This is a genomic window from Paenibacillus prosopidis (assembly GCF_003337375.1).
GTDB lineage: Bacteria > Bacillota > Bacilli > Paenibacillales > Paenibacillaceae > Pristimantibacillus > Pristimantibacillus prosopidis.
On sequence record NZ_QPJD01000026.1, the window covers coordinates 1 to 57,671 of the forward strand.

Here is a 57,671-nt window from a genome sequence, read left to right on the forward strand (position 1 = left end):
GCAGCTGACGAATACTAATCGGTCGAGGGCTTATCCTAAAACCGTTTGCCTGGACCCATACATCCGGCAGACAAACAGCTAAAGTTCAGCAGCAACTTCTTTCGTATCCAGTTTTCAGCGTGCAAAACGCTACGTTTGGTGGCGATGGCGGAGGGGAACCACGCGTTCCCATACCGAACACGACCGTTAAGCCCTCCAGCGCCAATGGTACTTAGACCGCAGGGTCTTGGGAGAGTAGGACGTCGCCAAGCACGAGAGACCTATCGCATGATTGCGATAGGTTTTTTTGTTGTTTCTATAGTATTATTCAATTATATGGAAAAAGGAGGCGTGAATAGATGAGCAAAGGAATCGAAATCAAGCAAATGGGTATGGAGCATTTTGATGAAAGCATGACTTTATCGCAGTTTGCCTTTCAATTCCAGAAGTCAGCGGAGGAGCTTGAACAATTGAAGGAGCAGTTCGGAGCGGAGCCGGCCGTACGTTATGCGGTGTATGTAAATAATCAATTTGCAGCGCAGGCAACGGTATTGGAGCTGGAAACGTATATCGGCGGCAGGCGCTTTGCAATGGGGGGGCTTGCAGGTGTAGCTACTTGGCCGGAGCATAGACGGAAAGGGCTGGTCGCGAAGCTGCTCGTTCACTCACTGAAGGAGATGAAGGATAAAGGACAAACCATTTCCTTCCTTTATCCATTCGCATTCGGCTTTTACCGTAAATTTGGATGGGACACATATATCGAACACAAAGCCTACATAATTAAAGCAGAGCAGCTGCCGCCACGTATTGCGTATACCGGTCGTATTGAGCGGTATAGCGGCAGCTATAGCTTGCTAAATAGTATCTATGATGCATTTGCATCCCGTTATAATGGAGCTTTGGTGCGGCCTGAATTATGGTGGAAGTATCGCATAAGCGAAAGAAAGCAGGGTCAGACTGCCGTCTATTATGCTAATAACGGGGAGCCATTAGGATATATTATTTATGAAGTGAAAAACAAACTGCTGAGCGTGCATGAGCTTGTTTATCTAAATGAAGAGACAAGAGGGGCTTTATGGTCGTTTATTTCGCAGCATGATTCGATGATCGCTGAGGTTAAGATTACGGTACCGGCCGATGACTTGCTGCCTTATTTACTGCCGGATCCGCGAATTAAGCAGGAAGTTATTCCTTATTTTATGGCACGTATTGTGGATGCTGAAGCGTTTGTTGCCCAGTATGCATTCGTTGCTGCCTCTGAAGAAGATCATATCCAAATCATGTTAAGTGATGAACACGCCCCTTGGAATAACGGGTTTTATACTCTGCAAATTGATGCTGACGGGATGGGAAAACTACGACGTTTGGACGCCACTGAAAGAGTAGATACGTGTATAAAGCTAGATATCGGAGCTTTTACAACCTTGCTGTTAGGGTACCTTCGTCCACTTCAATTATCACAATTGGCACGCATTCAGGGAGATGTTGCAGCAATTAAACGCTTACAAATGCGTATTCCCGAACGAACGACGTATTTAGCCGACTTTTTCTAAGTAAACAGCTTATTTCGGTCTCCTAATTAGGGTATAAAGTGGATGCGCCGCAGCTGTTCTTCAGCCTTGACAGCCCCTACCCCCTCTGCTAATATTGCAATAATATACGTGAGAGGTACTGAAAATAAGGGAGGAACAAACTCGTGTGGGAAACGAAATTCGCCAAAGAAGGGCTAACGTTTGACGACGTCCTGCTTATTCCGCGCAAATCAGAAGTGCTGCCTAGAGAAGTTGACATCTCGATCCGATTAAGCGAGAACATAAAGCTGAACATTCCGCTCATTAGCGCAGGCATGGACACCGTTACAGAATCCGCTTTGGCGATTGCAATAGCGCGTGAGGGTGGTATCGGCATCATCCATAAGAACATGTCGATTGCACAGCAAGCGGAGGAAGTAGACCGCGTGAAACGTTCGGAGAGCGGTGTAATTACAAACCCGTTTTCGCTTACACCTGAACACCATGTTTATGACGCAGAAGAGCTAATGGGGAAATACCGCATCTCGGGTGTACCGATAGTTGACCAAGACAAGAAGCTGGTTGGTATTTTGACAAACCGTGACTTGCGTTTCGTACACGATTACTCGATCAAAATAAATGAGGTAATGACTCGCGACAACCTTGTAACGGCACCTGTAGGCACGACGTTGCAGGAAGCGGAAGGTTTGCTTCAGAAGCACAAAATTGAAAAGCTTCCACTTATTGATGAAACGAATACGCTCAAAGGTCTTATTACCATTAAAGATATTGAGAAGGCGATCCAATTCCCGAATGCGGCGAAGGATCAGCATGGACGGTTGCTTTGCGGAGCGGCAGTAGGCATATCGAAAGATACGATGGATCGTGCTGAAGCGCTCGTACAATCCGGTATCGATGTGCTTGTAGTTGATTCGGCACACGGTCACCACATTAACATTATCGAAGCGGTACGCAAGCTTCGTGCAGCATATCCTGAATTGACAATTATTGCAGGAAACGTTGCTACTGGCGATGCTACGCGCGATTTGATCGAGGCTGGAGCATCTGTTGTTAAAGTGGGTATTGGGCCTGGATCGATTTGTACGACACGCGTTATTGCGGGTATCGGCGTTCCGCAAATTACAGCTATCTACGATTGTGCAACGGTTGCTCGTGAATATAATATTCCGGTTATTGCAGACGGCGGTATTAAATATTCCGGCGATATTACGAAGGCAATTGCATCTGGAGCAAGCGCGATTATGATCGGAAGCTTGTTTGCGGGAACGGCTGAAAGCCCAGGCGAAACAGAGATTTTCCAAGGCCGCAGTTTTAAAGTATACCGCGGTATGGGCTCGCTTGGCGCAATGAAAGAAGGCAGTAAGGATCGTTATTTCCAAGAGAACGAGAACAAGCTCGTTCCGGAAGGCATCGAAGGACGTGTGCCTTATAAAGGACCGCTTGCCGATACGGTTCATCAGCTGCTAGGGGGCTTACGTTCCGGTATGGGTTATTGCGGTACTTCTTCCCTCGACGAACTGAAGAACGATACGCAATTTGTTCGCATTACAGGATCCGGCCTTCGTGAAAGCCATCCGCATGATGTGCAAATTACGAAGGAAGCTCCAAACTACTCTTTATAATATAGCTCCGTACTTCGGGATATAGACCAGGCAGGAATAAGCGATGTATCCGCTCATTCCTGTCTGGTTTTTTAATGAAGGAATACTCATACCTGGTAACTATTCAAAGTAGTTTAATTGATACGGTTTGATATGTTACAATAAACAACGGACAAACAAGTGGGAAAAGGGGAGAAGACGTTGAAGGTAATGGTAAGACCGGTTCGGTTTAAGTCGGTCATCGCTGCAAGTTTGGCGGTATGGATGGTAATGCTGTCGCTTGGTTCTGCGGTAGCTCTGGCGGATGGATATAATGGTAGGCCAAGTACAGAAAATTCACTAGGATTACAGGTGAAAGCAGCTATTTTAATTGATGCGGATTCCGGTCAAGTTTTATATGAGGTTAATTCAAATGAACCGCTACCTGCGGCGAGCATGACAAAGCTGATGACGGAATATATCGTTCTGGAAGAAATATCTAACGAGCGTTTGTCGTGGGATGAAGTCATAACTACTAGTGCAGAAGCAGCAGCTACGCCACCGGATGGCTCATCCGTATTTCTAGCCCAGGGCGATCAACATACGGTTTTAGAATTATATAAAGCGATGGCAGTAGGCTCTGCGAATGACGCAACGATCGCACTTGCTTCACAAATAGCGGGTAGCGAACAGGGCTTTGTAACTAAAATGAATGAAATGGCAGACAAGCTTGGTTTGAAAACAGCTATCTTCACAAGTGCAACAGGTCTCTCGGAGACAACTGTCATTTCAGCAGCTGAGATGGCGAAGCTTGCTCAAATTATTTTGAAGGAGCATCCTGAGTTTTTGGAATATTCGAAGCTTCAGGAGTATAAATTCCGTGAACGGGACGCGGACCCAATCATCAACATTAACTGGATGCTTGGTACAAATACGAACCAAACAGGTTTGAAGCATCTGGCGTACGAAGGCGTTGACGGTATGAAGACCGGATTTATCAACTCAGCCGGCTATAATTTTACAGGAACGGTCAAACGAGGCGATCAGCGCTTTATTAGTGTCGTAATGGATACGGCGACGAAATCTGCCCGTTTTAACGAAACGGCTAAATTGTATAACTATGGCTTCAGCACTTTTGAGAAAAAGACGGTGCTTGCGCCAAAATCTGTGGTAGAAACGGTTCAATCGGTTAAGATTAAGAAGGGCAAAAAGAAATCGATACCGGTCGTTACGGATAAAGATATTACGTTCATGGTAAAGAAAGGCGTAGAGCCGAAGATCGAGGTTGTCGCTACCCAGGTCAAAACAGAAGCCGAGCTTGTAGCACCAATTGCTGTCGGTACGGCTGTTGGAACCGTCACGTACAAATATACGGATGAAGAGACCAAACAAACGCTTGAGCGTACCGTAAACCTGATCACAACGGAGGAAGCTGAGAAAGCGGGCTGGTTCCGTCTTATGTTCCGTGCGATTGGAGACTTTTTTGCCAACTTGTTTAACGGGATCGTCAATTTGTTCTAAACCGAGTCGAATACAAGGAAATAAACCAAATCAAGGGTTGTCGATTAATCGGGCTTCCTGTAAAATCAATGGTTAGAACAACTGCGGTAATATACATTTTAATGGATGATAATAGGAGGATTTGGAGCATGGAAACAGGTACATCGCGCGTAAAACGCGGCATGGCAGAAATGCAAAAAGGCGGCGTCATTATGGACGTTATGAACGCTGAGCAAGCGAAGGTAGCAGAAGCAGCAGGGGCAACGGCAGTTATGGCTCTTGAGCGCGTCCCTTCCGATATTCGTGCAGCAGGCGGAGTAGCCCGTATGGCTGACCCGACTATCGTCGAAGAGGTCATGAAGGTCGTTTCCATTCCGGTTATGGCTAAAGCCCGTATCGGACATTATGTAGAAGCTAAGGTTTTGGAATCGATGGGCGTTGACTATATTGATGAGAGCGAAGTACTGACGCCGGCCGATGAAGTGTTCCATATTAGCAAAAATGAATTTACAATTCCATTCGTATGTGGAGCAAAAGATCTTGGCGAAGCGCTTCGCCGCATTCAAGAAGGCGCTGCGATGCTGCGTACGAAGGGTGAGCCAGGAACAGGCAACATCGTAGAAGCGGTTCGTCACCTTCGTTTAATCAACGGCCAAATCCGTAAAATCCAAGGCCTCTCGAAGGACGAGCTCTATCATGAAGCAAAAGTTTTAGGCGTAGCTTATGATTTGCTGCTTGATGTACATGAAACGGGTAAGCTTCCTGTCGTTAACTTCGCAGCAGGCGGAGTTGCAACACCATCGGATGCGGCTCTTATGATGCATCTTGGTGCAGACGGCGTATTCGTTGGTTCCGGTATTTTCAAATCGGACAGCCCTGAGAAATTCGCCCGTGCAATCGTAGAAGCGACGACTCACTACCAAGACTATAAATTGATTGCTGAAGTATCCAAAAACTTGGGAACGCCGATGAAGGGTATCGAAATTTCTAAGCTGGATGCAACACAACGTATGCAGGACCGCGGTATTTAAATAGCAGTAATATGCAGGTGCCGGCTTAGCGCGTATAGCGCCGCCGGCTCTTGCCCGTAAAGGAAGGCGAGTAGAGCGATGAAAATAGGCGTACTTGCGCTTCAAGGCGCAGTGGCGGAGCATATACGAAGCTTAGAGGCGGCGGGCTCGGAGGCCATCGCCGTTAAGCGGGTAGAGCAGCTTGAAGAGCTGCAAGGGCTTGTTATACCGGGCGGCGAAAGTACGACGATCGGCAAGCTGATGCGGAAATACGGGTTTATGGAAGCTATTGCAGACTTCTCTGCACAAGGTAAACCGCTTTTCGGTACATGTGCGGGTCTTATTGTGCTTGCAAATGAGATTGAAGGACAAGAGGAAGCACATTTGCGTCTTATGGACATGACGGTGGCAAGGAATGCTTTTGGCCGCCAACGGGAAAGTTTCGAAACGGATTTGCAAGTGAAGGGCATTGATGAACCGGTTCGCGCCGTGTTTATCCGAGCGCCGTTGATTAAGAAAGTTGGTTCCAGTGTAGACGTATTGTCTACTTACAAGGATGAGATTGTGACAGCAAGACAAGGTCATTTGCTTGCCGTTTCTTATCATCCGGAGTTGACGGACGATTACAGCTTGCATGCTTATTTCGTCGATATGGTGAAGGATGCAGCTGCAAGCAAGGCTTAGCTGGATATCGCAATACCTGAATACCTATACTACTCCCTTCAGAGAGGGGCTCACAGAACGTGCTGGATGTAAAGTTGTTAAGAAACGAATTTGAGAAGGTCGAACAGGCGCTCCGCAATCGCGGAGCTTCCCTTGATCTCATTGCTGATTTTCCTGTGCTGGACACCAAGCGACGTGACCTGATTCAAGAGACGGAGCAGCTCAAGAACCGTCGGAATACCGTGTCGCAGGAAGTGGCTAAGCTCAAGAAAACAGGAGGCGACGCAGAAGCTCTCATTGTTGAAATGAGAGAGGTCGGCGACCGGATTAAAGAGCTGGACGAAGAGCTTCGCGAATTAGAGGTTCAGGTTGACGAGTTGACGCAGTCGATTCCGAACATTCCTAGCGATAGCGTGCCGATTGGTAAGTCTGAGGAAGATAACGTAGAGCTTCGTAAAAATGGTGAAGTGACGAGCTTTGACTTTGAGCCGAAGCCCCACTGGGAAATCGCCCAAGCACTCGGTATTTTGGACTTTGAACGCGCGGCGAAGGTGACGGGTTCACGCTTCACGTTCTATCGAGGTCTTGGTGCACGTCTGGAGCGGGCGCTTATCAGCTTCATGATGGATTTACATAGCGATCAGCATGGCTATGAGGAAGTCCTGCCGCCTTACATTGTCAACCGTGACAGCCTGTTTGGAACAGGACAGCTTCCGAAGTTCGAAGAGGATTTGTTCAAGCTTGCGGAGTCTGAGTATTACTTGATTCCAACGGCGGAGGTTCCGGTAACGAATCTTCATCGCGAGGAAATTTTGCCTGCGGAAGAGCTGCCAAAATATTTTGTGGCATATAGCTCATGCTTCCGTTCAGAGGCAGGCTCCGCCGGCCGTGATACGCGCGGGTTGATTCGGCAGCATCAGTTCAACAAGGTTGAGCTGATTAAGCTGACGAAGCCTGAGGAGTCGTATGACGAGCTGGAGAAAATGACACAAAATGCGGAGAAAGTACTTCAGCTGCTCGGTCTTCCGTACCGCGTTTTAGCGCTTTGCACAGGTGATATGGGCTTTACTGCAGCCAAGACTTACGATTTGGAAGTGTGGCTGCCAAGTGCCGGAACCTATCGTGAAATATCGTCATGCTCGAACGTTGAGGATTTCCAAGCACGCCGTGCAGGGATTCGATTCCGTAGAGACGCAAAGAGCAAGCCGGAATTCGTACACACGCTGAACGGATCTGGACTCGCTGTAGGACGGACGTTTGCGGCAATCATTGAGAATTACCAGCAAGCGGACGGATCGGTTACGATTCCAGAAGTATTGCGTCCATATATGGGCGGTATTACCTCAATCGAAGCACGTTAATCTTAAAATTTTTTCCATAGGCCAAAATGCAGTTGCTTCTGTGTTTTGGTCTGTGGTACAATATGTTTTGTGACCATTACATGATGGAGAGGTACCGAAGCGGTCATAACGGGGCGGTCTTGAAAACCGTTAGAGCGCAAGCTCACGTGGGTTCGAATCCCACCCTCTCCGCCACTTTCATTTAAGCTACATAAGAGTTCGCCCAGACGACAGTGTCTGGGCGTTTTTTGTATGTTCTTTTATCGTATAAAAAGAGGCCCGTCTTCGCATGTTAAACGTTGTGGAGGTGCTTTATATATGGGTAAATCGGATGAGCTGCAGATGAATCAAGAAAATTTAGCTGATGCATGGCGGCAGACGCTGCCGGAAATAATGAATAAAGCTGATCGCTGTAAGGTAATGCCGGATGAGGCAGATGCGAAGTCGCTCCGTGTGACGATTAATACTGCCGGGCATCAAGAGTATTCGTTCGATTTTAAAGTGACGTATGTAGATAGCCGTGAAGTAAAGGTCGAGCTCGTGGATGTTGAGAAAGAAAACATATCCGTCGATGAGCGAGGGGACATCATTCAGCAGTTGATTCAAGATTATACAAGACATTTGCATGAATGCGCACAAACGCTTCAACAATTGACGCATGCGTAGAGGAGACGATCGCAAATGACAAAAGCAAAAGGCACAGCCGATAAAAATTTATCGAATGTCGTTGAAGCTCTTGATGTGGATCCGGTCAATAGTCATCATGCGCAGCAGCTGCAGCAGGACAAAAATGATCGACGCCATCAAGATTCTTTGAATTTCGATCAGCCATCTGATTTGGAGCATCAAAGAAGCTAGTGAATAAATATTAGCGTGCTGATATCGCAAAGGAGGAATTCGGTATGGCTAGGCAGGACAGTTTTCCCGTACCAGAAAGTAATCCGCAGAGAAAAAAGCAGAATCGCGATAACGACGGTTCGATGAAGGCGCCGTTATCCGGCTCTAAGAAGACAAAGCAGCGTAATCATGTGAGCCATAACAATCCTGAAGGCTAATACTCCGAATCGTGCATATAGATCCAACGTCCCGTTTCAGCATGCTGAAACGGGAATTTTTGTAAACAACTTCTAAATGGATTTCATTTAGTATAGAATGGAGGTGCTCGTAAAAAGATAGGGGAGGAACATATTTAATGAAAAAGATGCAAAACTTAGCGGTTATTTTACTAACCGTTTTGTTGGTCGTCATTGCAGGGTGCAGCTCGGGTAAACCGCCGAAGGAAGCCTTGCAAGCGGCTATGACGAAGATGGCAGAAGCGGACTCATATACGGTTAAAATGTCATTTGGACTTGATGAATTGGAGCTTACTCCGGATGCTGCGATGCAAGAGGATGCAGCTGCAGCAGCAGCTATGATCGGTATGCTGAAGGATGCGACCATTACGGTTGACGCTATTTATCAGAAGGATCCGTTACGGACGGATATGAATGTGGAAATCGTTATTCCCGGCGACATGGAAATGAAGCTTACCGTGCCGATGATTATGACGGAAGAAACATTATATGTGAAAGTACCGCAGATTCCGATGCTGCCTCTGCCTGAGACCGTTACAGGCAAGTTTATAAAAATTGATCTTAAGGAGCTTGCCGAGCAGCAAGGCGGCGCTACGCTAGATATTGCGGCGCAGCAGAAGCTTGGCAAGGAGCTCGGAGCGGTGCTGCTTAAGCATTTTGACGAGAAAACATACTTCAGCGAGCCGAAGGCTGCGGATGCAGGATTGCCGGAAGAGCTGAAAGCAGATCAAATCATTGCCTTTGAAATTAACGAAAGCAACTACGCTAAGACGGTGGAAACCGTTATTAATCAAGTGCTGCCTGAGTTGATTGACGTACTGCTTGCGAATGAAGAGTCGATGAAGTCGCTTCAGCTGGAGAAGGCGGATATCGAGAAGATGAAGTCGGAACTGGAAACGAACAAAGCTGATATTGTTGATGTGCTCAAAAACAATGTCAAAGTAAATACGATGAAGGTTACCTGCGCAATTCAGGATGGCTACCTTGTATATGAAGAGGGTCAAGTGAATGTTGAAGCGACGGATAAGGAAAGCGGTCAAAAGATGAAGCTAGGTCTTCACTTCGATGTCAGCTACGCTGAGATCGGTAAAGCACCTAAGTTTGAGAATGAGATCCCAACCGATGCGATTACACTTGATCAGCTAACGCAGCTGTTCCAGGCGCCGGTGGGCATGTAATTAAATATTAGAACGTAATAAACAAAAAAGCAGCCTTCTTTGAGGGCTGTTTTTTTGGTGAAACTATAATTTTTTCTCTTATTTGAAAAACCGAATCGTGAGTGGATAACGGTAGCCGTTTCCTTCCGATGCGCGGATCGAGGCGATAATCGTCATGGCCAGCCAGAAGATAAATACAATAATAGAGGTTACAATTCCAATTAGCACAAAAATGAGTAAGGCGGATACGATGCTGTAAATGGTTATACTGATTTGAAAATTAAGTGATTCTTTACCGTGCATATCGACGAAATAAGATTGGTCCTTTTTAATGAGCCACATGACCAAGGGTCCAATAATGTTACCTAACGGAATGATTAATCCGCTCAGAGCAAGAAGATGGCATAACATGCCGAAGGTTTTTTCTTCCTTATGCAACCCAAAAGGTTGATTCATATTTAGTTCCTCCTAGTGATGGTTATGTTACCTTCAGTTCGACACTATTTTGTAAAACCCTCCAAAAACCATAAAATAAAACAAAAAAAGGAGCCCATAACAGGCTCCCTTTTCGACGGTGTTTGATCGTACGAGTCTCTTCTAATAGGACACTTCACATTTTTTAGAATAACTTGGGCACTGCTTTATCAATTCCGGTTTAGTGGAATGTGACTAGGCATGTGTGTTTCAGATGTACTCTGCGACACAACCCCTCGCTTCCATTTTGCTTAGTGATTTAGATAAGTTCCTCCTGTAGCCCTAGCACCAAATGGTCCAACGGAACCACACCTCTCTTCACACCGTCTACAATATATTGCGTAAAATCTGCTCATTTTATTCAAAAAATTTTTTTATTGTCGATAAATATTTTATACTTTCACACGTTGTTGTAAAATATGGTTGTTGCAAAATATGGTTTGTGTAATATGGCGCGCCCGAGAGGTCTCGAACCTCCCACCTACAGTTTAGGAAACTGTCGCTCTATCCTGATGAGCTACGGACGCGCAGCAAAACTAATTATACCATGTACGCTTTTGAGGGTGCAACACTATCCCTTGCAAAAGCTTGAATGGCTGGAGGAGTGAACATGCGTGCATATTGACCCCAATGAAGAGATTTCGATAAGAACAGATTTATCCTCTGAGCAAATGCTCAAAGTGATTTTTGAATATACGGCAAAAATTGCAAATGAGAAAAATTTAGAATCTGTGCTTATCTTGATGGCTAATATGGGAAGAGAAATGATTGTTGCCGACCGCTGTACGGTATGGCTCATTGATTCCGCGCGTAATGAGCTTTTTACGGCAGTAGCGCATGGAGTCGGTGAAATACGGATTCCGTACGGAAGCGGGTTAGTCGGCAGCGCCATAAGTTCCGGAAAGCCTATTTTTATTGACGATGCTTATAAGGACCCGCGGCACAATCCGGATAACGATAAGAAAACGGGCTACCGTACCAAGGCGATCATGACGATCCCATTCCGCAATAATGAGGGAGAGGTTATCGGAGCTTATCAAGCCATTAATAAAATGACGAAAGTACAAACGTTCTCCGCGAAGGATATGGAGTATTTATCGTTAGCTGCTTCCTATTCCGGCAAATCACTGGAGTCCATTATGCTCCATCAGGAAATCATAGAGACACAGAAAGAAATAATCGTTGCGATGGGCGAGATTGGTGAGAGTCGTTCGAAGGAAACAGGCAATCATGTGAAGCGGGTCGCGCAATATTCATACATTTTAGCTCTAGGACTAGGAATGAGCAATACGGAAGCGGAACTGCTTCGCAGTGCCTCTCCCATGCACGACATTGGCAAGGTAGCGATACCGGATGCCATATTGCAGAAACCAGGGAAGCTGACGGATGAAGAATACGCCATAATGAAAACCCATAGCGATATTGGCCACCATTTATTGCGTAACTCCAAAAGACAGCTTATGCAGGCTGCTTCTATTGTTGCTCTGCATCATCATGAGAAGTGGGACGGTACAGGATATCCGAGAGGTCTTAAAGGAGAAGACATACATATTTATGGACGTATAACGGCAGTTGCGGACGTATTTGATGCTTTAGGCAGTGAAAGGGTATATAAAGCGGCATGGAAGCTGGATCGGATTTTGGCTTTATTGGAGGGAGAGCGCGGTCGTCATTTCGATCCAAAGGTAGTTGATGTGTTTTTTGAACAGCTACCTAAAATCCTTGAGGTAAGGGATCGGGAAGCGGATATCCTGCATGAAATCAAATAGCAAAAAAGGAGAAGCCAATGTATATAGGCTTCTCCTTTTTGTTGTCTGCCTGATTTCGTTTAAGAACCCTTATCGCTCAGTTAAATGCTTGCCGGACAGCTCTATCGATTTCTTGACGAGCACGGCCATGGCATCGACGCAATATTGCGAGATGTCGTCCCGCAAGGGAATAAGGGATAATTCCGTACATGCGATGATGACACAATTGCAATTATCATTTACCAAAAGACCGTTTATGATGCCTTCAAACTCCGTAGGTTCTACAGGCAAATTACGTTTAACTTTATTATATATAATGTCCATGACATGCTCTTGAACGACCTCGTTAGGCACATGAAGCTCCATGTTATATTTAGAGCATCCTTTTTTATAGACACCGCTGCTGACCGTCCCGTTTGTAGCTAAAATACCGACTTTACAGTGTTCGCCGAAGGTGGAGTAGATCTCTCCCAACGTCTCGTCCACCATATTAATAATATTGATGTGTGTCATTTGCTGCATTTCGTTATAGAAATAGTGCGATGTATTGCAAGGTATAGCAATATTTGCGACACCCGCCATTTCAAGCAGCTTCAGGTCTTTGGCGACGGCTTCGAGAAAAACCTCCCCGCGATTGCCCAAAATAACGGATGTTCTGTCCGGTAGAGTGGCATGGTTAAGAATAACCATATCGATATGCTCTTGGTCGCGGTCTGCCGCAGTGTTTTCAATAATTTGATCTACGAATACGGATGTTGCCTTCGGTCCCATACCGCCAATGACGCCTAAACTTTTAAGTTCCATTGTTCAACCTATTTTTACCTTTCATTTCCTTTAATTTCTCGAACGATTTCCGCTTCATTAAACGGAATTTCCGTTTTACCGACGATTTGCGACGTTTCATGGCCTTTGCCGGCAATTAGAATGACGTCATCTTTCCTGCTAATTTCAATAGCAAAAGCAATCGCATCTCTGCGGTCTACAATCGCTTCATAATTGCCATTATGCGCTTCAATGCCTTCTACGATTTCTCTAATAATAAGATTGTTATCCTGCTCTTTTGGATTGTCAGAAGTGACAACGGAAAAATCGGCGAACTTCGCAGCAACCTCTGCCATCGCTTTGCGCTTCTCTCTGCCAGACTCGCCATCTGCAGCATAAACGCCAAATACGAGTATAATTCTGCCTTTGGCAAAAGGTCTGATCGTAGTCAGCGCCTTCTCCAGACTATCCTCCGTATGGGCAAAATCAACGATGATCTTGGTATCCTCGTCCTGATAAACGACTTCAAGACGTCCTTTAATTCCTTCTACAGCCGCAATGCCATGCGCAATTTGCTGTAAGCTGAATTGATTGCAATAAGCTGTTGCAATAGCTGCTAGGCTATTATATACATAGATGGCTCCCGGCAGATTTACTTTGATTTCTATGCTGCCTTTTGGCGTATGGACGGTGTAGACGGTATGATCGGCAAAATAGTGAATATCCGACGCATTAATGTCCGCTTCGTGTTCAATTCCGTAAGTAAGCAGCCTTGACTCGCGGCCCTGCAATCTATTGATTAGGATGCGGCCGTACTCATCATCTGCATTAATGATGTTGTAGTCCGTTGTCATGTCGAATAGCTTGGCCTTTGCTTCAAAATATTCGGCCATTGTATTGTGCAGCTCCAAGTGATCGGGCGTTAGGTTCGTAAATATTCCGGTATTGAAGCGGGCGTGCGCAACGCGGTTAAGGTTAAGCGCATGAGAGGATACCTCCATCACGCAATGCTTCATATCCGAATCGACCATATCTGCGAAAGTTTGCTGAAGATTGAGCGACTCCGGCGTTGTATTTTTATTTTTAATCACTTTATCGCCAATAACGGTTCCGATCGTGCCGATAATACCAATAGAATTCCCTGTTTCCTCGAAGATCGATTTAAGAAAATAAGTAGTCGACGTTTTACCGTTTGTTCCCGTTATACCAATTAAATTCATTTGTTCCGTAGGATTATGATAGAAATTAGCCGCTACCTGTGCAAGTGCTTCTCTCGTATCGGGAACTTTAAGGACGGTAACCTCACCGTCGATGTGGATATCCTTCTCCACAATGATGGCGGCAGCACCCTGCTCAATTGCGCGGTCAATGTAACGATGACCGTCAACCGAAAATCCGGTAATAGCGACAAATACGCCATTCTCCACTACTTCTCTTGAATCATATGCAATGGAGTTTACTTCTATATGTAAATCACCTTTGACGAGCGTGTAATGAAGATCTTTAATTACGGCGGTTAATAACATAAGAACAGCTCCATTCTATTGCCCTTTCCTATCTGTAAGACTACCTTCTCAAAAGCTTATTCATGAATTTGCCGCCAATAATGGAAGCATAGGAGAATGCAGGCTTAGGGTCTTTCCAATCCCAAATGGCATAAGCCTTCGGTTTAAACAAGGATCCTAGCACTTGCTTCCACGTAAGTTGACCGGCTTTGATATAGTCGCGGATAGCGAGCATATCCTCGTACCCGTACCAGAACACGCGGTTTGTGTTTTCCTTGACGGCCTTCGGCGGCACAATGTTGCCGGTCAGCTCCTGATAAGTAATCCAAGGAAAATTCACCCCAACCTTGTACAGCAGGTTGTTTAGGTTCGTGATCCGGCAATTAACCTCGATTAAGTAAAATTTCCCGGTTTCGGCATCCTTCTTGAACTCGATTTCCGCGAAGCCTTTCCATTTCATTTTTTCTAGAAATGGGGCGCCGATTTCGAATAGCTCGGGTACGTACTTTTGCCCCGTATAAACCGATGCACCGAAATTGATCGGATATTGACGGAACTTTTGGCAGGTAACCCAATGCGTTACCTTGGAATCTTGGTTCAAATAGGCATCGAACGTATACATGTGATCATCGAAGCCGGGAATAATACGCTGCACGATGACCTCTAGATTTGCCTCTTGCGCATCTGCCAGTGCTTGTTCGAGCTCTGCCCGGTTATGTACCTTGAATAGCTTCCTTCTGAACTTCGCTACGAAGGAAGGGGAGTCGGTCGGCTTCACGATACAAGGGAACTTAATGATCTGATCGATCTTCTCGTAGAAGTTGTTTTCATCAACACGGACCGTTTCCGGAACAGCTACTCCGTTTTCGAGTGCCAAACGCTGCAAAACTTCTTTATTCATCATATTCGTATAGATGCCGGGTTCATCTTGCGGAATCAGATAATGCTCTCTCAGCTCGGACAAATGCTCATCTATAACCTCTAAATAGGAATCATGACAAGGTATAAGAACAGGAGGAGCGCTTTGCTTGCGGGCATAATCCTTCAAGAATTGGATGAAGGCTGCCGTGTCTTCTTTATAATGAGGAGCGATAAGCCGCTCAGACGTATATTTTGAATCTGCGCCATAGGTATGCTTATTCGAATAATCAACGGCTACCGTATGCACGCCGTTAATCCCTAAGCAACGGATCGTACTTAAACCTATATAATAATTACAACCTAAAATAACTGCCTTATTATTCACTAAAGCACATCCCACTATCCAAATTTATGTTTTAAATTCTTAGAATTCTCCGCGAAGCCGTTTACGCTTGTCATCAATAATTATAGTAATGTTGTAAATAATTTTACTTCATACTATCTTATAATACAAATGGATTTATCCTCATAATTGCGTATAACAAGCGGGTTTTGCGCAATTGAGCAGTCTGTTAATTACCTGTTAAGAGCTCGTTGTTAATAAAGCTCTTTCATTTGTTGCCATATGCTTTTAGTTGGATGAATTTCCATATGTTAATCAATTAATATAGTAAAAAAGACCTATGAATTGGAAGAATTAGCTTGCTTTTGTCGAATAATGCCTGAAAATTGTAGACGATCGTCGACATGTTTTTACAAACTCCTTATAACTCTCGGAGTATAATAGAACTATTACCAGACGAGTGCTAGATAAGGAGCGTGCCCCGAAGCGAGCTATGGACAAAAAACACTTGCTTAAACAATTGCAGTCGCTGCGGCTAAAGCTTCATGAAATAGCCGAAGCACGCGGCAGTTTGACAGATCCGGATGTTCTGGCGATTAGCGAAGAGGCCGATCAACTTATTGTTGCGTTACAGCATATACAACGAAATGAGCTTATTGATATCTCTATACGCCGCGACAATATGTAGAGTTCGTTACCGTTCTCGCAGTCGACGGAAAAACTGGGTTAGCAGCAACGCGCATTCAGTTCCAAGAATACCACTGGTGAGCTCCGTTTCGTGGTTGAAACGGGGCTCTTGCAGTAAGTTCATAAGCGTCCCGGCGCAGCCCGCCTTCGGATCGGACGTTCCATAAACGACACGTTTAATACGCGATTGGACGATCGCACCGGCGCACATCGGACAAGGCTCTAATGTGACATAAAGCGTACAATCTAATAATCTCCAAGCGCCGATGCGATCGCAGGCGTCACGAATGGCAACCATTTCAGCGTGAGCGGTCGGATCAAACCGCGTCTCTCTTAAATTGTGCCCTCTCCCGATAATCTCATTATTTCGTACAATAACAGCTCCGATGGGAACCTCCCCGATTTGCTCGGCATTTCTCGCTTCAGCGATTGCTTCTAACATCCATTTTTGATCTTCTTGCTCTCTAATCATGAACGATAACCCCTTTACAAATTATTGATTATACAGCGAACAAATATTCCGTTGTTAACATGTCGTGGATAACATTGTGGATAACTTTATTGATATACACATATATACTCACAAATTATTCACTCCTGTGCACAATACTTGTTGACAATGTGTATAAGCTGTTAATAAAATGTGTTTGTATACAAGATATCTTTGCATAAAATCAGGTGCTTAGGTAATGTGAACTAATCCTATAAGATCATCTGGTAAAAGGATGTGTCGTTCATTGTCGATAAAGATGAAGTTATCCGTCTTAATTTCGCTTATTGTATTGACGTTTTTCATTCTCCACCACATGTTGAGCGAATATTCGATGATCCAAGGGATGCGTGAGCAAATGCGGCATACGATGAAGGAAACTTCCATGCATGTGGCGCAGTCCTTTGCGTTCTATAAGAACCAGTCGGAAACTGATTCCGTTCCATTAGTGGAAGGAGCATCCGGCCCTGAGCATATCTTTGATATTGTGAAAAGGTTAAATCCAAATATAAAGGAAATAACCGTATTTGATCAAGAGACTTATACGGTTCCATTTGGCACCTATACATACATGGATTCAACCAGTGATTACACCTTTTTGAAAGAGGTAAAGTCAGCTGATTTTGAACTCCGCCACATGACCATTAACGATAAGCCTTATTTTAGAAGCTATTATACGAGTGAGCAGTTAAATGACTATACAATTAGCATTGTATATGATGACGAAAGGATTAAACAGTTTGTCGTTCGAAAGTGGAACGATACCCTTATTTACTCGGTCGTTGTTATGGTGCTGGTACTCTTCATTAGCTATTGGCTGGTGGGAGCAATGATTAGACCGTTAAAGGATATATTATGGAAAGTAAATGAGGTATCCTCCGCCAGATTCCACCAGCCGATCAAAATTAAACGCAAGGATGAGTTTGGTTTGCTTGCGCTGAAGGTAAATGCGATGTCGCAAAATTTAAGCATCTATATGAATAAGCTGCGCAGAGCGTTCGAGGAAAACCGCCGGATGAAGGAGCATTTAGAGTCGTTTATCAATCATACAAGCGATGCGATTCATCTTTTTGATCTGGATGGTAAGTTAATACAAGTAAACCGTGCATTTGAGCTGCTTTTCGGTTATGAGGAAGAAGAAGCGATCGGTCTTATTTATCCGATTCTTCCAGATTCGCATCAAGCAGAGATGAAACATATGCTGAGCCAATTGTTAGCCGGCAAGGTGCTTCCCGCACAGGAAACGATGCGCGTTACCAAGTCTGGCGAGATGATTCCCGTCAGCGTGACGATTTCACCTATTCGCGACTCAGACGGGACCATAAGAGCATTTGCAAGCATATCGCGGGATATGCGAAGCCGCAACAAAATGGAGGAACTGCTGCGCAGATCAGAGAAGCTGACGACTGTCGGACAGCTGGCGGCAGGCGTAGCCCATGAGATTCGTAATCCGCTCACCACGCTACGCGGCTTCCTGCAACTTCAGCAGGAGACGAACAAGCTGACTTTAGCACATGTAAGCCTAATGCTGTCTGAGTTGGATCGTATCAACCTAATCGTTGGCGAGTTTCTTATATTAGCGAAGCCTCAGGCAACGAAGTTTATAACGAAGGATGTTCGCGACGTGCTTCAGGATGTTATTGCCTTTATGAATAGTGAAGCGCTCCTTCACGATATTGAGTTCCGTATAGCTTTTACTGAAGAGAATTGCCGTATTTCTTGCGAGGAGAACCAGTTAAAACAAGTATTTATTAATTTGTTGAAAAATGCGATTGAAGCGATGCCAAGCGGCGGGCTGATTCATATCAACGTTTCCCATAGACGGGAACATATCTCGATAACGATTGCGGATGAGGGGGAAGGCATTCCGGATGAGATGATTGCGAAGATTGGCGATCCGTTTTTTACGGGAAAAGAAACGGGTACAGGCCTTGGAATCATGGTCAGCCAGCGCATCATTAACAGCCATCGCGGGACCATGGATATTCGAAGCCAAGTAAAAGTGGGTACAACCGTACACGTAATGCTTCCTATTTTGAAAGAAGGAAGCGAGAGCGTTATACTGGAAGGATAGTCGGCCGTACATACAACGAGGTGAACAGTTTTTGAGAATTAATAAGTTTATTAGCGAAACGGGATTTTGCTCCAGACGCGAGGCGGATAAGCTGGTGGAAAGCGGCCGGGTAACGATTAACGGGGTTACCGCGCAGCTGGGAAGTCAGGCAGAGCTTGGCGATGATGTCCGTGTCGATGGACGGAAAATTGGCGAGCAGAAGCGGCATGTTTATATTGCACTGAATAAACCTGTCGGAATTACGAGTACAACAGAGCTTCATATTAAAGGGAATATTGTCGATTTCGTAGGCCATCCGGAACGGATTTTTCCTATTGGCAGGCTCGATAAAGATTCAGAAGGCTTGATCCTGCTTACGAATGACGGGGATGTCGTTAATCCCATTCTGCGTTCGGAAGGAAAGCATGAGAAGGAATACATCGTAACCGTTGATAAGCCGGTGACGGCTGCATTTTTGCAAGGGATGGCGAGCGGCGTACATATACTCGGAAGCATGACGCTGCCCTGCGAGGTGACGAGAGTAACGGATCGTGTGTTCCGCATTATTCTGACGGAAGGCCGCAACCGGCAAATACGCAGAATGTGCGAAGCGTTTGGATATCACGTAAGAAGACTGCAGCGACTGAGAATTATGAATATCCAGCTTGGTGGATTGCAGGTCGGTAAGTGGCGTGATTTAACGGAAGCAGAGAAGACGACGTTGTTTCAAACGTTAGGCTACGAGCCGGTGTAATGGGCTATGAACCAAATAATCCCTTGATTTGGCGCCGAGTGCGGGCCAAATCAGGGGATTTTGTTTGAAATGCTATTTCGTAACGTTCAGCTGCTGAGTGCTGGCAGAGTCGGCATAGGTGTGAATAATCGATACTTCGACACGGCGGTTTTTGGCGCGGCCTGCAACCGTTTTGTTATCGGCAACCGGACGATATTCGCCGTAGCCAATGGCGCTGAAGCGTTCCGGCTTCAGTTGTTTATTTTCGAGCAATATATCCATGAAACGTATGGCCCGCATAGAGCTTAAATCCCAGTTCGACTTGAAGAAGACGGTCGATATCGGTGTGTCGTCTGTATGTCCGGAAACGATAACCTCGTAATCTGGATATTGCTGCAGCATTTTACCGATTGCCGTCGCCAGCTCTTCCGCTTCCGGCTTCACATTTGCTTGCGCTGGAGCGAATAAGGCGTTGTCGCTAATCGTTATCATGAGTTGTGAGAGATTAAGCTTTGTTTCCAGATCGGTCGTTAATCCATTTTTCTTAATGTATGCGTCTATCTGTTTCTTCAGCTTCTCCAGGTCCTCTTGCTCTTTCTTCATGAGCGCTTCGCGAGCTTCTTCTTCCTTCTTATCTTCTTTCTTGTCTTCCTGACTGCCTTCCTCGTCCTGCTTCTTGCCGTTATCGTCGCCAGTCTTCACGATGGCCGTATTTTCTAAAATACCTGTGCCATTGCTTAGAGCGACATTAAACGCTTGGGACATTTCTTCAAACTTTTTGATATCGACGGAGTTCATCGAATACAACACGATAAAGAGTGCCAGCAGCAGGGTGAGCAGGTCGGCATACGGAATGAGCCAAGATTCGTCTACATGCTCCTCGTGTTCTTCGTGTCTGTGCTTTCTGCTCAAGCGGCTCCTTCCTCCTTCTCCTTCATCTGCAATCTTTCTGTCGGCGTCAGGAATACGGACAGCTTCTGGTTGATGGCGATTGTAGATACGCCGGATTGAATGGAAAGAAGACCTTCAACCATCATAAGACGAATTTGAATTTCTTTCTTGGACATACGCTTTAGCTTATTCGCAATCGGATGCCAAAGCACATAACCTGTAAATATACCAAGCAGGGTAGCGATGAATGCGCCGGCGATCGCGTGAGCCAGCTTGTTCATATCGCTCATGTCCGCCAGCGCTGCGACCAAGCCGACAACGGCTCCGAGTACCCCGAGCGTAGGCGCATATGTACCTGCTTGCGTGAAAATAAGAGCACCGGCTTTGTGACGGTCTTCCGTTGCAGCTATATCTTCCAGCAGGACGTCGCGAACGAAATCCTGATCATTTCCGTCAATAATCATACGCATGCCGTTACGAAGAAACACATCTTCAATTTCATCTACTTTCGCTTCAAGGGCAAGCAAGCCTTCACGGCGTGTAATGGAAGCCCATTCCATGAAACGCTGAATCAGCTCATCGCGCGGTGGCAGCTTTTGTTCAGAAAATACCATTTTTAACAGCTTGCCTACTTTGGAAAGCTCGGACATTGGAAAGGCGATCATGACAGCAGCAACCGTACCTAATATAATAATCATATAAGCGGCAGGATTCAAAAGAGACGACAGGTGTGCTCCCTTTAATACCATCCCTCCCAATACAGCGACAAGACCCAGCACAAGACCAATAATTGTTGAATTTTTCATCATACACCCCGTCCAATACATTTTCGACATTTCTCTACTTCTTATATTATCGTCAAATGGGTATTCTGAAGTTAGAGTAAAAGGAATGATTTAGCGCACTAGACGTTAAAAATGATGAAATGAGGTAAAATAGTAGGGAGAAGATTACAAAATATGACTATGGCAAAGGTGGTTATACACAAATGGGCGTAAGACACGCGAGAGAGTATGCAGATATATTGAAAGATTTGACGGCGGCGGTCGGTGAAATCGATAGCAGCTACACCTTTTTTGAAATGGAGCCGGAGGAATGGGAGGCCCTGACGGTTGATGATCGGAACGAGGTCATGGAAGCGCTGGCGGATGATGTGTTTTTCGGGCTCGGGGAGGATCCGGTTATTGCAGTCGGCAACGGTGTAATTACGTATAATAACAAGCATCACATTATTGAGGTTTCCCAAGGAGAAAAGGTCACGCAAATCATAAGGCTCATATAATTTTCGACAGCGGTATTAGTCATCAACAGGCTCGTACACCATACAATGGCATTCCGCAAAGCCTTGCGGCGTTGGACGTGAATACGTATCCGCAATCCGGAAGCCTGCCCGTTCATATGCGCGTACGGCGCGCGAGTTCCATGCAAGAACCTCCAAATCAATTTCATCGCGAGGCGCACGCTTGCGTGCTTCTAAAGCGATAAGGCGAGCAAAGGCGGAACCAAGTCCTTGGCTGCATAGGTCGGGCCGTAACCCTAGACCGAGTCTAGTGACACCTGCAATCGGAAAAAATTGAGCAAAACCAATCAGCTCAAGCTGATTGCCGAGAACTGCTGCATATTGCGCTTCACGAAGGACGGAATCGCCAAATTCGATGCCGTCCTTTTTCATTTGCTCCCAGGAGGGCCAATTATAAATATCGAAGGGCGGTTCGTAAGCCCATTCGCATATTTGCCTGGCATGCTTGATTTCGAGCGGGTGTATGGTCATTGCTATCGGATGTCGTTTATAATAAGTGGAGCTTGGATCACTCGTCATGAATCGGTTACCTCCGTTAGGGTAGTGAAATAGGTTTATTATATCATCATAGGCACAATAGGACGTACATACATAAGGAGATCATTTTGCATGAGAAAGTTAATTTGGCTTGGCTGCTTATCCTATTTAATTATTGGGGTCGCGCATGTTGTGGGCGGCGCTATTTTGGAACAATTGATGGAGCATTACGGCTTGACCTATAAAGACGGCGGGCAATGGATTATGAATCAGTTTCTCGGATTTCTGGTCGGTGTTCTATTGGCTCCGTCTATTACTGCCAGAGTCGGCAAGAGAGGCGCAGTGCTTATCGCGCTCGGCGTGCTGACGGTTAGCGAGGCTGCATACAGCTTGCTGCTCCCATGGGGCTGGATGCTTGCTTTTGCCCCGCTGGCGGGTCTCGGCTTCGGTTTGACAGAAGCCGTTGTAGGCGCGATGATCATAGATATGGTGAAGAATGGTAAAGCTTCGGCGATGAGCCGCCTGGAAACCTTTTTTGGCGTGGGTGCGCTGTTGATACCTATTGCGGCTGCTTACTTAATTCAGCATAACGTATGGCAGGTGTCCTTTCCTATATTAGCGGCGATGTCAGGCATTACATTCGTCCTTTGGCTGACGATGTCGTTCGGAGAGCTGGATAATCAGCTTAGCTTCATTCCGCGCGGAGCGGATGGTGAAGGCGATAAAGAGACTGCGGCTGCGTTAGAAGCTCATTCCGAAGGTTTATCGGGATTTTTCGGTTATCCGCGCCAAGCGTTACCGTTCCTTTTATTGTCGGCTTTATTTTTCATGATCTATGTTGGAATGGAGATGAGCTTCTCCAACTATTTGCCGTCAATTCTTATCGTTCGCTCCGGTGTGGATGAGGCGAGTGCGGCAGCTGTGCTCAGCCTCTTCTGGGGTACTATGGTGCTAGGCCGTCTATTCGCAGGCGTTCTTGCTGATCGGATGGGCTACTCGCGTTATTTGATCATCGCAACAATAGGTGCTGCAGTTGTATTTATTTTGATGGCGTTAATGGGGCAGCTGAGCTGGATGCTTGTATTTGTCGGATTAAGCGGATTGTTTTTCTCCGGTATTTTCGGAATTGCGCTTGTGTACGCGAACGCGCTTATTCCGGGTATGACTGAACGGACAACGAGCCTGCTCGTCGCATTCGGCGGCTTGGGCGGCGCTATTTTCCCGCGGGTAACCGGCTGGATTATGGATCAATTCAATGTGCAATCGACGTTATGGTATAATAGTGCGCTTGTTCTATTTATGCTGCTGCTGCTGGCAGCTATGCTCGTGCTTGGCAGAAGACAGGGACAGCGGAGTCGAATGGCAGGCGAGCGTAAAGCGAGTCGCTGACCCCGACCATCCTGACATCGAAACGAATGAATAGCAAAAACCTCCGAAGCCGCTAATACTCTTAGCCGCTTTGGAGGTTTTTTTAAAATATAAGAATTTATAAATTTCACAGTTATAAATAAGCTTATATTTCACCGCGAAACGAGCTTTTGCCGCCAAGGACGGCGACAGCCGTTTACGCTTGGTCGCCGTCAAGCTTGAACAATTGGCTGTTTCGCAATTGATCTGTATACGTCAATCGCTCGCGCCCGCGATGCTTTCAGATCAACGATGGCGCCGCTAAGCGGCTGATGAATCTCTTTGTCTGACAAATGAGCGAGATGGGGCAGCCAGCGCCTAATGTAGCTGCCGACCGGATCATGCGTCTGCGACTGCGTCGCAGGATTCATTATGCGAAAATAAGGCGCTGCGTCATAGCCAAGCGAAGAGCACCACAGCCAGCCGCCGCGATTGAGCGTATTGTCATAGTCGCTGAGGTTAAGGCGGAAGTGCTGTTCGCCAAGCGTAAACGGGCAGAGCAGGTTTTTTGTTAAAAACATAGCAGTTACCATCCGCAGCCGGTTAGGCAGCTCGCCCGTCCGATTAAGCTGCGTCATAGCTGCATCGATAATCGGGATGCCGGTCGCGCCGGACGCCCACGCCCCGAAGTGCTTATCAGTTAGCGCAGACAAATCGGAAAGATGCTCGTAACGGAAATAATCTTCGTGATACATCGCTTGATACAAATAGAAATCGCGCCATGCCAGCTGCCGCAACCACGTCTCTGCTCCAGGCAATCCTTCCGTCGCTTCGTAAGCTTGACGGGCGGATATGGCGCCGGTATTCAAGAAGCGTGACAGCCCGCTCGTGTGACCCTCGGCAAATGCATCACGGCTGGCCGCATACGCAGCCAAATGTTCACGTACGAAGCGGTCCAGCAGAAGTGCCGATTTGACGGAACCTTCGACAGCCGCAGTACCGCCAAGTGCAGAAGCGATTTGCTCGGGCAATGCAAAGGGAACGGCCACCCTTCCGCTTATCTCCCGAACGGTATTCAGGTCATGTATCGTTGTGATGCCCATCGGATTGTAGCTCTGCATTATAAAGCTGCTCCACATCCGGTAAAACGGCGTGAACACCTTATATGGTTCGCTTCGCCCCGTGTAAGCCGGAAAAGCTTCTAAATCGGCAAGCGGAGCATCTGCGATTGATATCCAGCGGCGTCCCAGCCTGTGGACGGTCTGCTGCAGGCGCTCATCTCGGCTGCGCGCATAGGGGGTATAGTCGGCATGAACGACAACTTCATCAATCGGGTGTGATTGCAGGAGAGCTTCCGTAACGTGTACCGGATCACCGTAAAGCACATGCAGTTCTTTACCAGCCTTTGCGTAGCTGTGCAGCAGCGAGGCCGCCTGTCCAACAAAATTACGTCCGCTGTGGCTGGTAAGTCGTCCTTGAGCCGTTAAAGCGGGATCTATAATAAGCAGATGGATACCCTCGGCATCCTTCGATCGTAAGTAATCAAATGCACGCAGATCCGCAACACGCAAATCCTTGCGATGAATAAATAAATACATCGTTGTACAGCTCCTTTCCTATACCGCATCGTAAGCTTGAATTCAGGTCGAGGACGGAATGGAAACAGTAAAGCCGCATGCGGCTTGTCGCTAATGGACAAACAACTGCGGCTTTACTGGGTGAGCACGCCATTGCAGCCCTTCATTAGAGGGCTGCTCAGGTGACTCTATTCTTCGTCAGCATATTTTACGAAAGAATCCGGATCCATGACACGACGTGCAGTCACATACCGGTTCTCATAATAGGAGGAATTAAGTTTGTCTGTTACAACGCCTCTGCTAGAGGATGCGTGTGCAAACTTGCCGTCTCCGATATAAATGCCGACGTGGGAGACGGAGCTGTTATTGCCTCCTGCCGTGTCAAAGAACACGAGATCTCCCGGGATAAGGTCAGTTTTAGCGACCTTCTTGCCTGTTTTTGCTTGAGAAGCGGATGTGCGCGGAAGATCAATGCCCATTTTATCGAACACATAGGTCGTAAAACCGGAGCAATCAAAACCTTTCGACGTATTTCCGCCGCTTTTGTACGGACTACCAATAACATTATTGATATATCCGTCCAGTTTGGAGTCTGCGAAAACGCTTCCCGCTTGAAAAGCGAGTACGAGTACGAGACCCAATAGTAGTGCGGTAACCTTTTTCAATTGTGAAACTCCTTCCGATGCCGACGAGGTTAGCTGTGGGGTTCGGTTGAAGGTCCCCTATGATTCCTCAGGCGCTGAAAAAAGTCAACGTCGGAATCAATTCACCCAAAATGGTTCCCCCGTTTCCCGATAGGGAATTAGGCAGTTTAGTAATGCTCTTGGAAATTATTCGATTATTTTCATTGATCTCCTGCCTTTACTGGCAAATTCTAATAATTCTCATGTAACCTTTTGACTAAATGGTTCGTTTAAACAATTTTCATGTAAAATAAACACATGTTATTAGTGCTAAATAACTAATTATCATGACTCATTTTCATTAATTATGTGAAGCCGCTGTAAAATATGCTGAATTGTCCTTATACGGCAATGCCGCTTGGACTAGCCAGAACTCCGTGAATAGCGATAATCCCCGGTTTTTCCGATGAAAGATTAAAATTTTTTCATACAAAAAACCTCCGAATAGTCGGAGGTTTTGTTATGTGAAACCTTATATGCAGACTAACTGTCTATATCTGCTTCGACTGCAGATGATCATATTGCGATGCGATGGTCCACACTTTCATAAGGGTCCGGACGAGGTGATAGCCCTGATGTACGATGAGTGCGAATAAGCCGGCCCAGAGCATCGACAGGCTCGTTACGACGAGGCCTAGAGCGGCACCAATAGCCCACATGATCAATGATATTGCCGCATAGGAAACGAAATTTCTTAAAGCGCGCCATAAGGAGCGGAAAATCCCTTCACCTGAGGCAGCGCCAAATTGCATGGCCAGAAAGACCAGATGAAGCACCGTGCCCCAAAGCAGCCATAAGAACGCTCCAGGCAGTATGGATTGCAGCAGCTCCGGAATCGATCCACTCTCCAGAAGGGAATCCAAGGAGCGGGGGAGCAGCCACCAGGCAGGCGCTAACGCGAGTATAGATTCTAACCAGTAAAGTAAAACGACCGGCTTCCAGGCTTTGCGAATACCTTCGAGAAAACGGGTGCCTGCCCCATCTCTCATTTGGTGGTGCAGCGAATAAAACAATCCCGCGTTAAACAAAGGAGTCAGCAGCATCCGGGCGGCGAACAGGCCCCCAAGCAGCCACAAATAGGGCGAGACGAGATCGGTTTTGAACAGCTGGAACTGGGCCTCCGTGATGAAGTGCTGTGCAGCCGTATCAGACGGATAGGAGCTGGGAAACCGCCGCAGCAGCGGAGAAACGACCGAATCAATAAAGCGGTATAAGAAAAATCCCCACAGCAGCTGGTACAAAAACATTAAAATAACGAGGTGAAAATGTTTGCCCGCCAGCCGCCAGCCTTGCTTCATGTGTATCTTCATCGTTTATCGCTCCTTGAACGCAATTACTTACCAGCTCAGAGATCCGAGCAGCCCTTCAATCAGCTTCACAACGCCAAGGCTCCACCTTGTACGCGTTTCTTCCGGCAGCTGCGCTTGCATAAAGTTGTTGATGAGCTTGTTATCGAGTACATTGCTGTGCTTCGGATCAACGAAGGCCCATTTGAGTGGAGCAGAGTGCAGCTGCTTGTATTGGATATGGGATTCTTCCGCATTCCACTGCTTTGTCATCTTCGTGCCGTCGGTGAACTGCAGAACGATTGGAATCTCACCATTCGTGCCGCCATGCTTTTTGACAAGGACGATCGACTCGTACATTTGTGCGCCGTCCTGTTTGACCGGCCTCACATGAATAGACTCCACTGAAAAGTCGGCCATTTGGTTATCGTAAACGTATTGTCTGAAATAATCATGCCACTTTGTCCTTGTAACCTGTTCAACCACGCGCTGGAAGTCGGCTGTAGAAGGATGCTTAAACTTATATTTTTGAAAATAAGTACGTAAAATCTTTTGCATCGTTCTTGTGCCCACCTGATTCTCTATGCCGATGAGGACGAGCTTCGCTCTCATGTATACATTTTCTGCATATTGGTCATGGCTTCCATATGCCCACGACAGCTGCTTGAGCGGCGCCGGATCCGTCATGTAGCTCGCTTCGACCCGCAGGTTGGCTTCCAGCCCGTATGCGGTCTCCATCACTTTGTCCTCCGCATAGGACGTAAAGCCTTCATCCAGCCACGCCTCTTCGAATTCATTGGAGGCTACCATCCCGTACCAATACTGGTGGCCGATCTCATGTACAACTGTCCGCTCCAGATCGAAGCCGGGGTTATCCTTCTCAGCTGCAAATGCGGTAATGAGCGTCGGGTATTCCATACCGCCCGCGCCGTTCGCTCCTTTCGGCGGAACGATGATCGACAGCGTGGTGTAAGGGTATTCACCGTACCACTGCGCGTATTTGGAGAGAGCGGATTTGGCTGCATGCAAGTAACGCTCCTTGAGCGCCGCGTGCGACGGATCAAGATAAAGCTTAATGCGTACGCCGGGAATACCCGTATCGGAGAAAGCTGCTTCCTCGTATACGAAGTCTGGCGATGCTGACCAGGCGAAGTCATGGACGTCATCGGCGTAAAATTGGTACACCTTAGTCTGATCCTTCACTTCGATAGGTTTTGTTTGGAAGCCGGTTGCGGCAACGGTGTACGCCTCAGGCACTTTAATCCGGACGCTGTATATACCGAAGTCGCTGTAAAACTCCGAATTGCCGTGGTACTGGTGCACGTTCCAACCCTCGGCAGTCCGGCCCCTTGTACCTATGGTTTCATATACAGCCAGCTTAGGGAACCATTGACCAGCCATGACGAATTTGCCGGAGTACCCCATTCGTGCAAATACTTCCGGCAGCTTCACTTCGTAGCTCATACGCAGCGTGACCGATTTTCCCGGGGCAACCGGTTCAGGCAGCCGTATTTTGGCCAGCGTGAAGTCATTCTCGTTGCCGTCATCCGGCTGAACGTACTGCAGCCTTGGCATCAGACTCTCGCCCTCAAGGGTTTGCAGTGTCAGCAGCTTCATGTAGCCGATACTGTTCGTCGTCGCTTTGTCCTGACGCAGCTTGCCGCCGGATTCACGCATAAACGTCGTGTTTTCTGATTGGAAGGCATTCGGATACAGGTGGAAATAGAGCTCGGACACCATTTTTTTACCGGGGTTGGTCCAGGTTATAGCCTGTTCGCCGTCTAAATGCTGTGCATCGCCACGTAATTGAACGTTGATATGGTACTCAACGACTCGCTTACTAAGCGATTGCGGCTTTGGCGTCATAACCGTATTTGGCTCCTGCACGACAGGCGGCTTGGCCGAATTCTGGGCAGGAGCGGGCGTTTGCTTGGCTTTGGCGGCGGGGGCGAAAGCATATGTATACTGGGATTGCCAAGCATTCCCGAAGCCGTATTGCACAGACAGACCGAGCATGACGGCTGCGAGTATAACTAGTAAAATTCGTTTGACATAGCGTGGAGTCATTGAACGTTTCCCTCCCGTTGACAAGCATCTACAGCATGTATATGTTTGCTTTTCAAGGATTATTAGCTAAAATGGAATTATTGTATGGGGAAGGTGTGAATACGCGTGACGGAAGAACAAGGACAACCGGAAAAGAAGGAAAAGAAATCACTGTCGCTCAACGTTGTGAGCAGCAAAAAACATAAAGGGTTCGGTGCGGGATCGATTGATTTGAGCGACGTAGCTTGCGTAATTATTGACGAGGGCGTTGCTTATATCGATGTTGGGGCGATGCACGCGAAGAGCAAGGTGGAGCGGGGCATCAAGTTTACGCCGAACAAAGAGGATACGCCTAATGGCCGTCAATGCTGGATCGTATGGGTGGCCGTCGACCGCAATGAGGAAGGCTCCTTTTATGCCGGCGCAACGGCTTGCGAGATGCTTATCGATACGGAAGCGCGGCGCGGGTGGAAGATTTTGGCTGATCACGTAAACAAGCTGGACTATTCCATTAAACGGCGTTACATTCTTGGCGAGCTTGGCGACGTAGAGAAAACAGCGCTCCGCAAGCTTTTGGTTGAACACAACCAGGAGTGGTGGGACCGTTCGCCGGAAGAGCTAAAGCAAGCTTTGGATGTATAATCTAAGACGCGCAGGATGCGCAGCATAGGCGGAAGCCGATAAAAAATGAGAACCTCACCGTTCGTGAAGCTTGACCTCGCGAAGGTGAGGTTTTCTGCGTTGTTGCAGGCCGTGGAGAAGATAGAAAATTTTTTTGGGGAAAGTGCAGGGGAAGAGGGACTGGTTGACGTCTATTACATTGGGAAGGAGGGGAGCGACATTCAAGACGAAGATTGGATCAAAGCGATACAGAACGGCGGGCCCGAGCAATATCGACCGTTCGTACAGGCATATGGTCCGTACATATATAGAACCGTCTTCGCAGTGCTTCATTCACCGCATGACGCGGAGGATGTAACGCAGGAAGTGCTGCTGCAGATTTACCGCTCCCTCCCGGAATGCCGGTTGGATGGACTGAAGACGTGGATTACCCGGATTGCTGTCAATCGGGCGATCGATTTCAAGCGCAGCAGGGCGCGCAGACCGGAGGAGTTGTCCGGCGGCGAAGTCATACCGGACAGCTCTCAGGAGCAGCCGGCGGGTATGCCTGCTGCCGAGACGATAGCCATGGAGCGGGAGGATAAACGCCAGATTCGCGTACTGGTCGATAGGCTGCCGGATAACTACCGCGAAGTCGTGACCGCTTATTATATGGAAGATAAGTCGTATGAGCAAATCGCGGTTGAAACGGGACTGGAGCGCAAAAGCGTGGAGTCGCGTCTATACCGGGCGCGGAGCTGGATAAAACGCCACTGGCGGAAGGAGGATTTCGAATGAACGATGAGAACGGATGGATTGCGGGTCATGATTATTTAAATGGTGCTGATGAACACATTGCTTCAGATCAAATGGATCACTATGTACGCAACTTGCTTACGGAGCAGGAGCGTGATTGGGCAGAGCGGCATTTGGCAGTATGCGATACTTGCTTAGAGCTATTCGCGGCCGCTGTAGAGTCGCTGGAAGCTGGAACGGTTGTTGGAGGATCTGCGTACGAACCATCGATTACAATGCCTGATATGGAGCTGCTTGAGCAGCGTGTCGTGACACAGCTCATTAGCGAGTTGACACCTGATGATCATCACCTTGAGCAAGCGCAAGCAACTACTACCGTCGTACAAGAGAGACCCTACCGCCGAAGCTCTTGGCTGCAGCATCCCGTCACACATTATACGATTGCTGCCTCCATCACGCTGCTGCTGCTTGGCAGCGGTACCTTTGCCTCCTTTTCGCAGAAGCTGGCACAGCATGAGCTGGACTTGAACGCGCAGGAGCCGCAGCCTGCAATTACAATACCGTTAGACAAACAGACGGAATCGTGGTCGGACAAAATGGTCAGTCAAACCGGCTCGTGGCTCGATGGGCTGCAGGCGATTCGCTTTAAATAAAGCATGACGAAGATAATGAGAGGAATGAATAATCAATGAACAAAAGCCCGTTAACCGCGTTTTTGCTTTCTTTTATACCAGGCGCAGGGCATGCGTATTTGGGCCGTCCGATCCGAACCGTTTTGTATGGAGGAGCTTTCTTCGGGCCGCTTGTACTATTGTTATTACTGTCATTTGCAAATAACGGCGGTGATGAAGTTCTCGTCCTCTTGTTTATATCCGTGATGAGCTGGGGCATCAACATGATGGACATGATCATTACACTCGTTTCGGGCAAGGTGCCTGGAAGGGCGGCCGCGGCTCCTCCATATGGATCTTTTGCAGAAGCGTCTGACGGCGCTGTGCCGTTGTCGTTTGACCAGCAGCGGGAGAAGAGCCGCACGATTATGCTGTCCCTGCTTCCAGGGCTTGGACATATGAGCATAGGACTCATGCAGCGCGGCATAACGTTTCTAATCTCATTCATCGGGTTGTTTGCGATTATCGTGTTTCTCAGCGTGATTATGGGCACGGGAGCGCTGCTGATATTTTTGTTGGGGCTGCCGGTCATATGGATTTACAGCATGTTTGACGCCATTCAGCAGCTGCATGCGAAGCAGCGCGGCGAGCAGCTAACCGACCGTGCCATATTTGAGGACTTGGAGGCGCACATCGCTTCCGGCCGCAAAAATAAAGTGCTGGCTATTGCGCTGTCGATTTTCCCGGGTGCGGGTCATCTGTATTTGGGGCTTCAGAAGCGGGGGCTTCAGTTAATGGGCGGCTTCCTGCTAACCATATATATTATGGACAATTTGCGGTTGTCGCTGTTTTTCTTCTTGCTTCCGCTCTACTGGTGCTTTGCGTTCTTCGATGCGCTGCAGCAGTCGTCGCGCTATGAACGTCAGACACTTACCGATGATCCGGTGCTGACTCAGCTTGTGCCTTATCAACGATGGTTCGGCATCGCGCTGCTCGGGTTCGGCGTTTATTATTTGCTTGACCGTGTAGCCGCCGAGGTTGCATCCAGATACTCTAGTGAAATTTACTCGCAATATGTACAAATCAAATATATGATTCCTACCGCTGTCGTTGCTTTTATTATGATAATTGTTGGCTTGCGGCTGGCATTCGGAAGCAAGACGAATGCAGAATCCCAAATAACCGCACCGCCTGCGGCAGCTCCAGCCGGTCATTCCAAACAAGAGGAGGGATTGCAATGAGCGCAGTAAATATGGTCCATCCGGCCAATCGGGCGGAAGGCATCCGTACATGGCGGGTCGGCTCGCTGTCGATGGGCGTAACGCTCATGCTGATGGGTACTGCTTTGGCCGTTTCGTTATGGCAGGACATAGAAGCCTATGAAATGCTCCTGTGGGTAGCGCCGGTCGTTTTTATTATGCTCGGTGCAGAGCTGCTGCTCTACTTGAAGTTTTCAAATAGCGAGCACGCCATTGTACGGTACGACTGGATCAGCGTCTTTTTTGTAGGGGCTGCCGGAATGGCAAGCTTAGGACTTGCGCTGCTCATGTCTACTGGCTTGTTCGATGAGCTGCAAAGGGGGCTGCAAATGACGCAGCGCTCGGCGTTTGTGGAAACAAAGACAGTGCAAGTACCCGCGGACATTAATAAAATAGTCGTACATTCATTGGACGGAGTAGAATTCAGTGAGACGGACACAAGAGAGGTGAAGCTGTTCGGTCAGGTCCGTTACTGGTCAGCGGAGAAGCTTGACCGGTTGGACGACAGCCTGTTGCGGACGAATATCGTCGGCTCAACCATGTACGTCATGATCGGAACGGTGGATCGCCGGGATGGCGGGCTTGTCTCGGATACAATCGATCCGCAGCTTACGCTGACCGTGCCGAAGGGTGTGGAGCTTGTGAAGCGGGGGCATTAGCTTGTCACCTTTGTTAGTTTAGAAAAAAAGAGCATGACTAAAAGCGGCTAAAGCTGCCTTCGGTCATGCTTTTATTTTGCAGAAAATAATGCTTTTAGCTGTCTGTTGCAGGTAGACGGTCCAGCACCCGACTAAGCTGAGCGACGATCCGGTATGACCCCCGTAGAGGCAAATAGCCGAGCTTGCGGTTAATTTTTAAAATAGGCTCGTTCGTCGAATCGTTATCGGTACGAAGATAGGACGCTTTTCTGTTCATAGCCATCTGCACAGCCTTTATCTTTAAGGCATACGCAATTCCTCTGCCGCGGTAATCCCGGCTCACGCCGGTATATTCGTGGTACATGCCGTTGGTCTGCAGATTGTGCAGCACATTCGTCACCCCGATAAACCGGTCTCCGTCAGCGGCAATCAGAACGCGCTCGGGCGCATAACCGTCCACCTGCAAATACCATTTGCGCCATTCGTTAAATTCAGGCACATCGCCTAAATAACCGGGGATGTCTACCAGTGATTCTTTGTAAAGCTGATACAGCTTCTGCTCACTTACCTCGCCCGGTTCATCCGCCAGCGTTAGAAAGCGGACTTCCTTCGATTCTGTAAAGCCCGATAGAGCCGCATCCAGCTGCGCCTGATTGCCGTCAAGATTTAAAAGGGACTGGAACGCATGTCGCTCAATAACAAATCCTCTCCTGCTAGCAAAATCAATTGCAGCTTGATTGTCATCCCAGACCTCAGCCATGAGCGCGACAGCGCCCAGCCTGGAGGCCCAGTCTGCAATATGCTGCAGCAAGAGCTTCCCTACACCACGATTACGATAGGCTTCCGCAACGACCAGCGTGTTGCACATATAGCCTGGCTCCGTCCAAGGCGCCCGCCAAGACCAGACATAGCCGACAATCTCGCCATCTGCATTAAAAGCCACCCGCCGTTCCCGGTCATAACCAGCCAGCAGTCCGTTCTCATCCATCCAAGTGTGTCCAACCTCATATAATTTTTCGTCCGCTTCACGCAAGCTTTTGGCTGTAGAAGGCTCAGACCAGACCGTATTCAGCAGCCGCGCAATCCCTTCGTAATCTTCCGGCAGCTGCAGTGCTCGCAGCTTTATGGGCATAAAAGGCCCCTCCTTTTCCCTTATCCTGCTTATATTCATGAGTATGTCATGAATGGGGGAAGCAGAGATAGGGAAAGTTTGGTTATAGTTATTTTTTTCATATACCTGTATAGCAAAAGGCTGCACCGGAGTCCTAAGACTCGATTGCAGCCTTTTATAAATCCAAAGGTTGACTAAGAAGCAACCGTATTATACGTCATGATCCAGATGGAGCCTGCAACGATCGTCAGCAAAATGACGAGGCCGAATATAAGCGCCATGAGGTTGAAACGCGGCTTTTTCTCATCTTTGATATGCATGAAGAAAATGAGCTGAACCGCGAACTGCAGGACGGCCATCACAAGGATGAGCACGGTTGTTGCCGTTTTGTTCAACAGATCATTCAGCACGACTACGAGCGGTATGATCGTTAGTACAATTGAGAAGAGAAAGCCGATGACGTAAGACTTCATCGATCCGCCATGGGATTCATGAGCATCATGCCCGTGTGTATTATGCTTCTCCATCCTACATCACCCCCATCAAGTAAACGATCGTGAATACGAAGATCCATACGACGTCCAAGAAGTGCCAGTACAAGCTGATAATGTTCACTTTGCGCTTCGTTACCGGCGTAATCCCGCGGCGGCTCAGCTGGAGCATTAGCGCGATCATCCAGACGAGACCGAGCGAGACGTGCAATCCGTGCGTACCGACTAAGGTGAAGAAGGCCGACCAGTATGCGCTTGTGCCGATCGCAGCGCCCTCATGCACCAAATGCATAAACTCAGTCACTTCCAAATAAACGAACGATGCGCCGAGCAAGGCGGTAATTGCGAGCCATAATATAAGGCCCCGTTTGTTGCCTTTGTTCATTTCAAGCACGGCAATGCCGCTCGTGAAGCTGCTCGTTAGCAGGATGAACGTTGAGATGATAATGCCTTGAAGTTCAATAAGTTCTGCAGGCGTTGGTCCGGCCGCCGTATTAAAGCGAAGCACGACGAACGTTGCGAACAAGGTACCGAATAAAATAACGTCGGTTATAAGAAACAGCCAGAAGCCAAACATTTTCAAAGATTCTTGATCGTGATGATCGCCATGATGACCGCCGCCTTGACCGGCATCGTGTCCGCCATGTGCTCCTGCTGAAGTGGAAACTGCATGTGCCATTATTTTGTCCCCCTTAATGCCGCTTCCGTACGCTCAATCTCATCAACCGGAATATAATAATCGGTATCGTAAGAGAACGAACGGGCAAGCATACATACGGCTACGCCGATCAGACCCGGTATCGCCATCCAGAGCCAATCCCATACGAAGCCGAAGCCGGCCGTAAACCAGCATACGGACATAATGAACGGGATACCTGAATTTTTAGGCATGTGAATCGGCTCAAGCGGTGCCAATGGTTTGGCTGGCTCGCCGGCCGCAATGCGCTGCTTCTCTTCCCACCAATCGTCTTGGCTCGTCACCTGCGGCAAGCGTGCAAAGTTATAGAGCGGAGCAGGCGATGGAATCGACCATTCCAGCGTGCGGCCGTCCCACGCGTCGCCGTCTTTTTCCTTCTTGTAAAACTTGATGCTGTGAGCGATTTGCCATACTTGGAAAATAAACGCCGCGCCCATCAGGAATGCCCCGACAGTGGAAATTACATTAAGCGGCTGCCAGCCCATATCGAAGTCGTATGTGTTGACACGACGTGTCATACCCATTAAGCCAAGCGCATATTGCGGCATGAAACATACATAGAAGCCGATGTTCCAGAACCAGAATGCCCATTTGCCAAGACCTTCATGCAAGCGGAAGCCGAACATTTTCGGCCACCAGTAATAGAGACCTGCAAAATAACCGAATACGACGCCGCCGATAAGCACCTGATGGAAATGCGCGATCAGGAAATAGCTGTTATGGAACTGGAAGTCGGCCGGAGCAACGGATAAGAGTACCCCGGTCATCCCCCCGACGACAAAGCAGGGTATGAAGGCAACCGTCCACATCATCGGTGTCGTAAACTTTATGCGGCCGCGGTACATCGTAAACAGCCAGTTAAATACTTTTACCCCGGTCGGTATAGCGATCAGCATCGTCGTTAAGGCAAAGAATGCGTTGACGTTAGCGCCGGAGCCCATTGTGAAGAAGTGATGCGCCCAGGTAAAGAACGAGAAGAAGCTGATAGACATAAGGGCGAATACCATGGATTTGTAGCCGAACAGCTTTTTCTTGGAGAAAGTCGATACGATTTCAGAGAATATTCCGAATGCGGGTAAAATAACGATATATACTTCCGGGTGCCCCCACATCCAGATGAGGTTAATATACATCATCGGATTGCCCCCGCCGTCGAGCGTGAAGAAGTGCGCGCCCAGATAGCGGTCAAGGAACAGCAGGAACAGGGTAACCGTCAAAATCGGAAATGCGAACATGATTGTTACACAAGACGATAGCACCGACCAGACGAACATTGGCATTTGCATGAGCTTCATGCCGGGCGCACGCATTTTCAGTATCGTTACGACAAAGTTAATGCCAGTCGCCAAGGAGCCGATCCCTGAAATTTGGATACCCCATATATAGAAGTCCTGTCCGAGACCCGGACTGCCGGACAGCTCGGAAAGCGGCGGATAAGCCAGCCAGCCTGCATCCGGGGAGCCGCCGATGATGAACGATACGTTAAACAGCATCGCGCCGAAGAAGAACATCCAGAAGCTCAGCGAGTTCAGGAATGGAAAGGCAACGTCGCGCGCGCCGATTTGCAGCGGAACGACAATATTGAACAATCCGAACATGAGCGGCATCGCCATGAACAAAATCATAATAACGCCGTGCGTCGTGAAAATTTGGTTATAGTGCTCCGCGTGCAAAAACTCCAGCTCCGGAGCAGCAAGCTGCACCCGCATAAGCAGCGCATCGACGCCGCCGCGGAACAGCATGAGAATCGAGGCAATGATGTACATAATACCGATTTTCTTATGATCGACGCTGGTCAGCCATTCCGTCCACAGCCAGCGCCATTTTTTGAAAAAGGTGAGTACGAATATAATCGCCACCAGCGATAATCCTATGGATACTTGAGCCCCTAAAATAAGCGGGTCGCCAGTAACAAAAAATTCGGATGCGAATTCTTTTATTTTATCTAACATGAGGGGACCTCCTAAAAGTTTGTGAAACAAACTCGCTTCGAACGCATTCGCTTGTTAATGGGTTAATGACCCGTATGATTTTGGGCGTCATGCTCGGTGCTGATTGTTGATTCGGATTCATCCGCAGGCGCAGAGGCAGGCTCCGTGGATGCTCCGCCTTGATGGTGGCCGCCGCCCTCGCCTTCCACGTATTGCGTTACGATTTTTTCGAACAACCCTTCAGGGAAGCTGGAGAACAACTGTACCCCGGACGAGCCAGGCTCCGTTAATTTCTCAAAGCCTTCCGTCGTAAGCGCAGGAGACGTTGCTTTCACTTCATCTATCCACGCGTTGTAATCCTCTTCCGTGGTGGCATCAACCTTGAACGTCATTTGGGCAAAATCTTTTCCGTTAAAGTTAGCGCCGGAGCCGAAGTAGCTGCCTTGCTCATCGGCTTGCAGGAACAGGGTCATGGCCATGCCTGACATGGAGTAAATTTGCCCGCCGAGCTGCGGAACCCAGAAGGAGTTCATCGCTGTGTCGGATGTAAGCTGGAACTTAACCGGCACATCTTCGGGAATTTTAATGTAATTGACGGTTGCAATTCCTTCGTCCGGATAGTTAAACAACCATTTCCAATCGAGTGACGTGACTTGAATCGTAATGGCTTCCTTCTCGGATTCAATCGGCTTGGAAGGCTCAAGCGCATACGTGTATTTAACCGTTATGACTGCTAGGATAAGGATGATCACAATCGGAATGCTCCACCAAGTGATTTCCAGCTTGGTGCTATGCTCCCAATTGGGTTTATAGGAAGCTTTGCTGCCCGGCTTATCGCGGTACCGCCAGACAATGACAGCTGTCAGGATAAGAACGGGAACGATGACAACGGCACATAGAATGGTTGAAATATAAATCAAATCTTTCTGAGACTCGCCGATCGGTCCTTTCGGATTGAGCACAATGAATTGCTCGCCGCAGCCGGAAAGCATTACGGCCATTAGCAAAAAGAGTACGGGTGTCAGCATACGAATATACGGTCTCATATCGGTTCAACTCCTCAAAATTACTGCTTACGACTACAATAGCAGATCCTTCATGCAATAGATGCGGGATTAACAATTACGTCAATAATTCGTCTTTTTTCTGTAATAGAAAGTTCACCGCTTCGACAACTGTTACAATATTCTTCTATTCGAAAGCGTTTTTAGCACCTTCCGCATAAAAAAGAGACAGCCCCATCAGATCATTGACCTGATGGGGCTGTCTCCTTGCTCCTAATACTATTTACGATTCGTCTTCGTTTTGATCTATCGTCGGCTGCTCTTGATAAAGCCGCGCATGAACGAGTCCAATTGCGGTGCCGATGACATAAATATGAACGCTGCCGATTAGAAATCCGATGCCGACCATTAAACCGACATTTTGATCGCTGAAATGGCTTAAGTTAACTAAGCATAGCAGGACACCGATGCTGAGCACGGCCCAAGCAATGGCTGTCATTGCTTTCACAAGACGCTTGACATCCGATTTGGAAGGCTGAACATGGCTGATTGTTGCTGTTTTCGTCGTCATAATGAACACTCCCGATAAATTGTAAGTGTTTTCTTATGTTTACTATATCACAACATTGTGCTTTTGTTCAAAGAATATTCACTTTTTGATCATAAATCGGACAAAAATGTGCGAAGGTCACAGCAGCTCGCTGGCCGGAAGCAGCTTTATCCTCCCCGATAGAGGAGGATGAAGCTCCGTTAGTCGGTCCACCAACGCTTCAAATCAGCCCACCAAGAATGATGTCCAGCATCTTTGGCGCCGCCGTTTTTCCCCGATTTTCCGCCGGCTTCGCCCGCAGCCGCCGGTTCGCCGCATACCTCGGTCGGCTCTGTGCCGCTGATGAAGGTTTCCAGCCGCTTATTCGGGCAGGTGTCGGCGGCCAGCTTGCCGCTGGTCGGATCGATATACACATTGACGACGCCTTCGGGAATAGGAAAAATCTTTGGCGGTACGGCGGATAGCGCCTGCTCCGTAAACTTGGCGAAAATAGGCGCAGCCCGATACGCTTCGGCTACCGTGAGCTTGCGGTCCTTGTCGTAGCCGACCCATACGGCGGTTGCCAGCTCAGGCGTGTAGCCGACGAGCCAAGCATCGGTGGGGGTCGTGCCTGTCTTGCCGGCTACCGGCCGTTTAATAATAGAGGATACCCGGAAGCCTGTGCCGCCTTCATCGAATACGCTCTCCATTAAGCTGGTCATCACATAAGCCTCTGCCGGCGCGACTACTTGCTCCGCCTCACGCTCTGCTTCATATAATACTTCACCCTTGCGGTCCTCGATCCGGATAATGGCGACCGGCTCGACATGGATGCCGCCATTTGCGAACGTACCGAATGCGGAAGCCATTTCGAACGGACTGACCGGAAACGTGCCGAGGGCTAGTGATGGAACGGGCTGCATCGGACTTTCGATGCCAAGCTTTCTGGCCGTGTCGATAACTTTATCAGCGCCTACTGTCATAATCGTGTTAACTGCATATATATTGTCCGAGCCTGCGAGTGCCTGACGCATATCGATAAAGTCATTTAAGTATTTGTCGCCGTAGTTATGCGGTTCATAGGTTTTGCGTCCTTCGTCATAAGTGAACACGGTTGGTTCACTTTTGAAGCGGGTGACGGGCGACATGAAGCCGCTTTGCAGAGCGGTCAAATACAAGAATGGCTTGAACGAGGAGCCGGGCTGACGCGTTTTGGCGAACACGCGATTATATTGATTCGTCTTATAGTCCCTTCCTCCGACCATTGCTTTAATGTAGCCGCTGCGCGGATCAATAGCGATAAGCGCCGCCTGCTGCTCGGAGCTCTCAGGCAATCCTTTCGCAATGACCTCTTCGGCGGCCGCCTGCGCAACGGGATCAAGTGTCGTATGAATCGTAATGCCGCCCTCATTGAGCAAGCGCTCGTTTATGCCGAGCTTGTCGACCGCAATGTATCGGATATAGTCGCGAAAATAAGGAGCGAAGCCTTCCTGCTGGCCTGAGCCCAGCGTCTGAAAGTTCAGAACCTCCGCATAAGCGGCGTCTGCTTGCTCCGACGTGATGGAGCCGCCTTCGAGCATGGCCTGCAAAATCGTCAGCTGCCGGTCCTTTGCATTTTTCATATTCAAGTAGGGGGAATAATATTTCGGGCCCTTCGGAATGCCCGCCAGCATGGCGCTCTCGGCGAGCGTAAGCTCTGACGCGTGTTTATTGAAATACATCATCGCCGCTGCTTCAATACCGTACGAGCCGTGGCCATAATAAATCTGATTCAAATACATGCCGAGAATTTCATCCTTGGAGTAGCTCATCTCGAGCTGTACGGTATACATCGCTTCCTTCACTTTGCGCTGCCACGTCCGCTCATGCGTCAAATACAAATTACGCGCGAGCTGCTGCGTAAGCGTGCTTGCGCCTTGTCTGGCTGAGAAGCTTTGGACGTTGACCATCACGGCGCGCGCCATACCCTTCATATCAAAGCCTCTATGGTCGTAGAAGCGCCGATCCTCAATCGCAAGGGTCGCATCAATGACGTAATGGGATATATCTGCAAGCTGTACGGAGCGGCGGTTCTCGCCGGCATGGAACGTGTCGATAACGTTGCCATGCAGATCGATCATTTGCGAAGTTTGGCTGACGGTGGCGACAGGCAGCGATTGCATGCGCAAATAAATAAGCGTGCCAATGAATATGAGCAAGAATAAGGTAAATGCTGCGGCAGTCCACCGCATCCATTTTTTCATTTTTAGAACATGGGGAAGAAACCTCTCGGTTATAATAGGAAAAGCAGATCGGCGGCGGGGCTTGCCCTGCCGGTTGGAAGGCTTATTCATGGAGCAGGCTCCCTTCAGCGCAAAGCATTACTTTTCCTTAGTATGGAAAAACGGGGAACTCGCTATTCACGCGTAGCGGGCGTATCATGAATTTTTTGTATAATGGCTTGGAAAAGGTTGCTTTTTTGGCCTGATTTACTATAATACAGGTTGAACCATTGACGGAAAGAAGGGATTTACGAGATGGAATTGTGGTATACGGAAAAACAAACAGAGAGCTTCGGCATTACGGCGAAGATAACTAAAACTTATGTAAATGAACAAACTGACTTTCAACAGCTGGATATGATCGAGACCGAAGAGTTCGGAACGATGCTCGTGCTTGACGGCATGGTAATGACAACGGTGAAGGACGAGTTCGTCTATCATGAAATGGTTGCGCATCCCGTGCTTTTCACGCACCCGAATCCGGAGCACGTACTAGTAGTGGGCGGCGGAGACGGCGGCGTTATCCGCGAAGTGATGAAGCATCCGAAAGTGAAGAAAGCCGTTCTTGTTGATATCGACGGCAAAGTTATCGAATACTCCAAAAAATATTTGCCAACGATCGCGGGCGAGCTCGACAATCCGCGCGTTGAAGTGCTTGTGAACGACGGCTTCATGCATATTCACGATCATAAAAACACATACGACGTTATTATGGTTGACTCCACAGAGCCCGTTGGCCCTGCTGCGAACCTGTTTACACGCGGTTTCTACCAAGGCATTTATGAGGCGTTGAAGGAAGACGGCATTTTCGTTGCGCAAACGGACAATCCTTGGTTTAAATCGGATCTGATCCAAAGCGTCAACAAAGACGTGAAGGAAGTGTTCCCGATCGTACGTGTGTACGGTGCGAACATCCCAACTTACCCAAGCGGCTTATGGACCTTTACAATGGGCAGCAAAAAGTACGATCCGACTGCGGTTGACGAGTCGTCCATTCCGGAAATCGATACAAAATATTACACGCCGCGCCTTCACAAAGCAGCATTCGTACTGCCTAAATTTGTTGAAGACCTCGTGAAATAAACGAGCAGCTACGCATAAGAAAGAGAGGACCAGCCTCATGAAATTGGATCAAAAATATTCCGGCAACGTCTTCATCCTGAGCTCCGACGATTACGAAGCTTCCAAAGCGGTTATCTACGGCATGCCGATGGATTTTACCGTCAGCTTCCGCCCGGGATCGCGTTTCGGCCCTCCCCGCATCCGCGAGGTATCGATCGGATTGGAGGAATACAGCCCTTATCTAGACCGCAGCCTTGAAGATATCGAATATTTCGATGCGGGGGATTTGCTGCTTCCATTCGGCAACGCTGCACGCAGTCTCGAGATTATCGGTGAATTTGTGCGCGGCGTTCTGGCTGACGGCAAAATGCCTCTGGGTCTCGGCGGCGAGCATCTTGTATCCTGGCCGGTCTTCCAGGAGGTGTATGCGAAGTATCCGGACCTGGCTATCATTCACTTCGACGCTCACGCCGACCTGCGTGAACAGTATGAAGGAGAGCCGTTATCCCACTCTACGCCGCTGCGCAAAGCGGCAGGGCTAATGGGCGGAAAAAACATTTACCAGTTCGGTATTCGTTCGGGCTCCCGCGAGGAGTGGCAGTATGCGCGCGAGAACATCAACTTCCATCCGTTTGAAGTATTGGAGCCGCTGAAGAAGGTGCTTCCGGAGCTCGCTGGCCGTCCCGTTTACTTGACGATCGACATCGATGTGCTTGATCCTTCCGCAGCGCCTGGCACAGGAACCGCGGAAGCGGGAGGCATTACGTCGAAGGAGCTTATTGAAGCGGTTCATGCGATCGCCCGCTCCGGCGTTAACGTAGTCGGCTGCGACCTTGTAGAGGTCGCGCCTGCGTACGATCCGACGGAGCAAACGCAAATCGTCGCGGCGAAGGTTATCCGCGAAATGCTGCTCGGCTTTATGAAATAACGGTTTAGCAAAGCTATATCTAAACGCATAACATGCTCCTTAACTCATAACCGCCGGCAGCCGCCGTGCGGTTTCTTTGTGTGTTCTCTTTTGCCTAGTCCATATGTGTTTAATAAGATTACAAAAAAGTGAATGACAATTCTGAATATTTAAACTATTATATTTATGGCAAAGATTGGATCACCATGTGCTGACATCCGGGCATTTTATATATAAAAGAAAATGAAGGAGGAGTAATTGTTGGAGAAACCGTACAAAGCAATGTGGAAGGGCGCACTTGCAGCGGCGCTTTCCGTCACCCTCGCGGCTATGCCGCTCGCCGTGTCTGCGGAAACGGGCGATGGCAATACCGTGCATTTGCGTATCATGGAAACGTCGGACCTGCATGTCAACGTGATGAATTATGATTATTTTGCGGACAAGCCTACCGACGAATACGGACTGGCGAAGACGGCATCGCTCATCAAGAAGGCGCGGGAGGAAGTGCCTAACAGCCTTCTGTTCGACAATGGCGATTTGATTCAAGGCAATCCGCTGGGCGATTATGTCGCGACGGTGGACAAGCTTCAGCAGGGTGAGACTCATCCGGTGTATAAAGCGATGAATCTGCTCGATTATGATGCGGGCAACTTAGGCAATCATGAATTCAATTATGGCCTTTCCTTCTTGGAAACATCGCTTGCGGGGGCGGAATTCCCTTATGTGAATGCGAACATTTATAAGTTTGACGGAGATGCGGACGAGACGAATGATAAAAACCTGTTCACGCCGTATCTTATTCTGGATAAGGAAGTGACGGATGGCGCAGGTGCGAAGCACCAGCTAAAGGTAGGCGTAATCGGCTTCGTGCCGCCTCAAATCACGCAATGGGATAAAGCGCATTTGGAAGGAAAGGTTACGGTCAAAGATATCGTGAAGACGGCCGAGAAGTTTGTGCCGGAAATAAAGGCAAAGGGAGCGGATCTTATTGTCGCTATTCCGCATTCGGGCTTTGAGGATATTCCGCAGACGCCATTAATGGAGAACTCAGTGCTCTATTTGAGTAAAGTAGCCGGTATTGACGCTATTCTGTTCGGCCATGCGCACAAAGTGTTCCCTGACAAATCATTTGAAGGCAAGACAGGCGTCGACCTCGTCAAAGGAACGATCAACGGCGTCCCTTCCGTTGAGCCGGGTTACTGGGGCAATAACCTTGGCATCATTGATTTGACGCTGCAGAAGAAGGACGGGAAGTGGGCGGTCGTCGATTCCAAGACTGCAGTTAAGCCCATCTTTGACACGGTTAACAAGGTGCCGCTCGTTGAAGCGGATCAGTCGGTCGTTGATGCGGTCAAGGAAGATCATGAGCATACGCTTGAATATGTGCGTGGACCCGTCGGTAAGACCACCGCGCCAATTAACAGCTGGTTTGCGCTCATTCAAGACGACCCTTCCATTCAGATCGTGACGAATGCGCAAAAATGGTATGTCGAAAAGCATTTGCAAGGAACGGAATACGAGGGTATCCCGGTGTTGTCAGCTGGAGCGCCGTTCAAGGCGGGAGGCCGCCAAGGTCCAAACTATTATACAAATATTAAAGCAGGAGATATTGCGATTAAGAACGTTGCCGACTTGTATTTATATTCCAATACGGTTAATGCGTTACTCGTTACTGGAGCCGAGCTAAAGGAGTGGTTGGAGTGGTCTGCCGGCCAGTTCAAGCAGATCGATCCGGCAAGCACGGAGAAGCAAGAGCTTATAAATTATGATTTTCCAACGTACAACTTTGATGTGATCGACGGAGTGACTTATCAGATCGACGTCACCAAGCCGCCGAAGTATGAACCGAACGGTACGCTAAGGAACGAAGGCGCCAAAAGGATCGTCAACCTGCAATTCGGCGGAAATCCGATTAAAGCAGATCAAAAATTCATTGTCGCATCAAACAACTATCGCGCGTCCTCCAGCAAATTTGCTAATCCTGACGGCAAACGAATTATTCTGGCTGCGCCAGACGAGAACCGTCAAGTCGTTATTGATTACATCCGCTCCTTCAAGACGATCAATCCGGCTGCAGACGGCAACTGGTCGCTTGCGTCCATTAACGACAAGGTAAATGTCACATTCAAGACATCGCCGGATGCGAAGGCTGCAGACGAAGCGAACAAGGCGATTGCGTTCACTGCCGATACGGAGGACGGCTATGCTGAGTTTAAGCTGGATCTGAGACCGCAGGCTGTAGTGAAGCCGGCAGAGCCGACAAAACCAGAGGTGAAGCCAACAGAGCCTGTGAAGCCCGGAAAGCCGGCAACGACGTCGCCGCAGACCCCTCACGAGACTGTATATACGGTCAAAACAGGGGATACCTTGTATGGGATTGCTTTGAAGCATGGCACGTCTTGGCAGAAGCTGGCCAGCTATAATAAGCTGAAAAACCCACATCTCATCTATCCTGGGCAAAAGATTAAGATACCGGCCAAATAAAGAACCCGCATTGATAATAAGACGTTTTCCGCGTAATCTTAGCGGAAAGCGTCTTTTGCTGTTTGCGAAGGATTTGTTTTTCCTATCCGGGCCAGACTTATCTTATAGGAAATACAGGAGGAATAAACAATGCGTATACATTCATTCCCGCCGGTAATTGATGAGCGGGCCCGCGTCCTTATCCTTGGTACAGCGCCTAGCGTCAAATCGCTGGAGTTCGGACAGTTTTACGGACATCCCCAAAATTATTTATGGCGTATCGTTTACGGTTTATTCGGTGCAGGGACACCGGATGACAATTATTCGAACCGGCTGGCATTTCTGAAGGAGCATAGGCTGGCGCTGTGGGATGTGATCGAATCGTGCGAACGCGAAGGCAGCCTAGACATGAACATCCGGGCAGAGGTCCCCCAAAAGCTGCCGGAGCTAATAGCGAGGTATCCGCAGCTGAGCTGCTTCGCATTTAACGGGGCCAAAGCTTATGATACTTTTCATAAATTTTACCGCAATCATGAAAGCTTTCAAGATATTGCGCTATTGAAGCTTCCTTCGACGAGTCCGATTCCGACGCCGCGGATGCGAACGCTCGAGGATCGTCTGGAGGCGTGGCGGGAAATTGTCCCTTATACCGAAACTTAAGCCCTCTCTAGCGTTGAAATTAAGATGCTTCCTGTATATAGTAGTTACATACGATTAGAATGATAACAGGAGCAAGATTATGGGAGATAGCAAGAAAGTGCGGATTACACTGAAAAGCATGCAGGACGGAAGCTTGAGCACCCACTCGTATGAAGGCGAATGGTTTCGCAAGGAGCGGTCGATATTCATCCGTTACAGCGAGCAGGCGGTAGAAGGCGACCCGAATGCCGGCGAAGTGCGTACGCTTGTGCGTTACCGGCCGGACGAGCTGTCTATCGTGCGGCGCGGCGTCATAGAATCGGAGCAGCTGTTCGCGCCCGGGCGGAGGCGTTCGGGTCATTACCGTTCGCGGGCGGCGTCATTCCCGCTCGAAACGGAAACGCTGCAGTTGTCGCTGCAAGCGTCGGACCGTAACGCGGATGCGGAACAATTGCCGTCGAAGCTGCCATTCACGCTGGAATGGAAGTACGAACTGCATGTTAGCGATCAAATGTCGGGCCGTTTCCATATACGGCTCCATATACAGGAGGAACTCAATTAATGAACGCAAATGTACTCGACAAAATGTATGAACAGGTCAAGTCGGCTATTGCCGATGCAGCGGTAGCTGCGGGCCTCGCGGCTCGGGAGGAGCTTCCCGCTTTCGTGCTGGAGGTGCCAAAGGACAAATCGCACGGCGACTTGGCGACGAATGCCGCGATGCAGCTGACGAAGCTGGCGAAGCGTAACCCGCGTCAAATCGCGGAAGCGATTATCGCGAATTTGGATACCAAGCAGGCTTCGATTCAAGCGGCGGAGATTGCGGGGCCGGGTTTTATTAATTTCCGTATGGATAAGAGTTATCTTTATCCGGTTGTAGGCGAAGCGCTGCAAGCGGGCGAGGATTATGGACGTATCGTAGAAGGCAACAATAAACGGGTGCAAGTGGAGTTTGTTAGCGCGAATCCAACGGGCAGCCTGCATCTCGGACATGCCCGCGGTGCAGCGGTTGGCGACGCGTTGTGCAACGTTCTCGATTTTGCGGGATATGACGTGACGCGCGAATACTATATCAACGATGCAGGTAAGCAAGTAGAGAACCTGGCCGTTTCTATCGAAGCGCGGTATCGTCAAGCGCTTGGGCAATCAGCCGACATGCCGGAGGACGGTTATTACGGTGAAGATATTATCGGATTCGCCAAGCTGCTAGTAGAGCAAGAGGGAGACCGCTTGCTTGAGCTGCCTGATCAAGAGCGGTTTACGTTTTTCCGCCAGTTCGGCTTGGAGCGGGAGCTGGATAAAATTAAACGCGATCTGGGACGCTTCCGCGTAGGCTTCGATGTTTGGTACAGTGAAACCGCGCTCTATGAAAGCGGCCAAGTGGAGCAAGGGCTTGAAGCGCTCAAAGCGACAGGACATGTGTACGAGGAAGAAGGAGCGACGTGGCTGTCCACGATGCCGTTCGGCGACGACAAAAACCGCGTCCTTGTGAAAAATGACGGCTCGTACACCTATTTGACGCCGGATATCGCTTATCACCGGGATAAGTTCAGCCGCGGCTTCGATCAAATGATTAACATCTGGGGCGCCGATCACCACGGCTATATTCCGCGTGTGAAGGCGGCTATGGCAGCGCTCGGCAACGATCCGAATAAACTGACGGTGCTTATAGCCCAGATGGTAAGCTTGTTTCAAAACGGCGAGAAAATGAAAATGTCGAAGCGGACCGGAAAAGCGGTTACGATGGAAGATTTGATGGACGAGGTAGGCGTTGACGCTATTCGTTATTTCTTCTCGATGCGCAGTATGGATTCGCATCTCGATTTCGATATGGACCTTGCTATTTCTACATCCAATGAAAATCCGGTATTTTACGTTCAGTATGCGCATGCGCGGATTTGCAGCATTTTCAGACAAGCGGAGGAGCAGGGGATCGTACTGAAGTCGCCCGATACTATCGATTACAGCAAGCTTGCTGCAGAGGCTGAATTCGATTTATTGCGTAAGATCGGCGAGCTGCCGCAGGAAGTTTCCGAGGCTGCGGCACAATATGCGCCGCATCGTCTCATTCGTTATGTATATGAACTGGCCTCGCAGTTCCATAGCTATTATAGAGCCGAGCGTGTCATTACAGAGGATGCTGAACAGACACAGGCTCGCCTCGCTTTGCTCGGAGCAGTCCGTATTTCCATTGCGAATGTGCTGCGCTTAGTCGGCGTATCCGCGCCTGAACGGATGTAGTCTGTAATAAAATAAAACAAACCGTGGATTTAAGCTTTTTCCACGGCTTGCAGCATACGCATTACGTCAAGCTCGCCGATCGTTCGGCGGGCTTTGTTGCCTCTAAGCGGCTGTATGGAGCGCTTAATGATATTCTTTATTTCAGTCGGTGTCAGCTCCGGCTTCATTGCGAGCAGAAGGGCAATCGCTCCGCTGACGTGGGAGGTGGCCATGGAGGTTCCGCTCATTTCATGGTATTTGCCTTGCAGCCAGGCAGAAACAATTTTATCACCTGGTGCATATACATCAATATAGGTGCCGCGGTTGCTGAATGGAGCGACACGGCGAAGCTTTGTTGTAGCGCCAACCGATATGGTTTGAGGGTAGCGTGCAGGATAATCTACGGAGCGGCGTTTTCCGTCATTGCCTGAGGAGGCTACGATTATAATGCCGGCATTATGTGCATTAATGACTGCGCCGAGCAGCGCTTTGCTTCTTGTTTTCATACCGAAGCTCATGTTGATGACGTTCATGCGATTTCGGACACACCATTCAATACCGAGAATAATGTCGGATACGAAGGCGCTCCCATTGTGATCGAAAGCTTTAACAGGGGAAATAAGTGAACGAGGAGCTACGCCGATCATGCCCTTCAGCTGGTTTGCTGCTGCAATCGTTCCGGCGATATGCGTTCCATGACCGTTGTCATCATGCGGAAGCATGCTTCTGTTAAGCAAATTGATGCCTCTCGACAGCGATTGACGTAAGTCGGGGTGATTAAAATCGACACCGGTATCAATGACGCCGACCTTGATGTGATGGCCGGTCGTCGTACTCCATGCTAGAGGGGCTTTGATTTGTGACACGCCCCATGGAATACCTTTCTCTACAGCAATCGACTTTTGCGTAGAGGCATGAACGCTGATTTTGCAGTCCTTTTCAATCCATACTCGTCCCGAGAAACACTCAAGCGTCTCCTCGGCCGGCAGCCGGCAAGATATACCGCGAATAGTCGGCATTTGTCTAATGCTCTTTTGAGGGGATGACGACGATGGGACTTCCGGCAATTGCTGTATGAAACGCCGGTAGTCGCTCACATGCTGAAAGCGAATGATGCGCTTTTCTGTCGCTGTGTCCGTACAAGCCATCGTATCCTGCAGCAAGCGGATAAAAGCGGCGGTATCCAAATTTGGTTTCCCTCCCGACGGACGATGCTGAACTATTGTATGAACGAGCGCTGCAAACTGCATGAGCAACTTGCCTTTTTTCATATAATTAGGCTTGAATCCGTGTCAAAAATCGATACTGGACATAGTATGAACAAAGAGTTCTCAGGGGCTCTTACGTCCCCGATGCGCGAGGCTCGTGTCGAGGCCGGCAGGATACAGTCAAAACGGAGGGATATTCCCTTCGTTTTTTGCTTTTGCGTCCAAGCTGTAAAGGCAGTCCTTGTGGCCGCTTGCTTTTTTGCAGGAAATAGGTTTTACTATACTTTGACTAGCGTAATCGGCAATGAACAAGTACATAAATTAATTGGCAAGAGAGGATGTGTCCATATGAGCAGCAGCAATTTTACGTTAAAGCTGGATCCTGAACGTATGAAGGAAATGCCTATGGTCGATTTGGCGTTCGAAGTGCTGAAAGCGGCTAATACGCCTTACTATTATCGCGATCTGATGATGGAGATCGCTAAAATACGCGGTCTTTCCGCAGATGGCATCAACCAGTTCATCGCACAAGTGTACACAGAAATCAATATCGATGGCCGTTTCGCATGCGTAGGCAGCAATATGTGGGGATTGAAGCGCTGGTACCCGGTTGAGCGCTCCGAGGATCCTGTAGGCAATGCTAAGCGTACGCGCATCATTAATGATGACGATGATTTAGAGGACGACGATGTATTCGCGGACGAGGAAGAGGATGCGTACGCGGAGCAGGAAGAAGATTATGATGTATTCGACGAGGATCGTGAAGACTTCGAAGAGGCGGAAGAGGAATCGGAAGTCGATGAGGAAGTCGTCATTGATGACGAGGAGATCGACGAGGAAGAGGTCGAAGGCGATTTAGATACTGAAGACGTGGAGTCGGATGACGAAGACGAGTTTGAAGACGATGATGAGGACGATGACAAGTAATTTGCTTGAAATGAAGCAATGCTTCCAAAGGACGGCGACAGCTATTTACGCTTGCGCAAAATCTGTGATGGCAGTTTAGCTTGACAGGCCCTATAAGGGCAGAGTAAACTATTGCATGGGCTTCAGATTCGGTTAACAAATAACGCATACAAGCGTAAGCGGCTGGCACCGTCATTTGGCGGCAAAGCTCGTTTCGCGATGAAATATAAGCAGAGTATAAAATGCAAAATTTATATTTTCTTATATTTTTATATATGCCAAAAGGAAAAGTGCCCCGTTGCTACGGGTGTCACTTTTTTTGTTTGTAGGGAATGGATCTGCAGGATTGATTTCCACAAACTGGATGGATTGGCGGAGTGTATCTGCATCCATGTTTATCGAGTAAATGGGCAAACCTAAACATTAACCATAGGAGCTTGGAGGGTATCATAACAGTGACCAAATATATATTTGTAACCGGCGGCGTAGTATCGTCCTTGGGCAAAGGGATTACAGCGGCCTCGCTTGGTCGATTGCTTAAGAACAGAGGTCTCAAAGTAACGATTCAAAAATTCGATCCTTACATTAACGTGGACCCGGGAACGATGAGTCCATACCAGCATGGCGAAGTGTTCGTCACAGACGACGGCGCTGAAACGGATTTGGATCTAGGTCACTATGAACGCTTCATCGATATTAACCTGTCGAAGAACAGCAATGTGACATCGGGCAAAATTTATTCCAATGTTATTACCAAAGAACGCCGCGGCGACTATTTGGGTGGAACGGTGCAGGTTATCCCGCATATTACGAATGAAATCAAAGACCGCGTGTTCCGAGCTGGCAAAGAAGCTGGTTCCGATGTGGTTATTACAGAAATCGGCGGCACGGTCGGAGACATCGAGAGCTTGCCGTTCTTAGAGGCTATCCGTCAAATAAAAAGCGATATCGGACGCGACAATGTCATGTATATCCATGTTACGCTTATTCCTTATATTAAAGCGGCTGGCGAAGTGAAAACGAAGCCGACGCAGCATAGTGTTAAGGAATTACGCAGCATCGGCATCCAGCCGAATGTTATCGTTTGCCGTACCGAGCATCCGCTTGCTGAAGATTTGAAACGGAAGATCGGACTATTTTGCGATATCGATGCGAATGCGGTTGTGGAGTGCCGCGACGCTTCGACATTATACGAGGTGCCGTTAATGCTTCGCGAGGAAGGGCTTGATGAAATCGTCGTTAACCATTTGAAGCTGACGACAAATCAACCGGATATGCGCGAGTGGGAAAGCCTTGTAGAGCGTGTGAAGTCGCTTCATAAGACGACTGAAATCGCCATTGTAGGTAAATATGTAGCTTTGCATGATGCGTACCTCAGCATTGTAGAATCGCTTGGACATGCTGGTATTGCTGCCGACTCGGAAGTGAAGCTTCGTTGGGTAAACGCAGAGGAGCTTAATGAACAGAACATTGCGGAGGAGCTGCAGGGCGTTCACGGCATTCTTGTTCCTGGAGGCTTTGGCGACCGCGGTATCGAGGGCAAAATTACGGCAATCCGTTACGCCCGCGAACAAAAAATTCCATTCTTTGGCATTTGCCTAGGCATGCAAGTAGCCGTTATTGAATATGCACGCAATGTAGCCGGACTGGATAATGCGAACAGCTCGGAAATTAATCCATCTACGCCGTATCCGGTTATCGACCTTCTGCCGGATCAGAAAGACGTCGAAGATATGGGCGGCACGATGCGCCTTGGCCTTTATCCTTGTAAGCTTGCAACCGGTACGCTTGCGGCGAAGGAATACGGCGAAGAGCTCGTGTATGAGCGTCATCGCCACCGGTATGAGTTCAATAATGAATACCGTGAAGCTATCGAATCGGCAGGCTTGCGTATTTCCGGGACATCACCGGACGGACGTCTCGTAGAAATGGTGGAAATGGATGGTCATCCTTGGTTCTTGGCGGTACAATTCCACCCGGAATTTACATCGAGACCTAATCGTCCGCAGCCGTTGTTCAGAGGTTTTGTAAGTGCAGCACTAAGTTATTCCGGTCAATAATCGACATTTAAGGATAATTGCACATTTTTTAACAGCATCCGATAACTTTTTCTCTCTTCGAGAAGGATTATATACCCACCAAAGCGAATATGTTAATGAATATGGAAGAGTTGGCCATTTTTTGGGTGAAGCTCAGTCGCGGGAGGTATATGGAGTTGGAGAAGAAGAAAGTGTTGATAGTGGATGATCAGAACGGAATTCGTGTGCTTCTAATGGAAGTATTTAGCAGCGAAGGCTATAATACGTTTCAAGCGTCCAATGGAAAGCTGGCTTTGGAAATCGTGAAGAACGACGCTCCCGACCTCGTACTGCTGGACATGAAAATTCCCGGTATGGACGGTTTGGAAATTTTAAAGCACGTAAAGGCTATTGATCGTAATATCAAAGTCATCATGATGACAGCTTATGGTGAGCTAGATATGATTAAAGAAGCGACCGATCTCGGAGCATTAATGCATTTTACGAAGCCTTTCGATATCGATGAGATGCGGATTGCGGTAAACATGCAGCTGCGGGGCGGTAATTCTCCAAGTCGCTTAGCAATAGGCTCTTAAATTTAATTATAAACGGCATCGTTGCTCGCATAGAGACGATGTCGTTTTTTTTTTTTGAGGGCAGGAGTAAAACAAGCTTTACTATTTCAAGGCGCGTTATGTTATAATGACTCAGAATGACAAGTTGGAACGGCTTGTGAATGATAGATAACATTCATGAGGAAGACAACTATGCCACTCGTGTCTATGAAGAATGAATTTTACCGAAGGAAAAAGGAAACAGATTTGTGCGCAAATATTTGACGCCTGCCCCCAATGCGATGAAGACTGTAATCAAGAAAAAATCCGCTTGTTCGGAAGCAACACCAAGCGTAACAATAGGAGCAAGGGATAACAAACCGCCTCATAACGGCAAGTGAGCCATGAGCACGCTTGTCTTGGCGGTTTTTCCTTTATTCTCTTCCAATCTACGGGAGGAACAATAATTAGATGGAGAAATTGATGATACGCGGAGGACGGCCGCTATGTGGTACCGTTCAAATCAGTGGAGCAAAAAATAGTGCAGTCGCACTTGTGCCGGCTGCCTTATTAGCAGAATCAGAAGTAGTTCTAGACAATTTGCCAATAATCAGTGATGTAGCTGTATATAGTGAAATCTTGCAAGAGCTTGGCGCTGTCGTAAAGCGTGATGGCGATATGATGCGTATAGATCCTTCAAAGCTTAGCTCAAAGCCAATGCCTAATGGTAAAGTGAAGTTACTGCGCGCATCGTATTACTTGATGGGTGCAATGCTCGGTAGATTCGGAGAAGCGATGATAGGGCTGCCTGGCGGCTGCAATTTCGAGCCTCGTCCAATCGATCAGCATATTAAAGGGTTCGAAGCATTAGGTGCTACAGTTACAAACGAGCATGGATCAATCCGAATTTCCGCCAAGCAGCTGCGCGGTGCGAAAATTTATCTCGACGTGGCAAGCGTCGGAGCAACCATTAATATTATGCTGGCGGCCTCCCGGGCCCAAGGATTAACGATTATTGAAAATGCGGCAAAAGAGCCTGAAATTATAGATGTAGCTACTCTCCTAAATGCCATGGGCGCCAAAATCAAAGGTGCCGGAACTGAGACGATTCGAATTGAAGGAGTCGCTCGGCTGCACGGTTGCCGCCATTCCATTATTCCCGATCGAATTCAAGCCGGTACGTATATGATTGCAGCTGCCGCGACGCGCGGCGATGTCCTTATTGATAATGTTATTCCAAAGCATCTAGAAGCCATGACCGCAAAGCTTGAAGAAATGGGCGTTCAAGTCATTGAGATGGACGAATCGATTCGAATTGTCGGAGGTCCGGGTTACTCATCGATTGATGTAAAAGCATTGGTGTATCCCGGCTTTCCCACTGATTTGCAATCCCCGATGACGACTTTGCTTACGCAAGCCAAAGGAGTCAGTATTTTGACCGATTATGTGTACGGCACAAGGTTTAAGCATGTGCCTGAGCTTGCCCGCATGGGTGCTAATATTCGTGTTGAAGGACGCTCAGCCGTCATAGAAGGCGGCAAGCTGAATGCTGCTAAGGTACGGGCTGCCGATTTGCGTGCGGGAGCAGCGCTCGTCGTTGCTGCTTTAACCGTAGAGGAAGGCATAACTGAAATATCAGGCGTCGAGTATATTGACCGGGGCTATGATAACTTAGTAGAAAATCTGCGGCGATTAGGTGCGGATGTATGGCGCGAGACAGATTTAGATTCATCATCATAAGGAATAGACGGTGACGGCGCCGTGGAATAGACGGCGCCTAATTCGGCAATGATGGATAATCAGGCCTTTGAATTTACTAGATATACAAGCTAATAATGAAAACTGAATAAAGTGGTGAGAACATGACGGACCTGCAGATCGCAGATCTAGAAGAGATGAAACTAACGGATTTATACAAATTAGCGAAGCAATATCAAATCGCTTATTACGGTACGCTTAAGAAGAAAGAGTTAATATTTGCAATACTTCGCGCTCAAGCGGAGAAGAGCGGCCTGATGTTTATGGAAGGCGTGCTCGATATTTTATCGGAAGGCTTCGGGTTTTTGCGGCCTATTAACTATTTACCGAGTAAGGAAGATATTTATATTTCGGCCTCGCAAATCCGCAGATTTGATTTAAGGAGCGGCGACCTCGTTTCAGGAAAATGTCGACCTCCGAAAGAAAATGAACGTTATTTCGGGTTGCTCCAAGTAAACGCTGTTAATGGAGAAAATCCCGAGACGGCGTCCGAACGCTTACATTTCCCTGCCCTTACTCCTCTTTATCCAGAGAAGAAGCTTGTTCTTGAGACCTCTCAGTCAAAGCTTTCCACTCGAATGATGGATTTGCTCTCACCTGTCGGGCTAGGGCAACGCGGCTTGATCGTTGCGCCACCGAAGACAGGTAAGACACTTCTTCTCAAAGAAATAGCCCACAGCATTTCAGAGAACCGTCCTGATATCGAATTGTTCGTCCTGCTAATTGATGAACGCCCGGAGGAAGTTACAGATATGCAGCGTTCAGTCAAAGGCGAGGTTATCGCGTCTACGTTTGACGAACTGCCGGAAAATCATATTAAAGTAGCGGAGCTCGTTCTCGAAAGAGCGCTGCGCCTTGTTGAACATAAGAAGGACGTTGTCATTTTGATGGACAGCATAACTCGTCTTGCCAGGGCGTATAATTTGGTTATCCCTCCGTCAGGCCGTACGCTTAGCGGCGGTATCGACCCTGCTGCGTTCCACCGTCCAAAACGGTTTTTTGGATCGGCCCGCAACGTTGAGGAAGGCGGCAGCTTGACCATACTCGCGACTGCATTAATTGAGACTGGCTCGCGTATGGATGACATTATTTATGAAGAGTTTAAAGGTACGGGCAATATGGAGCTTCATCTGGATCGTAAGCTTTCCGAGCGCCGTATTTTCCCAGCTCTTGATTTGCGCAGATCAGGTACACGGCGTGAAGAGATGCTTCTTACGAAGGAAGAGCTGGATAAAGTATGGGCGATTCGCAGAGGAATGAACGATTCACTTGAATTTGTCGATAACTTCTTGAAGAAGCTGAAGGAGAGCGAGAACAACGAACAGTTCTTAATGTCTCTTGATACATCAACGGAAGTAAAACCGGAGCGGTCCGGTATCAAAAGCAGTACACCAACGACCAGCAGGCGGCCAACGCCTAGAACAACGCACGGATCGTAAGACCGCAGGAAGGAGGACATCATGAATCTCGTATATGCGGATGTAAACGGAAATGTATTTGATCATCCCGATTTTGTTGCTTTAGGAAGAAGCGGCGATATGATCGTTGAAATTATGGAGGAGGAGCTCATCCCTCTGCCGAATGGAGCGACACTCGTCAGTCTGCCTTTCACGAGGCCGATCGGACTTAATCCGGATACAGGTGAAATGCAGGTTCTGCCCGGCGGTGCTCAGGCTGTCGGAGCATTGCTTCCGCAAGGATTCACCAGGCTTTGCTTGCCAGGATATGTCAAAGCGGATAAGAATGAGAAGCTCCCTTTGTTCGGCTATACGGCTGTCGTATGGAAGGACGGCAATTTCTATGTAACTGCAGAGCAATGCGATGACCCTGAGAGATGGGACCCGTTAAATTGCGATCGGGGAGAACTGGGAATACAGGTGGAGCGTTTGCTCGCCAAATATCCTGAAAACCGGTTGTACAAGCATTTATCGAACTGCGCATTAGGCTATGAATGCCTTACATCCTCCAATACGTTTCTAGGACGCTGGGAGGGCGCTGTTCCCGTATCGTATTCTTGTAATGCAGGCTGCTTCGGTTGTATTTCTGAGCAGCCGGACGACAGCGGTTTTGTCGCTCCGCAGACGCGGATGAACTTCAAGCCGACCGTGGATGAAGTCGTAGAAATTATGCTGGAGCATTTGCGTGAGCCTGATTCCATCATTAGCTTCGGCCAAGGCTGCGAGGGTGAACCGTCGACACAGGCAAAAATTATCGTTGAGGCTATGCAGCGGGTGCGCAGTCAAACGTCGCTCGGCTATATTAATATTAATACGAACGCCGGATTAACTGACTATATGCGGGCGATTGTCGATGCTGGGCTTAATCTTATGCGGGTCAGTACGATCAGTGCGATCGATGAGCATTACAACGCATACTATAAGCCTCGCGGTTACACACTGAAAAATGTCGAGAAGTCGCTTAAGTATGCGTCCGATAAAGGTGTTTACACATCAATCAATTATTTGATATTCCCTGGAGTTACGGATCGTGAAGAAGAGATTGAGGCGATGATCGGGTTCGTCAAGCGTACCGGTCTGAAGCTTATCCAAATGCGCAATCTGAATATTGACCCTGAAAGCTACTTGGAAATTATTCCGAAGGCGCAGGGTGAAATATATGGAATGAAGCAAATGCTCGAAATTTTCCGCGATGAGCTTCCGGACGTTGTTATAGGCTCTTATACACATGTTCCGCCTGCAGCGCTGCTCCGTTAAGGTATAGTAAATCTGGGAAAATTAGTTAGTACCAACATATGAGTGATTATTCATTGCAACTGCAAAACAGTTCATGCTATAATCCGTTATGTGTGATTTTAACTCTGTGTCCGCATGTGACTCAGGGCAGAAAGAGGTGAACGAGATGAAACAAGCTATTCATCCGACATACCACGTCATTACAGCTACTTGCGCTTGCGGCAATTCCTTCGAGACTGGTTCGATTAAACCGAGCCT

At 48.2% G+C, this 57,671-nt stretch carries 53 protein-coding genes, 2 tRNA genes, 1 rRNA gene, 2 pseudogenes and 1 riboswitch (1 of these 59 running past the window's edge); of the genes and pseudogenes, 36 read left to right on the forward strand and 22 right to left on the reverse strand.

All coding sequences use genetic code 11. The features are described 5' to 3' along the window. Positions 1-134 precede the first annotated feature (134 nt). The 12 genes from rrf to DFP97_RS28190 all read left to right on the forward strand — a co-directional run bounded on the left by rrf (position 135) and on the right by DFP97_RS28190 (position 9,855). A 5S ribosomal RNA gene (gene rrf / locus DFP97_RS28140) occupies positions 135-251 on the forward strand. An 87-nt stretch (positions 252-338) separates the two neighbouring features. Then, positions 339-1,532 (forward strand): GNAT family N-acetyltransferase, encoded by a 1,194-nt coding sequence (locus DFP97_RS28145; protein ID WP_114383995.1) that lies wholly within the window; start codon positions 339-341, stop codon positions 1,530-1,532. 143 nt (positions 1,533-1,675) lie between these two features. Continuing rightward, positions 1,676-3,133, forward strand: coding sequence for an IMP dehydrogenase (gene guaB / locus DFP97_RS28150; protein ID WP_114383996.1), 1,458 nt, complete (start codon positions 1,676-1,678; stop codon positions 3,131-3,133). Positions 3,134-3,322: 189 nt separating this feature from the next. After that, positions 3,323-4,612, forward strand: coding sequence for a D-alanyl-D-alanine carboxypeptidase family protein (locus DFP97_RS28155; RefSeq protein ID WP_114384043.1), 1,290 nt, complete (start codon positions 3,323-3,325; stop codon positions 4,610-4,612). A gap of 128 nt (positions 4,613-4,740) precedes the next feature. Beyond that, a complete protein-coding gene (gene pdxS / locus DFP97_RS28160; RefSeq protein ID WP_114383997.1) occupies positions 4,741-5,622 on the forward strand; it encodes a pyridoxal 5'-phosphate synthase lyase subunit PdxS in 882 nt (293 codons plus the stop codon). 78 nt (positions 5,623-5,700) lie between these two features. Then, positions 5,701-6,285, forward strand: a complete 585-nt coding sequence (gene pdxT, locus DFP97_RS28165) for a pyridoxal 5'-phosphate synthase glutaminase subunit PdxT (protein WP_114383998.1) — start codon at positions 5,701-5,703, stop codon at positions 6,283-6,285. Between the two features lie 59 nt (positions 6,286-6,344). Then, the gene (gene serS / locus DFP97_RS28170) at positions 6,345-7,625 is read left to right on the forward strand and encodes a serine--tRNA ligase (RefSeq protein WP_114383999.1); all 1,281 of its coding nucleotides are present in this window, start codon (positions 6,345-6,347) and stop codon (positions 7,623-7,625) included. Positions 7,626-7,710: 85 nt separating this feature from the next. Beyond that, positions 7,711-7,799 (forward strand) — tRNA-Ser (locus tag DFP97_RS28175). A gap of 123 nt (positions 7,800-7,922) precedes the next feature. Beyond that, positions 7,923-8,270 (forward strand): hypothetical protein, encoded by a 348-nt coding sequence (locus DFP97_RS28180; RefSeq protein WP_114384000.1) that lies wholly within the window; start codon positions 7,923-7,925, stop codon positions 8,268-8,270. Between the two features lie 15 nt (positions 8,271-8,285). Continuing rightward, positions 8,286-8,462: a hypothetical protein gene (locus DFP97_RS31010; RefSeq protein WP_181873707.1), complete on the forward strand. Its 177-nt coding sequence runs from the start codon at positions 8,286-8,288 to the stop codon at positions 8,460-8,462. Between the two features lie 44 nt (positions 8,463-8,506). Beyond that, positions 8,507-8,659 carry a small acid-soluble spore protein P gene (locus DFP97_RS28185; RefSeq protein ID WP_114384001.1) on the forward strand — a complete coding sequence of 51 codons (153 nt, stop codon included), beginning with the start codon at positions 8,507-8,509 and terminating at the stop codon, positions 8,657-8,659. 137 nt (positions 8,660-8,796) lie between these two features. After that, positions 8,797-9,855 carry a hypothetical protein gene (locus DFP97_RS28190; RefSeq protein ID WP_114384002.1) on the forward strand — a complete coding sequence of 353 codons (1,059 nt, stop codon included), beginning with the start codon at positions 8,797-8,799 and terminating at the stop codon, positions 9,853-9,855. 78 nt (positions 9,856-9,933) lie between these two features. Here DFP97_RS28190 and DFP97_RS28195 read toward each other — a convergent pair whose 3' ends face one another. Together DFP97_RS28195 and DFP97_RS28200 are read right to left on the reverse strand one after the other, a co-directional pair. After that, the gene (locus tag DFP97_RS28195) at positions 9,934-10,290 is read right to left on the reverse strand and encodes a DUF4870 domain-containing protein (protein WP_114384003.1); all 357 of its coding nucleotides are present in this window, start codon (positions 10,288-10,290) and stop codon (positions 9,934-9,936) included. Between the two features lie 468 nt (positions 10,291-10,758). Further along, positions 10,759-10,835 (reverse strand) — tRNA-Arg (locus DFP97_RS28200). Positions 10,836-10,922: 87 nt separating this feature from the next. Between DFP97_RS28200 and DFP97_RS28205 the strand changes: the two genes are divergently transcribed. Continuing rightward, positions 10,923-12,077 carry an HD domain-containing phosphohydrolase gene (locus DFP97_RS28205; protein ID WP_245976632.1) on the forward strand — a complete coding sequence of 385 codons (1,155 nt, stop codon included), beginning with the start codon at positions 10,923-10,925 and terminating at the stop codon, positions 12,075-12,077. Between the two features lie 69 nt (positions 12,078-12,146). Here the strand turns inward: DFP97_RS28205 and DFP97_RS28210 are convergent, their stop codons facing one another. From DFP97_RS28210 to DFP97_RS28220, 3 genes are read right to left on the reverse strand one after another with little or no spacing between them, the layout of a single operon-like run. After that, complete coding sequence (locus DFP97_RS28210; protein ID WP_114384004.1) at positions 12,147-12,860, reverse strand: aspartate/glutamate racemase family protein; 714 nt, start codon at positions 12,858-12,860, stop codon at positions 12,147-12,149. Between the two features lie 14 nt (positions 12,861-12,874). Next, on the reverse strand, positions 12,875-14,344 hold the full coding sequence (locus DFP97_RS28215) for a UDP-N-acetylmuramoyl-L-alanyl-D-glutamate--2,6-diaminopimelate ligase (RefSeq protein ID WP_114384005.1): 1,470 nt from the start codon (positions 14,342-14,344) through the stop codon (positions 12,875-12,877). A 40-nt stretch (positions 14,345-14,384) separates the two neighbouring features. Then, positions 14,385-15,569: a carboxylate--amine ligase gene (locus DFP97_RS28220; protein ID WP_114384006.1), complete on the reverse strand. Its 1,185-nt coding sequence runs from the start codon at positions 15,567-15,569 to the stop codon at positions 14,385-14,387. 451 nt (positions 15,570-16,020) lie between these two features. On the opposite strand from DFP97_RS28220, the gene DFP97_RS28225 reads away from it, so the two are divergent. Then, on the forward strand, positions 16,021-16,215 hold the full coding sequence (locus DFP97_RS28225; RefSeq protein ID WP_114384007.1) for an aspartyl-phosphate phosphatase Spo0E family protein: 195 nt from the start codon (positions 16,021-16,023) through the stop codon (positions 16,213-16,215). A gap of 6 nt (positions 16,216-16,221) precedes the next feature. Here the strand turns inward: DFP97_RS28225 and tadA are convergent, their stop codons facing one another. Continuing rightward, positions 16,222-16,686, reverse strand: coding sequence for a tRNA adenosine(34) deaminase TadA (gene tadA, locus DFP97_RS28230; RefSeq protein WP_114384008.1), 465 nt, complete (start codon positions 16,684-16,686; stop codon positions 16,222-16,224). 265 nt (positions 16,687-16,951) lie between these two features. Between tadA and DFP97_RS28235 the strand changes: the two genes are divergently transcribed. Both DFP97_RS28235 and rluF read left to right on the forward strand, forming a co-directional pair. Further along, a complete protein-coding gene (locus DFP97_RS28235) occupies positions 16,952-18,778 on the forward strand; it encodes an ATP-binding protein (RefSeq protein ID WP_245976633.1) in 1,827 nt (608 codons plus the stop codon). Positions 18,779-18,809: 31 nt separating this feature from the next. Further along, positions 18,810-19,511: a 23S rRNA pseudouridine(2604) synthase RluF gene (gene rluF / locus DFP97_RS28240; RefSeq protein WP_114384009.1), complete on the forward strand. Its 702-nt coding sequence runs from the start codon at positions 18,810-18,812 to the stop codon at positions 19,509-19,511. 72 nt (positions 19,512-19,583) lie between these two features. On the opposite strand, the gene motB is transcribed toward rluF, so the two are convergent. Together motB and motA are read right to left on the reverse strand one after the other, a co-directional pair. Beyond that, on the reverse strand, positions 19,584-20,402 hold the full coding sequence (gene motB, locus DFP97_RS28245) for a flagellar motor protein MotB (RefSeq protein ID WP_114384010.1): 819 nt from the start codon (positions 20,400-20,402) through the stop codon (positions 19,584-19,586). After that, a complete protein-coding gene (motA, locus tag DFP97_RS28250; RefSeq protein ID WP_114384046.1) occupies positions 20,399-21,187 on the reverse strand; it encodes a flagellar motor stator protein MotA in 789 nt (262 codons plus the stop codon). Before motA ends, motB begins: the two co-directional genes overlap by 4 nt. Positions 21,188-21,369: 182 nt before the next feature. On the opposite strand from motA, the gene DFP97_RS28255 reads away from it, so the two are divergent. Then, positions 21,370-21,663: a hypothetical protein gene (locus tag DFP97_RS28255; protein ID WP_114384011.1), complete on the forward strand. Its 294-nt coding sequence runs from the start codon at positions 21,370-21,372 to the stop codon at positions 21,661-21,663. Between the two features lie 15 nt (positions 21,664-21,678). On the opposite strand, the gene DFP97_RS28260 is transcribed toward DFP97_RS28255, so the two are convergent. Further along, positions 21,679-22,200, reverse strand: a complete 522-nt coding sequence (locus DFP97_RS28260; protein WP_114384012.1) for a GNAT family N-acetyltransferase — start codon at positions 22,198-22,200, stop codon at positions 21,679-21,681. Positions 22,201-22,290: 90 nt separating this feature from the next. Here DFP97_RS28260 and DFP97_RS28265 point away from each other — a divergent pair, with 90 nt between their 5' ends. Further along, positions 22,291-23,547: an MFS transporter gene (locus tag DFP97_RS28265; protein WP_114384013.1), complete on the forward strand. Its 1,257-nt coding sequence runs from the start codon at positions 22,291-22,293 to the stop codon at positions 23,545-23,547. Positions 23,548-23,738: 191 nt separating this feature from the next. On the opposite strand, the gene DFP97_RS28270 is transcribed toward DFP97_RS28265, so the two are convergent. From DFP97_RS28270 to DFP97_RS28285, 4 genes are all read right to left on the reverse strand, one after another. Then, positions 23,739-25,103 (reverse strand): cryptochrome/photolyase family protein, encoded by a 1,365-nt coding sequence (locus tag DFP97_RS28270; protein WP_114384014.1) that lies wholly within the window; start codon positions 25,101-25,103, stop codon positions 23,739-23,741. 167 nt (positions 25,104-25,270) lie between these two features. Then, positions 25,271-25,747, reverse strand: a complete 477-nt coding sequence (locus DFP97_RS28275; protein WP_114384015.1) for a C40 family peptidase — start codon at positions 25,745-25,747, stop codon at positions 25,271-25,273. A 3-nt stretch (positions 25,748-25,750) separates the two neighbouring features. After that, positions 25,751-25,901: riboswitch (cyclic di-AMP (ydaO/yuaA leader) on the reverse strand. 355 nt (positions 25,902-26,256) lie between these two features. Beyond that, the gene (locus tag DFP97_RS28280; RefSeq protein ID WP_114384016.1) at positions 26,257-27,075 is read right to left on the reverse strand and encodes a hypothetical protein; all 819 of its coding nucleotides are present in this window, start codon (positions 27,073-27,075) and stop codon (positions 26,257-26,259) included. Positions 27,076-27,102: 27 nt separating this feature from the next. Beyond that, a complete protein-coding gene (locus DFP97_RS28285; protein ID WP_114384017.1) occupies positions 27,103-29,118 on the reverse strand; it encodes a M1 family metallopeptidase in 2,016 nt (671 codons plus the stop codon). Positions 29,119-29,223: 105 nt separating this feature from the next. Here DFP97_RS28285 and DFP97_RS28290 point away from each other — a divergent pair, with 105 nt between their 5' ends. The 5 genes from DFP97_RS28290 to DFP97_RS28310 are packed head-to-tail and all read left to right on the forward strand — an operon-like array spanning position 29,224 to position 32,982. Further along, positions 29,224-29,739 carry a YwhD family protein gene (locus DFP97_RS28290; protein WP_114384018.1) on the forward strand — a complete coding sequence of 172 codons (516 nt, stop codon included), beginning with the start codon at positions 29,224-29,226 and terminating at the stop codon, positions 29,737-29,739. A gap of 45 nt (positions 29,740-29,784) precedes the next feature. Continuing rightward, a complete protein-coding gene (locus DFP97_RS28295) occupies positions 29,785-30,495 on the forward strand; it encodes an RNA polymerase sigma factor (protein ID WP_114384019.1) in 711 nt (236 codons plus the stop codon). Further along, the gene (locus tag DFP97_RS28300; protein WP_114384020.1) at positions 30,492-31,106 is read left to right on the forward strand and encodes an anti-sigma factor; all 615 of its coding nucleotides are present in this window, start codon (positions 30,492-30,494) and stop codon (positions 31,104-31,106) included. Before DFP97_RS28295 ends, DFP97_RS28300 begins: the two co-directional genes overlap by 4 nt. A gap of 35 nt (positions 31,107-31,141) precedes the next feature. After that, a complete protein-coding gene (locus DFP97_RS28305; RefSeq protein ID WP_181873708.1) occupies positions 31,142-32,305 on the forward strand; it encodes a hypothetical protein in 1,164 nt (387 codons plus the stop codon). Beyond that, on the forward strand, positions 32,302-32,982 hold the full coding sequence (locus tag DFP97_RS28310; RefSeq protein WP_114384021.1) for a hypothetical protein: 681 nt from the start codon (positions 32,302-32,304) through the stop codon (positions 32,980-32,982). Before DFP97_RS28305 ends, DFP97_RS28310 begins: the two co-directional genes overlap by 4 nt. Before the next feature lie 94 nt (positions 32,983-33,076). On the opposite strand, the gene DFP97_RS28315 is transcribed toward DFP97_RS28310, so the two are convergent. The 7 genes from DFP97_RS28315 to DFP97_RS28345 all read right to left on the reverse strand — a co-directional run bounded on the left by DFP97_RS28315 (position 33,077) and on the right by DFP97_RS28345 (position 41,057). Then, the gene (locus tag DFP97_RS28315; RefSeq protein WP_181873709.1) at positions 33,077-34,093 is read right to left on the reverse strand and encodes a GNAT family N-acetyltransferase; all 1,017 of its coding nucleotides are present in this window, start codon (positions 34,091-34,093) and stop codon (positions 33,077-33,079) included. A 173-nt stretch (positions 34,094-34,266) separates the two neighbouring features. Next, a complete protein-coding gene (cyoD, locus tag DFP97_RS28320; protein WP_114384023.1) occupies positions 34,267-34,599 on the reverse strand; it encodes a cytochrome o ubiquinol oxidase subunit IV in 333 nt (110 codons plus the stop codon). Between the two features lies 1 nt (position 34,600). Beyond that, positions 34,601-35,242 (reverse strand): cytochrome o ubiquinol oxidase subunit III, encoded by a 642-nt coding sequence (gene cyoC / locus DFP97_RS28325; protein WP_114384024.1) that lies wholly within the window; start codon positions 35,240-35,242, stop codon positions 34,601-34,603. After that, positions 35,242-37,212: a cbb3-type cytochrome c oxidase subunit I gene (locus DFP97_RS28330; RefSeq protein WP_114384025.1), complete on the reverse strand. Its 1,971-nt coding sequence runs from the start codon at positions 37,210-37,212 to the stop codon at positions 35,242-35,244. Before DFP97_RS28330 ends, cyoC begins: the two co-directional genes overlap by 1 nt. Positions 37,213-37,274: 62 nt before the next feature. Next, entirely contained in the window at positions 37,275-38,237 is a 963-nt protein-coding gene (gene cyoA, locus DFP97_RS28335) for a ubiquinol oxidase subunit II (protein WP_114384026.1), read from the reverse strand. 241 nt (positions 38,238-38,478) lie between these two features. Beyond that, entirely contained in the window at positions 38,479-38,766 is a 288-nt protein-coding gene (locus DFP97_RS28340; protein WP_114384027.1) for a hypothetical protein, read from the reverse strand. Between the two features lie 179 nt (positions 38,767-38,945). Next, entirely contained in the window at positions 38,946-41,057 is a 2,112-nt protein-coding gene (locus tag DFP97_RS28345; protein WP_181873710.1) for a transglycosylase domain-containing protein, read from the reverse strand. A 183-nt stretch (positions 41,058-41,240) separates the two neighbouring features. Between DFP97_RS28345 and speE the strand changes: the two genes are divergently transcribed. The 6 genes from speE (at position 41,241) to argS (ending at position 48,297) form a co-directional block, all read left to right on the forward strand. Then, positions 41,241-42,068: a polyamine aminopropyltransferase gene (gene speE / locus DFP97_RS28350; RefSeq protein WP_114384028.1), complete on the forward strand. Its 828-nt coding sequence runs from the start codon at positions 41,241-41,243 to the stop codon at positions 42,066-42,068. A 37-nt stretch (positions 42,069-42,105) separates the two neighbouring features. Continuing rightward, the gene (speB, locus tag DFP97_RS28355; protein ID WP_114384029.1) at positions 42,106-42,975 is read left to right on the forward strand and encodes an agmatinase; all 870 of its coding nucleotides are present in this window, start codon (positions 42,106-42,108) and stop codon (positions 42,973-42,975) included. Between the two features lie 261 nt (positions 42,976-43,236). Beyond that, entirely contained in the window at positions 43,237-45,438 is a 2,202-nt protein-coding gene (locus DFP97_RS28360; protein WP_114384048.1) for a bifunctional 2',3'-cyclic-nucleotide 2'-phosphodiesterase/3'-nucleotidase, read from the forward strand. Between the two features lie 129 nt (positions 45,439-45,567). Beyond that, positions 45,568-46,077: a DNA-deoxyinosine glycosylase gene (locus tag DFP97_RS28365; RefSeq protein ID WP_114384030.1), complete on the forward strand. Its 510-nt coding sequence runs from the start codon at positions 45,568-45,570 to the stop codon at positions 46,075-46,077. 79 nt (positions 46,078-46,156) lie between these two features. Beyond that, positions 46,157-46,618, forward strand: a complete 462-nt coding sequence (locus DFP97_RS28370; RefSeq protein ID WP_114384031.1) for a YwiB family protein — start codon at positions 46,157-46,159, stop codon at positions 46,616-46,618. Further along, positions 46,618-48,297, forward strand: coding sequence for an arginine--tRNA ligase (gene argS, locus DFP97_RS28375; RefSeq protein WP_114384032.1), 1,680 nt, complete (start codon positions 46,618-46,620; stop codon positions 48,295-48,297). The genes DFP97_RS28370 and argS overlap by 1 nt, the downstream gene beginning before the upstream one ends. Before the next feature lie 29 nt (positions 48,298-48,326). Here argS and DFP97_RS28380 read toward each other — a convergent pair whose 3' ends face one another. After that, complete coding sequence (locus DFP97_RS28380; RefSeq protein WP_245976636.1) at positions 48,327-49,463, reverse strand: S8 family peptidase; 1,137 nt, start codon at positions 49,461-49,463, stop codon at positions 48,327-48,329. A gap of 426 nt (positions 49,464-49,889) precedes the next feature. Here DFP97_RS28380 and rpoE point away from each other — a divergent pair. Continuing rightward, a pseudogene (rpoE, locus tag DFP97_RS32370) lies at positions 49,890-50,105 on the forward strand (DNA-directed RNA polymerase subunit delta); the annotation flags it as partial. 116 nt (positions 50,106-50,221) lie between these two features. Here the strand turns inward: rpoE and DFP97_RS32375 are convergent. Next, a pseudogene (locus DFP97_RS32375) lies at positions 50,222-50,431 on the reverse strand (hypothetical protein); the annotation flags it as partial. A gap of 414 nt (positions 50,432-50,845) precedes the next feature. Here DFP97_RS32375 and DFP97_RS28390 point away from each other — a divergent pair. From DFP97_RS28390 to rpmE, 6 genes are all read left to right on the forward strand, one after another. Beyond that, on the forward strand, positions 50,846-52,450 hold the full coding sequence (locus DFP97_RS28390) for a CTP synthase (RefSeq protein WP_114384034.1): 1,605 nt from the start codon (positions 50,846-50,848) through the stop codon (positions 52,448-52,450). Positions 52,451-52,599: 149 nt separating this feature from the next. Continuing rightward, positions 52,600-53,004, forward strand: a complete 405-nt coding sequence (locus DFP97_RS28395) for a response regulator (RefSeq protein ID WP_114384050.1) — start codon at positions 52,600-52,602, stop codon at positions 53,002-53,004. A gap of 429 nt (positions 53,005-53,433) precedes the next feature. Beyond that, positions 53,434-54,702, forward strand: a complete 1,269-nt coding sequence (locus DFP97_RS28400; protein ID WP_114384035.1) for a UDP-N-acetylglucosamine 1-carboxyvinyltransferase — start codon at positions 53,434-53,436, stop codon at positions 54,700-54,702. Between the two features lie 122 nt (positions 54,703-54,824). After that, positions 54,825-56,159 carry a transcription termination factor Rho gene (gene rho, locus DFP97_RS28405; protein ID WP_114384036.1) on the forward strand — a complete coding sequence of 445 codons (1,335 nt, stop codon included), beginning with the start codon at positions 54,825-54,827 and terminating at the stop codon, positions 56,157-56,159. A gap of 21 nt (positions 56,160-56,180) precedes the next feature. Further along, positions 56,181-57,434, forward strand: a complete 1,254-nt coding sequence (locus DFP97_RS28410; RefSeq protein WP_114384037.1) for a radical SAM family protein — start codon at positions 56,181-56,183, stop codon at positions 57,432-57,434. A 145-nt stretch (positions 57,435-57,579) separates the two neighbouring features. Continuing rightward, positions 57,580-57,671, forward strand: the 5' portion of a protein-coding gene (rpmE, locus tag DFP97_RS28415) for a 50S ribosomal protein L31 (protein WP_114384038.1). Its footprint extends 106 nt past the window's final position; only the first 92 of its 198 coding nucleotides appear in the window; its start codon is at positions 57,580-57,582; its stop codon lies beyond the right edge, outside the window.

Coding starts and splice junctions, on each gene's coding strand:
- DFP97_RS28300 (WP_114384020.1), top strand. CDS start 30,492: ATGAACGATGAGAACGGATGGATTGCGGGTCATGATTATTTAAATGGT.
- tadA (WP_114384008.1), bottom strand. CDS start 16,686: ATGATTAGAGAGCAAGAAGATCAAAAATGGATGTTAGAAGCAATCGCT.
- rho (WP_114384036.1), top strand. CDS start 54,825: ATGACGGACCTGCAGATCGCAGATCTAGAAGAGATGAAACTAACGGAT.
- DFP97_RS28340 (WP_114384027.1), bottom strand. CDS start 38,766: ATGACGACGAAAACAGCAACAATCAGCCATGTTCAGCCTTCCAAATCG.
- DFP97_RS28410 (WP_114384037.1), top strand. CDS start 56,181: ATGAATCTCGTATATGCGGATGTAAACGGAAATGTATTTGATCATCCC.
- DFP97_RS28330 (WP_114384025.1), bottom strand. CDS start 37,212: ATGTTAGATAAAATAAAAGAATTCGCATCCGAATTTTTTGTTACTGGC.
- DFP97_RS28270 (WP_114384014.1), bottom strand. CDS start 25,103: ATGTATTTATTTATTCATCGCAAGGATTTGCGTGTTGCGGATCTGCGT.
- motA (WP_114384046.1), bottom strand. CDS start 21,187: ATGAAAAATTCAACAATTATTGGTCTTGTGCTGGGTCTTGTCGCTGTA.
- DFP97_RS28395 (WP_114384050.1), top strand. CDS start 52,600: ATGGAGTTGGAGAAGAAGAAAGTGTTGATAGTGGATGATCAGAACGGA.
- DFP97_RS28210 (WP_114384004.1), bottom strand. CDS start 12,860: ATGGAACTTAAAAGTTTAGGCGTCATTGGCGGTATGGGACCGAAGGCA.
- DFP97_RS28185 (WP_114384001.1), top strand. CDS start 8,507: ATGGCTAGGCAGGACAGTTTTCCCGTACCAGAAAGTAATCCGCAGAGA.
- pdxS (WP_114383997.1), top strand. CDS start 4,741: ATGGAAACAGGTACATCGCGCGTAAAACGCGGCATGGCAGAAATGCAA.
- DFP97_RS28145 (WP_114383995.1), top strand. CDS start 339: ATGAGCAAAGGAATCGAAATCAAGCAAATGGGTATGGAGCATTTTGAT.
- DFP97_RS28370 (WP_114384031.1), top strand. CDS start 46,157: ATGGGAGATAGCAAGAAAGTGCGGATTACACTGAAAAGCATGCAGGAC.
- DFP97_RS31010 (WP_181873707.1), top strand. CDS start 8,286: ATGACAAAAGCAAAAGGCACAGCCGATAAAAATTTATCGAATGTCGTT.
- cyoA (WP_114384026.1), bottom strand. CDS start 38,237: ATGAGACCGTATATTCGTATGCTGACACCCGTACTCTTTTTGCTAATG.
- DFP97_RS28360 (WP_114384048.1), top strand. CDS start 43,237: ATGTGGAAGGGCGCACTTGCAGCGGCGCTTTCCGTCACCCTCGCGGCT.
- DFP97_RS28190 (WP_114384002.1), top strand. CDS start 8,797: ATGAAAAAGATGCAAAACTTAGCGGTTATTTTACTAACCGTTTTGTTG.
- DFP97_RS28195 (WP_114384003.1), bottom strand. CDS start 10,290: ATGAATCAACCTTTTGGGTTGCATAAGGAAGAAAAAACCTTCGGCATG.
- DFP97_RS28155 (WP_114384043.1), top strand. CDS start 3,323: ATGGTAAGACCGGTTCGGTTTAAGTCGGTCATCGCTGCAAGTTTGGCG.
- DFP97_RS28295 (WP_114384019.1), top strand. CDS start 29,785: ATGAGAACCTCACCGTTCGTGAAGCTTGACCTCGCGAAGGTGAGGTTT.
- DFP97_RS28315 (WP_181873709.1), bottom strand. CDS start 34,093: ATGCCCATAAAGCTGCGAGCACTGCAGCTGCCGGAAGATTACGAAGGG.
- DFP97_RS28400 (WP_114384035.1), top strand. CDS start 53,434: ATGGAGAAATTGATGATACGCGGAGGACGGCCGCTATGTGGTACCGTT.
- DFP97_RS28260 (WP_114384012.1), bottom strand. CDS start 22,200: ATGACGAGTGATCCAAGCTCCACTTATTATAAACGACATCCGATAGCA.
- DFP97_RS28265 (WP_114384013.1), top strand. CDS start 22,291: ATGAGAAAGTTAATTTGGCTTGGCTGCTTATCCTATTTAATTATTGGG.
- DFP97_RS28225 (WP_114384007.1), top strand. CDS start 16,021: ATGGACAAAAAACACTTGCTTAAACAATTGCAGTCGCTGCGGCTAAAG.
- DFP97_RS28365 (WP_114384030.1), top strand. CDS start 45,568: ATGCGTATACATTCATTCCCGCCGGTAATTGATGAGCGGGCCCGCGTC.
- cyoC (WP_114384024.1), bottom strand. CDS start 35,242: ATGGCACATGCAGTTTCCACTTCAGCAGGAGCACATGGCGGACACGAT.
- DFP97_RS28215 (WP_114384005.1), bottom strand. CDS start 14,344: ATGTTATTAACCGCCGTAATTAAAGATCTTCATTACACGCTCGTCAAA.
- cyoD (WP_114384023.1), bottom strand. CDS start 34,599: ATGGAGAAGCATAATACACACGGGCATGATGCTCATGAATCCCATGGC.
- DFP97_RS28345 (WP_181873710.1), bottom strand. CDS start 41,057: ATGAATAAGCCTTCCAACCGGCAGGGCAAGCCCCGCCGCCGATCTGCT.
- DFP97_RS28285 (WP_114384017.1), bottom strand. CDS start 29,118: ATGACTCCACGCTATGTCAAACGAATTTTACTAGTTATACTCGCAGCC.
- DFP97_RS28310 (WP_114384021.1), top strand. CDS start 32,302: ATGAGCGCAGTAAATATGGTCCATCCGGCCAATCGGGCGGAAGGCATC.
- speB (WP_114384029.1), top strand. CDS start 42,106: ATGAAATTGGATCAAAAATATTCCGGCAACGTCTTCATCCTGAGCTCC.
- DFP97_RS28280 (WP_114384016.1), bottom strand. CDS start 27,075: ATGAAGATACACATGAAGCAAGGCTGGCGGCTGGCGGGCAAACATTTT.
- DFP97_RS28305 (WP_181873708.1), top strand. CDS start 31,142: ATGAACAAAAGCCCGTTAACCGCGTTTTTGCTTTCTTTTATACCAGGC.
- speE (WP_114384028.1), top strand. CDS start 41,241: ATGGAATTGTGGTATACGGAAAAACAAACAGAGAGCTTCGGCATTACG.
- DFP97_RS28180 (WP_114384000.1), top strand. CDS start 7,923: ATGGGTAAATCGGATGAGCTGCAGATGAATCAAGAAAATTTAGCTGAT.
- pdxT (WP_114383998.1), top strand. CDS start 5,701: ATGAAAATAGGCGTACTTGCGCTTCAAGGCGCAGTGGCGGAGCATATA.
- DFP97_RS28255 (WP_114384011.1), top strand. CDS start 21,370: ATGGGCGTAAGACACGCGAGAGAGTATGCAGATATATTGAAAGATTTG.
- argS (WP_114384032.1), top strand. CDS start 46,618: ATGAACGCAAATGTACTCGACAAAATGTATGAACAGGTCAAGTCGGCT.